Annotated in this window: 40 protein-coding genes; 9 read left to right on the forward strand and 31 right to left on the reverse strand. The window is 67.9% G+C overall.

Going from position 1 to position 51,168, the window contains the following annotated elements; translation table 11 throughout:
• Positions 1–406: 406 nt before the first annotated feature.
• The 12 genes from ppc to BST17_RS25120 all read right to left on the reverse strand — a co-directional run bounded on the left by ppc (position 407) and on the right by BST17_RS25120 (position 15,089).
• A complete protein-coding gene (gene ppc, locus BST17_RS25065; protein WP_083061619.1) occupies positions 407–3,202 on the reverse strand; it encodes a phosphoenolpyruvate carboxylase in 2,796 nt (931 codons plus the stop codon).
• 55 nt (positions 3,203–3,257) lie between these two features.
• Positions 3,258–3,494: a preprotein translocase subunit SecG gene (gene secG / locus BST17_RS25070; protein WP_083061620.1), complete on the reverse strand. Its 237-nt coding sequence runs from the start codon at positions 3,492–3,494 to the stop codon at positions 3,258–3,260.
• A gap of 81 nt (positions 3,495–3,575) precedes the next feature.
• A complete protein-coding gene (gene tpiA / locus BST17_RS29760) occupies positions 3,576–4,361 on the reverse strand; it encodes a triose-phosphate isomerase (RefSeq protein ID WP_083061621.1) in 786 nt (261 codons plus the stop codon).
• Between the two features lie 3 nt (positions 4,362–4,364).
• Entirely contained in the window at positions 4,365–5,591 is a 1,227-nt protein-coding gene (locus BST17_RS29765; protein ID WP_083061622.1) for a phosphoglycerate kinase, read from the reverse strand.
• Between the two features lie 2 nt (positions 5,592–5,593).
• Positions 5,594–6,616, reverse strand: coding sequence for a type I glyceraldehyde-3-phosphate dehydrogenase (gene gap / locus BST17_RS25085; protein WP_083061623.1), 1,023 nt, complete (start codon positions 6,614–6,616; stop codon positions 5,594–5,596).
• 83 nt (positions 6,617–6,699) lie between these two features.
• Positions 6,700–7,677, reverse strand: coding sequence for a DNA-binding protein WhiA (whiA, locus tag BST17_RS25090; protein WP_109750295.1), 978 nt, complete (start codon positions 7,675–7,677; stop codon positions 6,700–6,702).
• The gene (locus BST17_RS25095) at positions 7,674–8,741 is read right to left on the reverse strand and encodes a gluconeogenesis factor YvcK family protein (protein ID WP_083061625.1); all 1,068 of its coding nucleotides are present in this window, start codon (positions 8,739–8,741) and stop codon (positions 7,674–7,676) included. The genes whiA and BST17_RS25095 overlap by 4 nt, the downstream gene beginning before the upstream one ends.
• Before the next feature lie 73 nt (positions 8,742–8,814).
• Complete coding sequence (gene rapZ, locus BST17_RS25100; protein WP_083061626.1) at positions 8,815–9,693, reverse strand: RNase adapter RapZ; 879 nt, start codon at positions 9,691–9,693, stop codon at positions 8,815–8,817.
• An 11-nt stretch (positions 9,694–9,704) separates the two neighbouring features.
• On the reverse strand, positions 9,705–11,759 hold the full coding sequence (gene uvrC / locus BST17_RS25105) for an excinuclease ABC subunit UvrC (RefSeq protein WP_083061627.1): 2,055 nt from the start codon (positions 11,757–11,759) through the stop codon (positions 9,705–9,707).
• Between the two features lie 9 nt (positions 11,760–11,768).
• Positions 11,769–13,052: a Mur ligase family protein gene (locus tag BST17_RS25110; RefSeq protein WP_083061628.1), complete on the reverse strand. Its 1,284-nt coding sequence runs from the start codon at positions 13,050–13,052 to the stop codon at positions 11,769–11,771.
• Positions 13,045–14,358, reverse strand: coding sequence for a MurL-like N-terminal domain-containing (locus tag BST17_RS25115; protein ID WP_083061629.1), 1,314 nt, complete (start codon positions 14,356–14,358; stop codon positions 13,045–13,047). Before BST17_RS25115 ends, BST17_RS25110 begins: the two co-directional genes overlap by 8 nt.
• Positions 14,355–15,089, reverse strand: a complete 735-nt coding sequence (locus BST17_RS25120) for a hypothetical protein (RefSeq protein ID WP_083061630.1) — start codon at positions 15,087–15,089, stop codon at positions 14,355–14,357. Before BST17_RS25120 ends, BST17_RS25115 begins: the two co-directional genes overlap by 4 nt.
• A gap of 45 nt (positions 15,090–15,134) precedes the next feature.
• Here BST17_RS25120 and BST17_RS25125 point away from each other — a divergent pair, with 45 nt between their 5' ends.
• The gene (locus BST17_RS25125; protein ID WP_109750292.1) at positions 15,135–15,605 is read left to right on the forward strand and encodes a GNAT family N-acetyltransferase; all 471 of its coding nucleotides are present in this window, start codon (positions 15,135–15,137) and stop codon (positions 15,603–15,605) included.
• Here the strand turns inward: BST17_RS25125 and BST17_RS25130 are convergent.
• The 6 genes from BST17_RS25130 to BST17_RS25165 form a co-directional block, all read right to left on the reverse strand.
• Positions 15,580–16,062 (reverse strand): PH domain-containing protein, encoded by a 483-nt coding sequence (locus BST17_RS25130; protein ID WP_083061631.1) that lies wholly within the window; start codon positions 16,060–16,062, stop codon positions 15,580–15,582. The genes BST17_RS25125 and BST17_RS25130 overlap by 26 nt on opposite strands.
• Entirely contained in the window at positions 16,059–16,538 is a 480-nt protein-coding gene (gene ribH, locus BST17_RS25135; RefSeq protein WP_083061632.1) for a 6,7-dimethyl-8-ribityllumazine synthase, read from the reverse strand. The genes BST17_RS25130 and ribH overlap by 4 nt, the downstream gene beginning before the upstream one ends.
• Positions 16,535–17,797, reverse strand: a complete 1,263-nt coding sequence (locus BST17_RS25140) for a bifunctional 3,4-dihydroxy-2-butanone-4-phosphate synthase/GTP cyclohydrolase II (RefSeq protein ID WP_083061633.1) — start codon at positions 17,795–17,797, stop codon at positions 16,535–16,537. Before BST17_RS25140 ends, ribH begins: the two co-directional genes overlap by 4 nt.
• 180 nt (positions 17,798–17,977) lie before the next feature.
• Positions 17,978–19,669 (reverse strand): VCBS domain-containing protein, encoded by a 1,692-nt coding sequence (locus tag BST17_RS25145; RefSeq protein ID WP_083061634.1) that lies wholly within the window; start codon positions 19,667–19,669, stop codon positions 17,978–17,980.
• 41 nt (positions 19,670–19,710) lie between these two features.
• The gene (locus tag BST17_RS25150; RefSeq protein WP_133053593.1) at positions 19,711–24,738 is read right to left on the reverse strand and encodes a beta strand repeat-containing protein; all 5,028 of its coding nucleotides are present in this window, start codon (positions 24,736–24,738) and stop codon (positions 19,711–19,713) included.
• Positions 24,739–25,326: 588 nt separating this feature from the next.
• On the reverse strand, positions 25,327–25,926 hold the full coding sequence (locus BST17_RS25165; RefSeq protein ID WP_083061638.1) for a riboflavin synthase: 600 nt from the start codon (positions 25,924–25,926) through the stop codon (positions 25,327–25,329).
• 66 nt (positions 25,927–25,992) lie between these two features.
• Here BST17_RS25165 and BST17_RS25170 point away from each other — a divergent pair, with 66 nt between their 5' ends.
• The 7 genes from BST17_RS25170 (at position 25,993) to BST17_RS25200 (ending at position 33,256) form a co-directional block, all read left to right on the forward strand.
• Positions 25,993–26,700 carry an LppX_LprAFG lipoprotein gene (locus BST17_RS25170; RefSeq protein ID WP_083061639.1) on the forward strand — a complete coding sequence of 236 codons (708 nt, stop codon included), beginning with the start codon at positions 25,993–25,995 and terminating at the stop codon, positions 26,698–26,700.
• Positions 26,700–28,292, forward strand: coding sequence for an MFS transporter (locus BST17_RS25175; RefSeq protein ID WP_083061640.1), 1,593 nt, complete (start codon positions 26,700–26,702; stop codon positions 28,290–28,292). The genes BST17_RS25170 and BST17_RS25175 overlap by 1 nt, the downstream gene beginning before the upstream one ends.
• Positions 28,293–28,385: 93 nt before the next feature.
• Positions 28,386–29,636 carry a hypothetical protein gene (locus tag BST17_RS25180; RefSeq protein WP_083061641.1) on the forward strand — a complete coding sequence of 417 codons (1,251 nt, stop codon included), beginning with the start codon at positions 28,386–28,388 and terminating at the stop codon, positions 29,634–29,636.
• 101 nt (positions 29,637–29,737) lie between these two features.
• A complete protein-coding gene (locus BST17_RS25185; protein WP_083061656.1) occupies positions 29,738–30,661 on the forward strand; it encodes a glycosyltransferase family 2 protein in 924 nt (307 codons plus the stop codon).
• Positions 30,658–31,173, forward strand: a complete 516-nt coding sequence (locus tag BST17_RS25190; RefSeq protein WP_133053594.1) for a hypothetical protein — start codon at positions 30,658–30,660, stop codon at positions 31,171–31,173. Before BST17_RS25185 ends, BST17_RS25190 begins: the two co-directional genes overlap by 4 nt.
• Entirely contained in the window at positions 31,170–31,994 is an 825-nt protein-coding gene (locus BST17_RS25195; RefSeq protein ID WP_083061643.1) for a glycoside hydrolase family 16 protein, read from the forward strand. The genes BST17_RS25190 and BST17_RS25195 overlap by 4 nt, the downstream gene beginning before the upstream one ends.
• Positions 31,991–33,256, forward strand: a complete 1,266-nt coding sequence (locus BST17_RS25200; protein ID WP_234807817.1) for a glycosyltransferase family 2 protein — start codon at positions 31,991–31,993, stop codon at positions 33,254–33,256. The genes BST17_RS25195 and BST17_RS25200 overlap by 4 nt, the downstream gene beginning before the upstream one ends.
• An 11-nt stretch (positions 33,257–33,267) precedes the next feature.
• Here the strand turns inward: BST17_RS25200 and BST17_RS25205 are convergent, their stop codons facing one another.
• Together BST17_RS25205 and BST17_RS25210 are read right to left on the reverse strand one after the other, a co-directional pair.
• Positions 33,268–35,436, reverse strand: coding sequence for a hypothetical protein (locus BST17_RS25205; protein WP_234807818.1), 2,169 nt, complete (start codon positions 35,434–35,436; stop codon positions 33,268–33,270).
• Positions 35,437–35,455: 19 nt separating this feature from the next.
• Positions 35,456–36,106 carry a hypothetical protein gene (locus BST17_RS25210; RefSeq protein ID WP_234807819.1) on the reverse strand — a complete coding sequence of 217 codons (651 nt, stop codon included), beginning with the start codon at positions 36,104–36,106 and terminating at the stop codon, positions 35,456–35,458.
• Between the two features lie 212 nt (positions 36,107–36,318).
• Here BST17_RS25210 and BST17_RS25215 point away from each other — a divergent pair, with 212 nt between their 5' ends.
• Positions 36,319–40,242 (forward strand): alpha/beta fold hydrolase, encoded by a 3,924-nt coding sequence (locus tag BST17_RS25215; protein WP_234807820.1) that lies wholly within the window; start codon positions 36,319–36,321, stop codon positions 40,240–40,242.
• A 152-nt stretch (positions 40,243–40,394) separates the two neighbouring features.
• Here BST17_RS25215 and BST17_RS25220 read toward each other — a convergent pair whose 3' ends face one another.
• The 11 genes from BST17_RS25220 to BST17_RS25265 all read right to left on the reverse strand — a co-directional run bounded on the left by BST17_RS25220 (position 40,395) and on the right by BST17_RS25265 (position 51,146).
• Entirely contained in the window at positions 40,395–41,870 is a 1,476-nt protein-coding gene (locus tag BST17_RS25220; RefSeq protein ID WP_133053595.1) for a hypothetical protein, read from the reverse strand.
• 313 nt (positions 41,871–42,183) lie between these two features.
• Complete coding sequence (locus BST17_RS25225; protein ID WP_083061646.1) at positions 42,184–43,008, reverse strand: FkbM family methyltransferase; 825 nt, start codon at positions 43,006–43,008, stop codon at positions 42,184–42,186.
• On the reverse strand, positions 43,005–43,733 hold the full coding sequence (locus BST17_RS25230; protein WP_407937769.1) for a glycosyltransferase family 2 protein: 729 nt from the start codon (positions 43,731–43,733) through the stop codon (positions 43,005–43,007). The genes BST17_RS25225 and BST17_RS25230 overlap by 4 nt, the downstream gene beginning before the upstream one ends.
• Before the next feature lie 377 nt (positions 43,734–44,110).
• Positions 44,111–45,091 (reverse strand): endonuclease/exonuclease/phosphatase family protein, encoded by a 981-nt coding sequence (locus BST17_RS25235; protein WP_083061648.1) that lies wholly within the window; start codon positions 45,089–45,091, stop codon positions 44,111–44,113.
• Between the two features lie 24 nt (positions 45,092–45,115).
• Positions 45,116–45,979 carry a sugar phosphate isomerase/epimerase family protein gene (locus BST17_RS25240; RefSeq protein ID WP_234807821.1) on the reverse strand — a complete coding sequence of 288 codons (864 nt, stop codon included), beginning with the start codon at positions 45,977–45,979 and terminating at the stop codon, positions 45,116–45,118.
• A gap of 159 nt (positions 45,980–46,138) precedes the next feature.
• Positions 46,139–46,288 carry a hypothetical protein gene (locus BST17_RS29415; protein WP_165762347.1) on the reverse strand — a complete coding sequence of 50 codons (150 nt, stop codon included), beginning with the start codon at positions 46,286–46,288 and terminating at the stop codon, positions 46,139–46,141.
• Positions 46,289–46,468: 180 nt separating this feature from the next.
• Positions 46,469–47,470 carry a bifunctional diaminohydroxyphosphoribosylaminopyrimidine deaminase/5-amino-6-(5-phosphoribosylamino)uracil reductase RibD gene (gene ribD / locus BST17_RS25245; RefSeq protein WP_083061650.1) on the reverse strand — a complete coding sequence of 334 codons (1,002 nt, stop codon included), beginning with the start codon at positions 47,468–47,470 and terminating at the stop codon, positions 46,469–46,471.
• Complete coding sequence (gene rpe, locus BST17_RS25250; RefSeq protein ID WP_083061651.1) at positions 47,467–48,159, reverse strand: ribulose-phosphate 3-epimerase; 693 nt, start codon at positions 48,157–48,159, stop codon at positions 47,467–47,469. The genes ribD and rpe overlap by 4 nt, the downstream gene beginning before the upstream one ends.
• Before the next feature lie 75 nt (positions 48,160–48,234).
• Positions 48,235–49,671, reverse strand: coding sequence for an RsmB/NOP family class I SAM-dependent RNA methyltransferase (locus BST17_RS25255; protein ID WP_207573717.1), 1,437 nt, complete (start codon positions 49,669–49,671; stop codon positions 48,235–48,237).
• Positions 49,668–50,594: a methionyl-tRNA formyltransferase gene (gene fmt / locus BST17_RS25260; RefSeq protein ID WP_083061653.1), complete on the reverse strand. Its 927-nt coding sequence runs from the start codon at positions 50,592–50,594 to the stop codon at positions 49,668–49,670. Before fmt ends, BST17_RS25255 begins: the two co-directional genes overlap by 4 nt.
• 9 nt (positions 50,595–50,603) lie before the next feature.
• Entirely contained in the window at positions 50,604–51,146 is a 543-nt protein-coding gene (locus tag BST17_RS25265) for a LemA family protein (protein WP_083061654.1), read from the reverse strand.
• Positions 51,147–51,168 lie beyond the last annotated feature (22 nt).

Below are 51,168 nucleotides of genomic sequence, written 5' to 3' on the forward strand. Positions count from 1 at the left end.
ATCATCGATCAACGCATCAACAAAACAACTCACATCGGTGGCGTCCATAACGGGACCCAACCTTTCGGACAAGGCCAACACGCACTCGCCCCCACAGGGGCACCACGGCCCAACCGAACCCTCGTCAGGGTCGGTCGAACCTTCTCGACGGCGTGGTACCGCCGACACGGGCTCACCTGGAGAGTGGGAGCCGCTTCGCTTCGAACTTATGTTCGAATATACGCCGAATATTGGCCGCTCGCAAGAGAGCTCTTGAGAAGTATTCGGGCGACCTGGGTGAGGACCGTTGCGCCGGAACGCGGCGGCGACCCTCTTGCGATCATGCGCAACCGTCGGGTCTCACGGCCCAGCCATCCGACGATGCGTAACCGACGTCCGACTCAGCCGCCCAGACCAGCCCGACCCTTTACCCCGAGTTACGCAACGCGCTGGCCAGTCCGCTCATCGTCAGTAGGATCCCGCGCTGCACCAACTCATCCTCGTCCCCGGAGCGATAACGCCGCAGCAGTTCCACCTGCAGATGATTCAACGGCTCCAGGTACGGGAACCGGTTGAACACCGACCTGGCCAGCGCCGGGTTGTCGGCCAGCAGATCATCCTGCCCGGTGATCAATCCGTGCATCCGCACGGTGCGCTCGTGCTCGGCAACGATCTTGTCGAACACCCGAGCCCGCAGCTCCTCATCTTCGACGAGTTCCGAATACCGCGCCGCCAGGCCGAGATCCGACTTGGACAGCACCTGCGCCATATTCGACAGCACGGTGCGGAAGAACGGCCAGCGCTTGTAGAGGTCCTGCAGCACCTCCAGCCGACCTTCCCCGGCCGATACGAATTCCTCGAACGCGGAGCCGGTGCCATACCAGCCCGGCAGCATCACCCGGGATTGACTCCAGGCCAGCACCCACGGGATGGCGCGCAGATCCGAGATGGCGGTGGTCGGTTTGCGCGAGGTCGGCCGGCTGCCGATGTTGAGCGCGCCGATCTCACTCACCGGAGTCGACGCCTTGAAGTAGTCGACGAAACCCGGCGTCTCGTGCACAAGTTCGGCGTAGGCACGCTGGGCGCCGGCCGCTAGGTCGTCGAGCACCCGGTACGCGTCGTCGGCGCCCTCGCCGAGGCCCTCGACATCCAACAGTGTGGACTCCAACGTGGCCGCCAGCAGCGTCTCCAGATTGCGGTGTGCGATCCGCGGTTCGGCGTATTTGGCGGCGATCACCTCGCCCTGTTCGGTGATGCGCAGCGATCCCTTCACCGCGCCGGGCGGCTGGGCCAGGATGGCGTCATAGCTCGGCCCGCCGCCACGGCCGACGGTGCCGCCGCGACCGTGGAAGAGCCGCAACCTGATTCCCGTCTTCTGCGCCGTCTCGACCAGATCGAGCTCGGCGCGGTAGAGCGCCCAGTTCGCGGCCAGGTATCCGCCATCCTTGTTGGAGTCGGAATAACCCAGCATGACCTCCTGCTGCCCGGCGCGAGCGGTCACCAGCGCCCGGTAGACCGGCAGATCCAGCGCCGCCTCCAGGATGGCCGAGCCGCGTTGCAGGTCGTCGATGGTCTCGAAGAGCGGGACGATACCGACCGGTGCGTACACCGCGTCGTCGGTGGCAGCCAGCAGCCCCGCTTCCTTGAGCAGCACCGCGGCCTCCAGCATGTCCGAGACCGACTGGCACATCGAGATGATGTAGTTCGGAATGGCCTGCGGCCCGAACACTTTCACCGCCCGGGCAGCCGCCCGGACGATGCCGAGTTCCTTCGCGGCCAGCTCGGACAGCTCAGCGCCGGGCCCGATGAGCGGGCGGCGGGTGCCGATCTCGGCGGCCAGCAACTCGACCCTGGCCTCCTCCGGCAGGGCGGCGTAGTCCGGATGCACGCCGGCCCAGGCCAACAGCTCGGCGATCACCTCCTCGTGCACATCGGAGTTCTGCCGCATGTCCAGGCCCGAGAGGTGAAACCCGAACACCCGCACCGCTTCTCGCAGGCGACCCAACCGGTCGTCGGCCAGCACCGCGGACCCGTTGTCCCGCAGGGACGCGTCGACGGTGTCCAGATCGCCGAGCAGCTGCTCGGGGGTGTCATACGGTTCCAGGCCGAGATCCAGCTCGAGGGCCGGTTGGCGGTCCAGGATCTGCAGGGCGGTGGCGGTCAGCCGCGCGTGGATCACCCGCAACGCCCGCCGGTACGGCTCGTCGGCGCGGGCCGGTTCGGCGCAGGCGTCGGCCAGCTCGATCAGTCCCGGGCTGACGTGCACCAGCCGCGAGGACATCGACAACTCCTCCTCCAGCGCGGTGATTTCCGAGAAGTAGTGGTTGAACGCGGTGAACGCGGCCTGCCCGGTGGCCAGGCGCACCACGTCGGCCGTGACGTTCGGGTTGCCGTCGCGGTCGCCGCCGATCCACGACCCCGGCCGCAGGATCGGTTGCGCCAGAACCTCCGTGCCCGGCCAACGCTGCTGCAACGCGTCGCGTACCTCCGCGTTCACCCGCGGGATGACGTCGAGGAAGGCCGCCGGGTAGTAGCGCAACCCGGTTTCGATCTCGTCGGAGATCTTCAGCCGCGACAACCGCACCAGGGCCGTCTGCCACAGTGTGAGAATGTGTCTGCGCAGCTCGGTTTCGATGTCCCGGCCGTTGTCGGTGCGGGTATGCCCGTGCAGGCGCAGCCGCATCAGCTCGGTGATGTGATGCTGGGTGTCGAAGACCGTCCGGCGCCTGGTCTCGGTGGGGTGGGCGGTGATGACGGGCGCCACCAGCGCACCGGTCAGTGCCTCGGCGACCGCATCCGCGTCGAGTCGGGCACCGTCGAGTTTGCGATAGGTGGCGGCCAGGCTGCTGTCCTGCGGCGGCTCACCGGCGGCCTCGTGCACGGCCCGTCGCCGCTCGCGATGGATGTCCTCGGCGACATTGGCCAACAGGGCGAAGTGGGTGAATGCGCGGATGACCGGGATGGCCTGGTGAACGTCGATATCGCGGAACAGATCGGCCAGTTCCGCGCGGTCGATCTCGGAACGCCGCACCCGGAAGGACTCGACGCGGGCCTTCTCCACGAGGTCGAAGGTATTGTCGCCGTTCTGTTCCCGGACGGTATCGCCGAGAATGGCGCCGAGCAGCCGGATGTCCTCCCGCATCGGCTCGGTGGCTTCGCGTCCGATGGAGGTGCGCTGTACCGAGCCGATGGGTGCCAGTGTGCTGTCGGGGCTGTCTGCCATCCCTCAATTATCGGTGCGCGGCACCGATATCGCAGAGCCGGGGGTCAGGCCGGGATCAGGCGTTGTACTTGATGCGCAGCGCCATGCCGACGATCGACACCAGCCAGATGCCGATGACGAACATCGTCAGCCGGTCGAGGTTCTTCTCGACGACCGTCGAGCCGGACAGGCTGGACTGCACGCCACCGCCGAACAGGGTCGACAGGCCGCCACCCTTGGCGCGGTGCAGCAGTACCAGCAGCACCGTCAACAGACTGGTGATGACAAGCACGATCTGCAGGGCGAGTTCCATGCCGGTCAGCCTACACGGAGGTGATTTGCGCACGAAAACCGGCGTTGACCGCCGGTAACCGCGCGCAAACCACCGTCGCGATCAGGGCAGCGGGCCACCGGCGGCGATCGCCGACAGGGTGGCGAACTGCTCACCGTCCAGCGAGGCACCGCCGACCAGCGCGCCGTCGACATCGGTCTGCCCGACGATCTCGCCGACGTTCTTGGCGTTCACCGAGCCGCCGTAGAGCACCCGCACGGTGGCGGCGATCTCCGGCGAGGACAGCTCACCCAGCTCCTTGCGGATGGCGCCGCAGACTTCCTGCGCGTCGGCCGCACTGGCCACCCGGCCGGTGCCGATGGCCCAGACGGGTTCGTAGGCGATGACCACCTGGGCGATCTGGTCGGCGGGCAGGCCGGCCAGCGAGCCGCGCAGCGACTCCACGTTGAATTGCACGTGGTTGCCCGCTTCGCGAACCTCCAGCGGCTCACCGATGCAGACGATCGGGGTCAGGCCGTGCTTGAGCGCGGCCGCCGCCTTGGCGGCCACGAGCTCGTCGGTCTCGCCGTGATAGGTCCGCCGCTCGGAGTGCCCGACGACGGCGAACGTGACACCCAGCTTGGCCAGGAACGCCCCGCTGATCTCGCCGGTGTAGGCACCCGAGTCGTGCTTGGACACGTCCTGCGCGCCATAGGTGAGCCGCAGCTTGTCGCCGTCGACCAGCGTCTGCACACTGCGCAGGTCGGTGAACGGCGGGATGACGGTCACGTCGACCTTGTCGAAGTACTTGTCCGGCAAGGCGAATGCGATCTTCTGCACCAGGGCGATGGCCTCGAAATGGTTGAGGTTCATCTTCCAGTTACCGGCGATCAGCGGCTTACGTGCCATGTCTCACGCCTCCAGAACGTCGATACCAGGGAGGGTCTTGCCCTCCAGATACTCCAGCGACGCGCCGCCGCCGGTCGAGATGTGCGAGAAACCGTCCTCGGGCAGGCCCAGCAGCCGGACCGCGGCCGCGGAGTCGCCACCACCCACAACGCTGAACGCGCCCTTGCCGGTGGCCCCGATGATCGCCTCGGCCACGCCCTTGGTGCCCGCCGAGAAGGCCTCGAATTCGAACACACCCATCGGGCCGTTCCAGAACACGGTCTTGGCGTTGGACAACAGCGCGGTGAACCGCTTGACCGACTCGGGCCCGATGTCCAGGCCCATCTTGTCGGCCGGGATCTGATCGGCCGGGACCGTCTCGGCTGCGGCGTCGGCGGCGAACTTGTCGGCAGCCACGATGTCCACCGGCAGGTGGATCACGTCGCCGTAGGTCTCGAGCAGCTTCTTGCAGGTGTCGATCATCTCCTCCTGCAGCAGTGAGGAACCGACCGAAACACCCTGTGCGGCAAGGAAGGTGAAGCACATTCCGCCGCCGATGACGATGCTGTCGGCCTTGGTGGCAAGGTTTTCGATGACCGCCAGCTTGTCGGACACCTTGGACCCGCCGAGGACCACCGCGTACGGCCGCTCGGTCGAGCTGGTCAGCTGCTCGAGCACCTTGACCTCGGTGGCAACGAGCGTGCCCGCGTAGTGCGGCAGCAACGTGGCGACGTCGTACACCGAGGCTTGCTTGCGGTGCACCACGCCGAACCCGTCGGACACGAAGGCGCCCGGGGTCCCGTCGGCGGCCTCGACCAGACCGGCCAGCGCCTTGGCCAACGCCAGTCGTTCGGCGTCGTCCTTGCTGGTCTCGCGCGGGTCGAAGCGGATGTTCTCCAGCAGCAGCACGTCACCGTCGGTGAGGCCCTCGGCGCGGGCCAGCGAGTCGGTGCCGACCACATCGCCGGCCAGTTGCACGTGGCGACCCAGCTGCTCCCCCAGCGCTGCCGCGACGGGCGCGAGGGAGAACTTGGGATCCGGCTCGCCCTTCGGGCGGCCCAGGTGCGCGGTCACCACGACCTTCGCGCCGGCCTCGGCCAGCGCCTTCAAGGTCGGGACCGAGGCAATGATGCGCCCCGGGTCGGTGATCGCGCCGTTGTCGTCGAGGGGGACGTTCAGGTCGGAGCGCACAAGTACGCCCCGACCTTCGACACCCTCTGCCAACAGGTCTTCGAGTGTCTTGACGGCCACGGTTACAGCGACTTACCGACCAGCGCAACCAGATCGGCGAGGCGGTTGGAGTAGCCCCACTCGTTGTCGTACCAGGACACAACCTTGGCCTGATTGTCGATCACCTTGGTCAGGCCGGCATCGAACAGCGAGCTGTGCGGGTCGGTGACGATGTCGCTGGAGACGATCGGCGCGTCGTAGTACTTCAGGATGCCCTTGAGCTTGCCGTCGGCGGCGGCCTTCATGGCGGCGTTGATCTCGTCGGCGGTGGCCGACTTCTTCAGCTCGGCGGTCAGGTCGGTGACCGAACCGGTGGGGATCGGCACCCGCAGGGCGTAGCCGTCCAGCTTGCCCTTCAGCTCGGGCAGCACCAGGCCGATGGCCTTGGCGGCACCGGTCGAGGTCGGCACGATGTTGATGGCGGCGGCGCGGGCACGGCGCAGATCGCTGTGCGGGCCGTCCTGCAGGTTCTGGTCCTGGGTGTAGGCGTGGATGGTGGTCATCAGGCCCTTGACGATGCCGAACTCGTCGTTGAGGACCTTGGCCAGCGGGCCGAGGCAGTTCGTGGTGCACGAGGCGTTCGAGATGATGTTCTGGCTGCCGTCGTACTTGTCCTCGTTCACGCCGAGCACGATGGTGATGTCCTCGTCGCTGGCGGGCGCGGAGATGATGACCTTCTTGGCGCCGGCGTCGAGGTGTCCCTGTGCCTTGTCCCGCTTGGTGAAGATGCCGGTCGACTCGACGACGACGTCGACGCCCAGGTCACCCCACGGCAGGGCGGCGGGGCCCTCCTTGACCGACAGCGCCTTGAGCTTGTGGTCGCCGACGACGATGGTGTCCTCGCCCTCCAGGCTGACGTCGTAGGGCAGCCGGCCCAGGATGGAGTCGAACTTCAGCAGGTGCGCCAGCGTCGCGTTGGAGGTCAGGTCGTTGACAGCGACGATCTCGATGTCGGTGTTCTTGCCCGCCGCCTTCTGCGCGTCGAGTGCGCGGAAGAAGTTACGTCCGATTCGACCGAAGCCGTTAACGCCTACCCGGATGGTCACGTGTCTCTCCTAGTTGTGGGGAAATCGCGGTGAACTGCTCGCACGTCAGCCTAGTAGTGCCGGTTTCGGCAGGTGCAGGCTGGTCAGGCGTCCTCAAGCAGATCCGGGGTGACCGCGGACTCGGTGTCGGGGATACCGTCCTGCTTGGCCTTGCGATCAGCCATCGAGAGCAGTCGCCGGATCCGCCCGGCCACTGCGTCTTTGGTCATCGGCGGTTCTGCGAGCCGGCCCAGTTCCTCCAGTGAGGCCTGCCGGTGCTCGACCCGCAGCCGGCCGGCCTGGGCGAGGTGATCCGGCACGGTGTCGCCCAGGATGTGCAGCGCGCGTTCCACCCGGGCGGCGGCGGCCACCGCGGCGCGGGCCGAGCGGCGCAGGTTGGCGTCGTCGAAGTTGGCCAGCCGATTGGCGGTCGCCCGGACCTCGCGCCGCATCCGGCGCTCCTCCCACGTCAGCCGGGTGTCCTGGGCTCCCATCCGGGTGAGCAGCGCGCCGATCGCCTCACCGTCGCGGACCACCACGCGGTCGCTGCCGCGCACCTCGCGGGCCTTGGCGCTGATGCCGAGCCGACGGGCCGCACCGACCAGCGCGAGCGCCGCCTCGGGCCCCGGGCAGCTGACCTCCAGCGCCGACGACCGGCCCGGCTCGGTCAGCGAACCGTGTGCCAAAAAGGCTCCACGCCAAGCCGCTTCGGCATCGGTGACGCTGCCACCGACGACCTGCGCGGGTAGCCCGCGCACCGGCCGGCCGCGCAGGTCGAGCAGACCGGTCTGGCGCGCCAGCGCCTCACCGTCCTTGGCGACCCGGACCACGTAACGGGTGCTCTTGCGGATACCGCTGGCCGACAGCACATGCACCACGGCGTTGTAGCCGTACAGGTCGTAGATGTCCTTGCGCAGCCGCCGGGCGATGATGCCGAGGTCGACCTCGGCCTCCACGACCACCCGGCCGGCGACGATGTGCAGACCGCCCGCGAACCGCAGCAGCGCCGACACCTCGGCGCGCCGCGCGCTGACCGAGTTCACACTCAGGCGGCTCAGCTCGTCCTTGACCTCGGCCGTCATCGCCACGAGTCGTCCCCCCTTGGTCCGTTCATTGATCGCTGCTCGTGCTCTCCGTGATGCAAATCGCCCGGCCGCGCCGGTGAGGGGGCCGTCGGTTGGTCACCGGCGCCGCCGTGCACCGGGCCGCGCACCCGCACACCCTCCAGCGCGGCGGCCAACATCGACGGGTCATGTAACTGTGTACCAGGTCTGGAAACGTCGGCAAACTCGACTTGAGCACCCAAAAGGGTCGCGGTGCGGGCGAGTTGTTCGCGCTCACGATCGCTGGGCACCCGGGCCGCGTCGATGATGATCTCGTCGACCCGGAAACCGGGTGCGTGCTGGGCCAGGACGTGGATGTGCCGCTCGGCGGAGAACCCGGCGGTCTCCCCCGGCTCGGCGGCCAGATTGAGCACCAGTGCCCGGCGGGCCGTCGTCGCGTTCAGTGCGGTGGCCAGTCCCGGCACCAGGACGTGCGGGATGACGCTGGTGAACCAGGAGCCCGGGCCCAACACCACCAGATCGGCGGACATGATGGCGTCGACGGCCTGGCGGGTGGCCGGTGGATCACCGGGCAACAACCGCACCCGGCGCACCTGCCCGACGGTGGTGGCCACCGCAACCTGACCGCGGATGACCCGGAACATGCGCGGGTCGGATTCCAGTCCGGCGACGTCGGCCTCGATCTGCAGCGCGAGCGGGCACATCGGCAGCACCCGGCCCTTGAGGTCCAGGATCCGGCCCAGCTCGTCGAGGGCGGCGACCGGATCGGCCAGCACCTCCTGCAGCCCGGCCAGTATCAGGTTGCCGATCGGGTGGCCGGCCAGCGCGCCGCTGCCGCCGAACCGGTGCTGGATGATGGTCGCCCACAGCCGGCCGTGCGGGCTGTCGGAAGCCAGCGCCGCCAACGCCATTCGCAGATCACCGGGCGGGATGACGTCCAGTTCGCTGCGCAACCGGCCCGAGGAACCGCCGTCGTCGGCGACGGTCACGACGGCCGTCACGTGCGGGCTGAGCCGGCGGGCCGCCGACAGGGTGGCGTAGAGGCCGTGGCCGCCGCCGAGGGCAACGATGCGCGAGCTCATGACTTGACTCCCGCTCGCTCCGGTCCTCGCTCGTACCTCGCTGCGATCCTCACTCGCGCTCGTCTGCGTGACCTCACTCGCGGCCCAGATCCCGGTGCAGTGCACGCACCGTCAGGTTGTCGTCGCCCTGCTCGAGCAGGCCGGCCAGCGCCTCGGCGATCGCCACGCTGCGGTGCTTGCCGCCGGTGCAGCCGATCGCCACCGTCATGTAGCGCTTCCCCTCCCGGCGGTAGCCGTCGATCACCACCTCCAGCAGCCGATGATAGGTATCCAGGAACTCCGCGGCGCCGTCCTGACCGAGCACGAAATCCCGGACCGCCGGATGCTGGCCGGTGTGCGGGCGCAGTTCGTCCACCCAGTGTGGGTTGGGCAGGAAGCGGACGTCCATGACGGTGTCGGCATCCATCGGCAGGCCGTATTTGTAGCCGAACGACTCGACGGTGACGTTCGTCTCGGCGATGGCCTCGCCGCCGAAGGCCCGCTCGATGCTCTCCCGCAGCGCGGGCACCGCCAGCTTGGAGGTGTCGATCACCAGGTCTGCCGTGGCACGCACCGGCGCCAGCATGGACCGCTCCGCGGCGATGCCCTCGGCCAGAGTCTGGTTGCCCTGCAACGGATGACTGCGACGGTTCTGCTCGTAGCGTCGGACCAGGATGTCGTCGGCGGCCTCCATGAACAACACCCGTGGGGTGATTCCGCGGGTGGCCAGCTCATTGCGCACCGAATCGAGGTCACCGGTGAACCCGCGCGAGCGCACGTCCATCACCAGCGCCAACTGGGTGATCCGCGATCCGGCCGCCAGTCCCAGATCCACCATCCTCGCGATCAGTTCCGGCGGCAGGTTGTCGGCCACATACCAGCCCAGATCCTCGAGCACCTTGGCGGCGGTGCCCCGGCCGGCACCGGACAATCCGGTGACCAGGACGACGTCGATACCTGATTCCTCGCTCATGCCCTGGACTGTCACCCCGTCGTTGTCTCGGTCTGTGCGGACGGTTCGTCCTGCGTGTGCTCACGATCATTGTTCACAAATGGCTCCGGCGTGTCGGAAACGACCGCGGCATCGGCCGGCGCATCGGTGGGCGCCCCGAGTGCGGCCAACACCGCCTGGGCTGTCGCGACGCCGATTCCGGGCACCGCGGTGATCTCCTCGACGCTGGCGGCCCGCAGCCGGGCCACCGAACCGAAGTGTGTCACCAGCGCCTTCCGGCGGTGCTCGCCCAGCCCGCGCACCGAATCCAGCGCCGAGGCCGTCATCCGTTTGGAGCGCTTGCTGCGATGGAAGGTGATGGCGAAGCGGTGCGCCTCATCGCGGATGCGCTGCAGCAGATACAGCCCCTCGCTGGTGCGCGGCATGATCACCGGGTCGCTCTCGTTCGGAACCCACACCTCCTCGAGGCGCTTCGCCAGGCCGATCACCGCGACATCGGTGATGCCGAGATCGTCGAGGGCGGCCTGGGCGGCATTGACCTGCGGCGCGCCTCCGTCGACGACGAAGAGGTTCGGCGGATAGGCGAACCGGCGCGATTTGCCCTCGGCCACCATCGGTTGTTCGACATCGGCGATGTGCCGGGCGAAGCGGCGGCGGGTGACCTCGGCAATGGAGGCCACGTCGTCGGATCGGCCATCGCCGGCGGCCTCGCGGATCGCGTAGTGCCGGTAGTCGGACTTGCGCGGCAGCCCGTCCTCGAACACCACCAGCGAGGCGACCACATCGGTGCCCTGGACATGGCTGATGTCGACGCATTCGATCCGCAACGGCGCATCCGCGAGATCCAGGAACTCCTGAATGCTCTGCAGCGCAGCCGATCTGGCGTTGAAGTCCCCGGCGCGCTTGAGTTTGTGCTGGGCAAGGGCCTCTTTGGCGTTGCGGTGCACGGTCTCGGCGAGTGCCTTCTTGTCGCCGCGCACCGGGACGCGCAACCGGACCCGGGAGCCGCGCAGTTCACTCAGCCAGGTGGCCAGTTCGTCGGCGTTGTCGGGCAGCACCGGCACCAACACCTCACGGGGCACCGGTGTGGTCGCCTCGTCCGCGCCGGACACGGTGCCGGTACCGCCGCCGTCCAATTCGGCCTGGTCGCCGTAGAACTGGGTGAGGAATTGCTCGACCAGATACTCCTGGCCGTCGGCTCCGGGCTCGTTCGACTTCTCGACCACCCACCCGCGCTGGCCGCGCACCCGGCCGCCGCGCACATGGAACACCTGTACGGCAGCCTCCAGCTCGTCGTCGGCGAAGGCCACCACATCGGCGTCGGTACCGTCACCGAACACCACGGTCTGTTTCTCCAGCGCGCGACGCAGCGCCCCGATGTCGTCACGCAACCGCGCCGCGCGTTCGAAGTCCAGTTCCTCCGCCGCGGCGTTCATCTGCTTCTCGAGGTCGCGCACCAACCGGTCGGTCTTGCCGGCCAGGAAGTCGCAGAAATCCTCGACGATCCTGCGGTGCGTCGCGGCGTCGACCTTGCCGACGCAGGGTGCGGAGCACTTGTCGATGTAGCCGAGCAGGCAGGGCCGGTCAATCTGGCTGTGCCGCTTGAACACGCCGCCGGAACAGGTGCGGGCGGGAAATACCCGGGTCAGCAGGTCCAGCGTCTCGCGGATGGCCCAGGCATGCGAATAGGGGCCGAAGTAGCGAACCCCCTTGCGGCGCGGTCCCCGGTAGACGAACAGTCGCGGGTACTCCTCGTTGAGGGTGACCGCGAGCACCGGGTAGGACTTGTCATCCCGATAGCGGATGTTGAACCGTGGATCGAATTCCTTGATCCAGAGGTATTCGAGCTGCAGTGCCTCGACCTCGGTGGTCACCACGGTCCACTCGACGCTGCCGGCGGTGGTCACCATCTGGCGCGTTCGCGGCGCCAGCGCCGACAGATCGGCGAAGTAGGAGATCAGCCGGCTGCGCAGGCTCTTGGCCTTGCCGACGTAGATGACCCGTCCGTGCGGATCGCGGAACCGATAGACGCCGGGTTCGACGGGAATCGAACCAGGTGCCGGGCGGTAGGTCGCGGGATCGGGCACGGGTCCAGGTTAGAGCGTGTCGATGACAGCGCAGAAAGCTGCGCCTTTGGCTTCGTAATTGCGGTACAGGTCATAGCTGGCCGCTCCAGGTGAGAGCAGGACCACCTCGACGCCCGGAAGGCCCGCGGCCACCCGGACGGCCTCGTCCAGATCGCGCACCCGACGGGTGCGGTCGGGGTGTGTGCGGGCGAACTCGGCGCCGATCGACGCACCGTTGGTGGGGCCCTGGATCAGGGTGACCCGGCGGGTGCCCGCGCACAGGAACTCGTCGACCTGACGGTAGTCCAGCGACCGGTCCATCCCGCCGACGATCAGGGCGATCTCCTCATCGGCAGACATCGACGACAACGCGGCGACCACGCTCTCCCCGGTGGTGGCCAGCGTGTCGTCGATCCATCGGATGCCGGCGGTCCGCCGCACGGTCTGCAGGCGGTGCGGAAGCCCGGTGAATGTTGCTGCCGCGGAGTCGATCTCGGTATCGGCCACCGCCCTGCCGAGCACCTCGGCGGCAGCCAGTGCGGCGAGCGCGGCGTTGACGGCGTTGTGCGGATAGCTCAGGACCGAATCCCCGGCGGGCCGGTGTATCGCAGCGGGCGGCAGTTCGCGCACCGCCGGGAAGCTGTCGATACCGATCCCGCGCAGCGCGGCCGTGACGCCGGCGGTGGTGACCAGCACCCGGGCGCCGTGCGTGAAGACGGTCGCCTTGGCGGCGTAGTAGGACGCGACATCGCCATGCCAGTCGAGGTGATCCTGGTAGAGGTTGGTGATCACGGCCACCGCCGGCGATGTGCGCAGCAGCGCGCACTGCTGGCTGGAGAGTTCGGCCACCACCCACTGTCCCGCCGCCGGGGTCAGGTCTGACAGCGGGGTGCCGATGTTGCCGGCCGCGACGGCCGGCACACCGAGGCTCGCCAGCAGGTGGGCCAGAAACGATGCCGTGGTGCTCTTGCCCTTGGTGCCGGTGACGCCGATCGTCTGAGCACCGTGGCGCGCCATGAACCAGTCCGCGGCGCTGGACACCTGCGGACCGTTGCGCCGCATGTCGTCGAAGACCGGGTGTTGCCAGGGCACCCCGGGGCTGACGAACACGATATCGGTGTCGCGCAACAGGTTCGGCGCCTCGGGACCGTAATGGACAGTCAGTCGGTCGATGTCCGGCGCGGTACCGTCGATCGCGCGGTCGTCCACCGCGACGATGCGCTCGGCACCATGGGCGGCCGCGGTCCGGGCCATCGACAGCCCCTCCTTGCCCAGGCCCCAGATGCCGACGGTGCGGCCCGCCAGCTCAGTCATCGAGCAGCTTCGCGTACCGGTCGGGCACATGGTGGTGCGCGGGCCCGGTGTCGTGGTCCACCGCGACGGCGGCCAGTGCGGCGCGCCGGCGGGCGAATTCGTCGACCAGCGGTAGGCCCCGCCACTGCGGGTCGTCGATCACCGCCAGCATCGCCTCGGCCGCCTCGTAGTACTCCCCCACACATTCGAACGGCTTGTGCACCCCGATGCCGAGGATGTCGGCGAAACCGTCACGGTTGCCGGTGTCATCGAACAGATTGCGCCCGAAGATCTCCTCCAGCGTGGCCCGGCCCAGGCGTGGGGCCAGCAGGACGAAGACGAACTGGCATTTCGGGCAGATGCCACACCATGAGGTGGCCCGCTTGGCCGGATCCAACGCGAACAGCCGGTTACAGCTGGTGAACACCCCGAAGTAGTCGGTGCACGTCGCGAACCGGTCGGCGATCTGGGATTCGGACAGTCCGCGCAGCAGCGAGAAATAGCGATCCTGATCAAAGCCGTACTGCGTCAGGGTATCTCGCAGCAACGTCTCATAGGCCAGGCTCTTGGACCATTGATGGTTGACATCGCGGCCCAGCCACTCGATGTTGCCGATGTTGGAGGATCGCTCATTGGACAGCACGACGGGCCCGAAATCGTTGGCCTGGGCGACGATGAGCCCGATCACGCTGTTGATCGCGGTGACCGGGATGTGGCCGTTGTGGGCGCCGGCGGCATTGGCCTCGATGAGGGCGCGGTCGATACTGCGCCGGACATGCACGCTGTCGCACCCGCTGACCTCGATGCACCGGTCGATGGGGTCATAGCGGTTGACGCTGAACAGCATCGGGGTGATGCCGTGGGTACGCAGTGCCTCGATGCTGACCACCGAATCCTTGCCGCCGCCCACCGGCACCAGCGGGGTGGCGCCCGCATCGAAGTCGTCGCGCACCGGGTTGTCGCCGGCCTCGGGGCCGCTGACGACGGGGGTCAACGCGTCGGGAAGATCATTGCGGTAGGCGAATTCGCCGAGGCCACCCTCGATCAGGGTGCGCAGATAGTGCTTCTCGAATTCGTGCGTGCCGAAGGCGATCTCGATGTGTGGTGGCGCGGCGGCCTTGTAATAGCTCAGGGAACAGGTGAGTGCGAGCAGCCGGGCCAGCAGTGGATGCGGCTGTGCCGCGCCGAGGATGTCGCCGAAGTCGATCACCTCGGTGAACGTGATCGACTCGGGTCCACGCAGGGTGTAGCGCAGGGAGAGTCGGCCCTCGGCGAAGTCGTGGCCGTCGAGCACCAGGGCGTCGAAGGACTCCGGTCGGAACGTCACGGTGTCACCTCGAATCGGCGGGCACCGACGGCCGACACCGGGCGGATCTCGAACCGGGGTGAGACATACCAGGCGGTTGTCACACCGGCGACGTCGACGGTGTCGTCGGTGCGGGTCAACTCTTCGGCGAGGCCGGCGGCGATCAGCAGGTCCAGCACCGACGTGCCGGTGCCGATGCGCGCCCCGTCGCTGCCGAAGATGAGTGCACCGCGGGCCGGACGTCCGATGCGGTCGCCGTCCACATCGACCACGTCGGCGTACCCGGCGGCGGCGAGTTCGCGGTCAGCCAGGTCAGCGGCGGCCCGACTGGTGGTGTCTTCCGCCAGCCGGCGCCACTGCGGCACCGGCTGGAACGGTTGCACGGCCAGCGCGACGGGTTCGTTGCGGTGCGGGGCGATCGCGGCACCCGAGACCAGGAACTGGGTCCGGCCGTGGATCGGCACGACGAGGACGTCGGCAGCCAGGGTGGCGCCGGGGCCGGCCCGATCGAGGAAGGCGGTGAGGGCCGTGCCCAGCGCGTCGGCGTCGGGGATATCGGTGCCGTAGAAGTCGGCCACCGCGGCCAGCCGCTGCCAGATCAGGGCCGTCGCCGGCGGTCGGCCGTGCACGAGCGGCACCGTGACGGCGGGATGACTGCCCAGCCCGGACATCAGGGTGGGTGCTGTGACGAGTGGCACGCCGGCTCCGGCGATACCGTCAGCCGAGGCTGATACGAAATCCAAGGTACTCATCGACTTGTCGATCCTACCGGAGCACTCAGCGGTGATACTGGAGCCATGGGCATGACGCAGGCGCGCGTGGCCCGGCTCACCGAGACCGACTGGCGCGCGTTCGCCGGTGTGCGGTTGCGGGCGCTCACCGACTCGTTGGGTGAGCAGAATCCGCACTACCGGCAGGAGAGCACGTTCACCGCGGCGCAGTGGCGTCGCAGGCTGCGCGCGCACGCCCAGTTCGCGCTCGTGATGGACAACCGACCGGTCGGCCTCATCGCGGCGCAGCGGCAGGGCCAGGAGGCGGTGTACCTGTACTCGCTGTGGCTGGATCCGGTGGCCCGCGGGCACGGCCTGGGGCGCACCCTGGTCGCCGAGGCGGTGGACTGGGCCCGCGGTCAACGCGTGCAGCGGGTGACGTTGCGGGTCAACCGGGACAACGCCCGCGCGCTGGCCGTCTACGGCAGCCTGGGGTTCGTCGTCGCCGGCGACGATGCCGCGGCGCCCGAGGTCACGATGACGCTGACGGTGAATTGAGATCGTTCTTGTAGCGCTGCATCAACGTACGGACCTGATCCATCGCGGCCACCGCACGTTCCTTGTCAACGGCCTGGATCGCCATGGCCGCCGTGTATTCGTCATCGGCCAGGTCGATACGCGCCCACCGGGCGCCCGGCGGGAACGACACGTCGACCACATCCGACCAGGCAATGAGCTTGTAGCCCAGTGCGTTTCGCACCGAGATGCCAGAAGGGCCGACCCGTAGCCGGGGTCGGGCCAACAGCAGCACGCACGATGCGATGACGATCCCGACCAGGGCGATACCCACCTGGTCGGCCGTGCGGAACACCACACCGCTGGAGCCGACCTTGAGCAGGAAACCGACGCCGATGTGGGCGGCGGCGATCAGGAAGGCCGCGCCGTAGACGAAAAACGGCGTCAGGTGCGGTCGGACCTCGAGGTCCCAGGTCTGCGTGTCGGCAGACCCGGTCATGATGCGAGGTCGCGCAGCACCAGCGCGGTCGACAGCGCCGCCGCGGCGGCCTGGGCACCCTTGTCCTCACTGGACTGGGGCAGCCCGGCGCGGGCCAGGGCCTGCTGCTCGGTGTTGGTGGTCAGCACGCCATTGGCGACCGGGGTGGACAGGTCCAGCGACACCCGGGTCAGACCCTGCGTCACCGCATCGCAGACATAGTCGAAATGCGGTGTCTCGCCGCGAATCACCACGCCGAGCGCGACCACCGCGTCGTACTTGCCGGCCAGTGCCTGTGCGACCACCGGGATCTCGATGGCACCGTGCACCCGGACCACCGCTGGAGCGGTGACGCCGAGCTGCTTGGCCGCGCGCAACGCGCCGTCCAGCAGGGCGTCACAGATCTTGGCGTGCCAGGTGCTCACCACGATGCCCAATGTCACCGAGGACGCGTCGACATCGGGCAGGTCGGGGATGGCGCCGGCGTGTCCGCTCACAGCGCGCCGCCCGGATGCGCCTCGTCGTAATCCTCCAGGCCGACCAGATCGTGTCCCATCCGGTCGCGCTTGGTCATCAGGTACCGGATGTTCTCGGCGTTGGCGCGCACCGGCAGCGGGACCCGCTCGGTGATGTGCAGGCCGTAGCCGTCCAGACCGACGCGCTTGGCCGGGTTGTTGGTCAGCAGCCGCATGGACCGGACCCCCAGGTCGACCAGGATCTGCGCGCCGATGCCGTAGTCACGGGAGTCCGCGGGCAGGCCCAGCTCAAGGTTGGCGTCCACGGTGTCGGCACCGGCGTCCTGGAGCTGGTAGGCCTGCAGCTTGTGCAGCAGGCCGATCCCGCGGCCCTCGTGGCCGCGCATGTAGAGGACGATGCCGCGGCCTTCACTGGCCACCATCGCCATCGCGGCGTCCAGCTGGGGGCCGCAGTCGCAGCGACGCGAGCCGAAGACGTCACCGGTCAGGCATTCGGAGTGCACCCGGACCAGGACGTCGTGGCCGTCGAACTCCGGCCCGGAGATGTCACCGCGGACCAGGGCAACATGCTCGACATCCTCGTAGATCGAGGTGTATCCGACGGCGCGGAACTCGCCGTGCCGGGTCGGGATGCGGGCCTCGGCCACGCGCTCGATGTGCTTCTCGTGCTTGCGGCGCCATTCGATCAGGTCGGCGATGGAGATGAGGGCCAGATCGTGATCGTCGGCGAAGACGCGCAGTTCCTCGGTCTGGGCCATCGAGCCCTCGTCCTTCTGGCTGACGATCTCGCAGATGGCACCGGCGGGCTGCAGTCCGGCGAGGCGGGCCAGGTCGACCGCGGCCTCGGTGTGGCCCGGGCGGCGCAGCACGCCGCCGTCCTTGGCGCGCAGCGGCACCACGTGGCCGGGTTTGGTGAAATCGTCGGCGACCGCATCCGGGTCGGCCAGCGCACGCATGGTGGTGGCGCGGTCGGAGGCCGAGATGCCGGTGCCGACGTCCTTCTTGGCGTCGACGGTGACGGTGTAGGCGGTGCCGTGCTTGTCCTGGTTGACCGCGTACATCGGCAGCAGGCCCAGCCGGTCGCAGACGGCGCCGTCGAGCGGTACACAGAGGTAGCCGGAGGTGTAGCGCACCATGAAGGCGACCAGCTCGGGGGTGGCCTTCTCGGCCGCGAAGATCAGATCGCCTTCGTTCTCGCGATCCTCGTCGTCGATGACCACGACGGCCTTACCCGCCGCGATGTCGGCGACCGCCCGCTCGACGGAATCCAGCCTCGTCATCGCCGCCTCGTCATCTCGGGCCTAGACATCCCTGTGCCACCTTCATCAGTTCGAATGCGTCCCGGCCCACGCAGAACGGCGGGCCGAGCGGTTACACCAGTATGAACCACGACGCGTCAACAGTTATTGCCCGCCGGTCCCCTGCGGGATCGACGGGCAACAACGTGTGAGTGTCGGTGATCAGAACGTGTACGTCGCGCTGACGTAGGCGGGTGTTCCGTCGGATTTCAGGTGGCCGTCGTAGAAGCGCACCGAGAACGTCTCACCAGGGTGATAGCGGCCGATCCGGGCCGATGTCGACGTGTAGTGGATCAGGAACGCCCCCCGGCGGTCGCGGTGCACCGACACCGTGCCGCGCGGTGTGTTCTGCACCACGGCGCAGGTGATGTCGTCAGCGTCGACATCGACCACGGTGGTGGTCCAGGCGGCCGTCGCGCGCAGGGCGAGTCGGCCGCTGCCGCCGACCGTGGCCTGGGTGGGGGTGTTGTTGTGCGGCAGCAGGTGCACCGGCACCACCACCCGGGTGCCGTCCTCGGCGGTGACGGTGAAGTGGTCGACCTTGTCGGCCGCCAGCGCGGTGACCGCGGCGGCGGCATGCCCTACGCGGGTGTTCAGCGCACTGGAGTAGGTAAACGTGCCGTCCTCGTTGAGGGTCACCGTGCTGCCCTTGGCCGAGATCACGGTGTTGCCGGGTAGGCCCCCACCGTCGAAGCTCAGCGGGCGGCCGGTGGGCCCGAACGCCGAGATCCGGCCGCGGGTGGTCTGCACACCGGCGCCGTTGACCGAGGATTCGGTGATGTGGGCGGTGCCGGTCACCGGTGGGGTGTCGGCCAATGGAGGGCACACCTGCACGGTGGCCACGGTGATGGAGCGCCCGTAGTCGTCGGTGCCGATGATGGTGAAGGAGTCGTCGGCGGTGATGCCGTGGCCCAGGCCGGGGGTGCGGGTGTAGACGTAGGTGCCGTGGGCGCTCACCTGTGCGGTGCCCTTGTTAGGGCACCGGCCGACGCTGAACTGCAGGGGCCCGCTGCCGTCGGTGGCGATGGACAGTCTGCCGCTCTGAACATCCGGTGCGAGGCTGGTGGTCTCGGTGTCGACTCGCAGGTGGGCCAGTGGCCGCACGACGATGTCGACGCTGCCACCTTGCGCGTCGAGGGCGGTGACGACGAAGCGGTCGGTCGCCAAGCCCGGGATCGCTGCTGTCGAGATCCTCGGCACGAACACAAATCTGCCCGTCTCGGGGTCGAGTTGGACCAGTCCGCCCTCCGCCGAGTATGCCGACTCGTCAGTCGAGTCGGTTGGATTCGACGAGTTGACCAACGTGTAGGTGAGCCGGCGACCGTCCCATGCCGCCCCTTCGATCTGGCCGCGCACCACGCCGTTGAAGTCGGGGAGCCGGACCCTGGCGGCACCTGTCGGCGGCACGTTGGACGCCAGAATGCTCACGGTGACTTCGACATCGACGCTGCGGCCGTAGAGGTCAGCGACCGTGACCGTGAAAGCGTCGACCTTGTGCGCCGGATCGTCGCTGGTTCTGGCGAATTGCCGCGCCTGCACCGACGGGGTGTAGGTGAAGTGGCCCGAAGAAGCTCCGACCGACACCAACCCGCCCTTGGCGGTGGTGAACAATGTCGGCCCGTAGGTTGTTGCGCCACTCCCCTGATCCACGACCGTGACAGACCCGAAAACCGCTCCGGTCACTGGATGTGGATTCCCGACTTCCACCGTGGCCGTCGGAGCCTCGTTGGCTCGGACGACAAGCGGAGTCGCCGGCGAGCGAGTATCCGCACCGAGTCCGGGAACGGTTGTGATGTCGATACCGCTCGCCGGGCCGAAGTGCATACCCCTGGCCGCGTCGTAGGAGAGCGGCATGTTGTCGATCGTGATGGTGGACCTCCTGTTCGCCGACTCGATCAGTAGTTCAGGGTCAAGTTGCTGGAGTAGAAGCCGAATGAATCAACGGCTCGCACAACAACGTTGCCGGCACTCCCCTTGACGAAGAAACTGCCGTTGTTGGAGTTGTAGGTGACACTCCACAGCCCGAGGGTCGGTCCGCTGATAGTGGCGTTTCCGTTCAGCTGGGAGACCTTCTGCAAGGTGACATCGTCACCATCCGGATCGGACAAAGTGATGCCATTCCACTGCACCTCGTCGGCACCGTTGATCGTGTTGATCTTCGTCATGACCGAGGTGCTGATTGTCGGCGGACGCAGATTCACGGTCTGGATGACGAACGACTGCCCGCCGACCGTCGCGACGATGTCGAAGCTCACCGCCTGGTTCAGAGCCCCCGTATAGGTGAACACGCCACTGGACGAGACCGTCACGGCAGCGACGTTTCCGGTGCCGCCGGAACCCTTGCTGAAGGTGAACAGGCTCATGTTGTCGCTCGGAATGCCGTTGATACGGCCCTGACCCGCGGTACCGGTTGACACGTAGTCGATCCCGTGGAGCTGGGCGGTGGTGATGTTGACGTCGTGCGTCGTGACCCCACCACGGGCATCGGTGACGTAGATGGTGATGGTGTCGTTGATCAGTACGCCGCTGTTGGGCTTCGGTACATAGGCCCAGTTGCCGTTTGCATCGACCGTGACGATTGCTCCGTTGTTGCGCACCTGGGTACTGGCACCTCCGGAGCTGACGCTGTAGGTCAGTGCGTCACCGTCGGCATCGCTTGCGCCGACATTGCCTTTCGCGATCCCGATCCCGTTGCCCAGCGCGATGCCTGAGCCGTTGGTCGTCGGCAGGTTGTTCGGCTTCGGAACGAACGACACGGTGGCGACGGTGATCGACACACCACCGACCGATCCCACGATCGTGAACGAGTCCGACTCGTTCCAACCGGCACTGCTTGCGGTGTAGGTGTAGGTACCGTTCGGGTTCAACGTGACCGTGCCCTTGGTCGGGCCGTTACCGACGGTGTAGGTCAGCACACCCTGTTCGCTCGAGGTCAGCTGAATACCACCGGTCACCGTGCCGTTGTTGACATTCTTGGTGACCGTCAGGTCCAGGTCGTGGGTGGTGACCGTCACCAGAGTGGTTGTCTGGCCGCCCTTTCCGTCGGTCACATACACCGTGAAGGTGGAGCCGACGATGGCACCCAGCACACCGCTGTTCTGGCCGGGCACATAGGACCACTTGCCGTTGGCGTCCACCGTGACGATCGATCCGTTGCCCAGCACCTTGCTGGACCCACCGCCGTATCCGATGACGCTGTAGTGCAGGGTGTCGTTGTCGTCGTCATCGGCGTCGACGTTGCCGGTCGCGATGCCGGAGCCGCCGACGATCACCGCACCGTCGATACCCTTCGACGTCGGGGTGCTGTTCACCTTCGGCACCAGCGAGACATTGGCCACGGTGATGGTCTGCCCGCCGATGGTTCCCACGATGGTGAAGGTGTCGGACTCATTCCAGCCCGCCGTCGTCGCGGTGTAGGTGTAGGTGCCATCCGGGTTCACCGTGACGGTGCCCTTGCCGGGTCCGGTGCCCAGGCTGTAGGTCATCAGACCCTGCTCCGCCGCGGTCAGCGTCAGGCCACCCGTGACGGTGCCGTTGCTGCCGACCTTGGTCACCGGGATGCTCAGATCATGGGTCGTGACCACGACCGGCGTGCTGACCTGTCCGCCCTTGCCGTCACTGACGTACACGGTGAACGTGGATCCGATGATCGCCCCCAGCACACCGCTGTTCAGGCCCGGGATGTAGGACCACTTGCCGTTGGCGTCGACGCTGACGATGGCACCGTTGGACAGCACCTTGGTCGAGGCGCCGCCGTAACCGGTGACGCTGTAGTGCAGGGTGTCGCCGTTGGCATCATTGGCACCGACGTTGCCGGTGGCGATGCCGGAGCCACCGATGACGGTGACCAGATCCAGCGGGTCGACGGTCGGGGCGGCGTTGGACTTCGGCACCACCGACACCTCGGCGACCGCGATCGTCTGTCCACCAACGGTTCCCATGATGGTGAAGGTGTCGGACTCGTTCCACCCCGCCGTCGTCGCGGTGTAGGTGTAGGTGCCGTCCGGGTTGACGGTGACGGTGCCCTTGCCGGGACCGGTGCCCAGGCTGTAGGTCATCAGACCCTGCTCGCCGGCGGTCAGGCCGAGACCGCCAGTCACGGTGCCGTTGCTGCCGACCTTGGTCACCGGGATGGCCAGATCATGGGTGCTGACGGTGACCAGCGTGCTGGCCTGCCCACCCTTGCCATCGGAGATGTACACGGTGAACGACGAGGCGAGGATGACGCCGAGTGTCCCGCTGTTCAGGCCGGGGATGTAGTGCCACTTGCCGTTCTGGTCCACCGTCACGATGGCACCGTTGGCCAGCACCTTGGTCGACGCGCCGCCGTAACCGTCGACGCTGTAGTGCAGAGTGTCGCCGTTCGCGTCCGATGCGCCGATGTTGCCCGAGGCGATACCCGAGCCGCCGACCACGACCGCACCGTCGAGCGCGGGCGCGGTGGGCGCCACGTTGGGTTTGGGCACGACGGTGACCGTGGCGATGGTGATCGACTTGCCGTCGACGGTGCCCACGATGGTGAAGGTGTCGGACTCGTTCCACCCCGCGGTGGTCGCGGTGTAGGTGTAGGTGCCGTCCGGGTTGACGGTGACGGTGCCCTTGGTCGGACCGTTGCCGACGCCGTAGGTCAGCAGACCGGTGTTGTCGTCGTCGTCGATGTCGAGTCCGCCCTTGATCACACCGTCGACGTTGGAGGTCACCACCGGGTCGACCTTCAGATTGGCGAACAGGGTGACGGTGGTGGTGGCGGTGCCGCCGCGGCCGTCGGAGATGTTGACCTCGAACGAGTCCAGCGTCAGATCGCCCAGCAGACCACCCGGCTTGGGAATGAAGGTGAAGGTGCCGTTGGAGTTCAGCAGCACGATGCCGCCGCTGGAGCTGTATCCCGAGGACGCACCGCCGGCCAGGGTGAAGGTGAGGTCGTCGCCGTCGAAGTCGGTGGCGGCCACGGTACCGCGCACCACGCCGTCGGCATCCCTTGTGCCGGTGGTGATCCCGCCGATCGGGTTGGTGTTGATCCGGTTGATGGTGACGGTCACCGCGACCTCGACGACACCGCCGTGCGCGTCGTTGAGTGTGACGGTGAACGTGTCGGTGCCGCCCTGGGACCGGGCCAGCAGCGTCGGGGTGTACGCGTAACCCAGCGGGGTCACCACGACGATGCCGCCACGTGAGGTGATCACGTCGCCGGTCACGATGACCAGATCGCCGTCGTCATCCTTGACGTCGAACGAACCGGTGATGATGCCGGTGATGGGTTCGGTGTTGGCGGTCCCGACGGTGATGGTCGGCGGCGTGTTGGCGCTGATGATGTCGACGCTGACCATCGTCGGCAGCAGCGTGATGCCGCCGCGGCCGTCGTTGGCCCAGATGGTGACCAGGTCGGTCTTGGCGCCCAGTAGTGATGCCGCGGCATGCCGGGCGAAGTCGGTGGGCGTGTAGGTGAAGGTGCCGTCCTCGTTGCGAACGATGTTGCCCCACAACGAGGTCGCGGTGTAGGACAGCGGGTCCCCGTCGGCATCGGTGGCCTGCGCGATGATGGTGACCTTGCCCGTCACCGGGTCGTAGCCGGAGACCTGGGCCTGTCCGCTCGGGTTGAACACCGGCAGGTTGTTGATGCCGAGTCCCGGATACCGGAAGGTCACCGTGTAGAACGCGTCGTTGCCGTCCGGGGTGAGCGGGTGCTCCAGGAAGCCGAGGCTGTCGTTGACGCGGACGGTGAACGTGACATCGGTGCCGTTGTTGAGATCGTCCAGCGAGTCGGGCACGAAGCTGAACGTGCCGTCCGGGCTCATGGTGATCAGGCCGTTGCTCGGCTGGCCGTTCAGGTCGACCGAGTAGATCAGCGGATCCCCGTCTGGGTCCACGCTCTTGAGTTTCCACGTCAGCGGCAGCGGACCCGCCGATACGGTGGGCGCACCGGGCAGCTGATTGGTGGCCAGCCGCTCATAGCGCTGGTAAGCCGCGGTCACCAGAACCAGCGCGCCGAAGGTGAAGGGTGTCGGCTGGCCGTTCCAGTAGGTGCCCTGCAATCCGGCGAAGAGCGTCATCACCCAACCGGCGGCGACCTGCGTCGGGTTGAGGATGGGGTCGGCCTGGTACGGCGGGAAGATCTGGTCGACCCAGTTGGCCAGGGCGTTGATGACTCCCATGAACGGTGCGAACGCCGGGATGGTCGGCGGCTCGGGGACGATGTCGATGTCGATCAGCGCCGAGGCCAGCGCCGGCGGCGTCGGGGTCGGGGTCGGATCGGAGCCGGACAGCGTCGTGAACTGTGCGGAATGCGCGATCTCGGGCACCACCACCGGAGCGACGATCGGGGCGTTGTCGGTTTCGGTGCCCGGGGGCGGGGTCTCCGGTTGGACCACCTCGGGCTCGACCACCGGCGGGTCGACGATTTCGGGCTCGGGCTCGACGACCTCGGTTCCGATGCCGCCGGTGTCACCCGTGCCGGCGCTGCCGTCGCCGCCGGACGTCCTCGCGTCATCGCCGCCCGCGCCATCACCACCTACGTCGCCCTCGCCGGCATCGTCATCTGCGTCGTCGACGATCTCGTCATCGCCGGAGTCCGCACCGCTGATGCCACCGTCGCCCTCTGCGTCGTCGGCACCCGTCTCGTCGGCGTCGTCCGTGTCGTCGGCGTCATCGGATTCGTTGTCACTGCCGGACGCGTTCGAGCCGGTGCCACTCGATGGGGCACCGGGGCCGGACGAGGTGCTGCCGTCAGCACCCTTGGAATCGGCGCCCTTGGAATCGGCGCCCTTGGAATCGTTGTCCGACGACGGTCCCGTCGACGGCCCATCGGTGGTATCGGCGGCGGCCACGGCCGGCGCGGCGGTGACCGCGAGGCCGAGGAAGGCTGCGACGGCGAGCTCGCCGGCGCGCATCCGCTTCTTCGACGAATTCTTCCGATGGGATGCCATGGCTCTCCTCGACATTCGAACCGCTTCGTGGTGGATCGGCCGTCCGAGAGAACATGCCGAAGGGTATTGACTGCGGCGTAAGTTAACACGGCCGTCAATAACTGGAAAGCACATTCTGTGGAAGTTCTGAACGGAATTTCGTCCCGTGTCGACCATTCAACGGACACCACCTTTGGACCCCGGCGGCAAAATTCCCGTTCGGAATTGCTGCGGCGAACCCACCAGCAACCGAGGCCGAACCGCTACCCGACCGATGGCCTGGAAACACCGCGTACCACGTTCACCGTGGCCGGATGGACGATGAGCCTGCGCCGGTTTCCACTCATAGTCGCTGAACTGGACCGTTGACAGCGCCTGGCCGGCTGTCCAGCGGAGACGGAGTTCACGAGAAGGGCTGACGACCGGACACATCCGCATTCACTTCCGGGCTGTCCGCAATCAGCTGTCAGACACCGGCAGATTGCGGTCCGTCCGGTCCCGTCGAGAGCTGAGAAATTTTCGATTTCGGGCCGCACCGCGGACCGCTCACCCGGTGTTGCCGAGTCAGTCTCGACGTGTTGCTGTCAGGCAGATGAGCAAAGAAATGGGTCAGCGATCGCGCTCGCCGAGCAGACGCTCGACATACTTCGCGATCACATCCACCTCAAGATTCACTGGCGTACCGACGGGCGCGGACCCGAGCGTGGTCAATCCCAGCGTGGTCGGTATCAAGGACACCTCGAACCAGTCCGACCCGAGACCGGACACCGTCAATGAGATGCCGTCGACCGTGATGGACCCCTTCTCGACGACGTACCGGGACAGCGTGTCCGGTAGCGAGACGCGGACGACCTCCCAGTTCTCCGAGGGCGAGCGCGCGATCACCGCGCCGGTCCCATCCACGTGGCCCTGCACGATATGACCACCCAGCCTGCTGTTCACCGCGGCGGCGCGCTCCAGATTCACCCGGCCGCCGACCTCGACCGCGGCCAGGCTCGAGCGGTTCAGCGTCTCGGCCATCACATCGGCGGAGAACGCACCGTCGGGCAGTACCTCGACGACCGTCAGACACACCCCGTTCACGGCGATGGAGTCCCCGTGGCCGGCATCGGAGGTCACCACCGGCCCACGGATCACGAAACGCGCGGCGTCGGGCAGTTCGTCCTTGCCGACCACCTCGCCGAGTTCTTCCACGATTCCGGTGAACATGCACACCAGGCTAGTGCGGCGCATGTAGCGCGGGCCCACCCAGGGCGCTCCACTACGATGCAGAACATGCAGACGCGCCCCCGTGCAGTCCGAGTCCTTCTTCCCGTTCTCGCCGCGATCATGGCCCTCGCGTTCGTCGGTTGCTCGTCGAAGGCCGACGACGCGCCGCTTCCCGACGCCGCCACCTTGCTGACCGAATCGGCAGCCACCACCCGCAGCCAGCAGAGCGTGCACCTCGAGCTCACCGTCGGCGGTGAGATCAAGGAGCTGCCGATCGCGTCGCTGAGCGGTGACCTGACCAACGCTCCCGCGGTCGCCGCCCAGGGCAGCGCGGACCTCATCTTCCTGGGCCAGAAGCTGACCGATGTCGGCTTCGTCGTCGTCGACGGTGACCTCTACGGCGCCATCACCAAGGGCGGCAACATGCAGAACTTCGGTCCGGCCGCCGACATCTACGACATCTCGGCGATCCTCAATCCCGACAACGGGCTGGCCAATGTGCTCTCCAGCATCACCGATCCCAAGGCCGAGGGCCGCGAGGCCATCGGTGGCTCGGACGCGGTCAAGATCACCGGCACCGTCAGCGCGGAGGCCATCAACAAGATCGCGCCGCAGCTGAATGCGACCGCCCCCGCCCCGGCCACCGCGTGGATCCGCGAGGACGGTGACCACCAGCTGGCCCAGGTGATGATCGAGCCGTCCGCGGGCAACACCATCACGATGACCCTGTCGGACTGGGGTAAGGAAGTCACCGTCACGAAGCCCGCCACCTGATGTCGGCGGCCACCAGCCACCGGGCAGGCAGCTCGGCGGGCAGCAACCGCCGCCTGGCCATCAGCGCGAGTGGCCTGGCCGTCACCCTGGGTGCACTCGACACCTATGTGGTGATCACGATCATCACCGACATCATGCGCGACGTCGGTATCCCGATAAATCAGATCCAGCAGGTCACCCCGATCGTGACGAGTTACCTGCTGGGCTATATCGCCGCCATGCCGTTGTTGGGCAAGGCATCCGACCGGTTCGGCCGCAAGTTCATCCTGCAGGCGGGCCTGCTCGGTTTCATGATCGGATCGGTGGTCACCGCGCTGGCCGGCGACCTGACCACCATGGTCATCGGCCGCACCATCCTGGGCGTGGCCAGCGGTGCGCTGTTGCCCGTCACCCTGGCACTGGCAGCCGACCTGTGGTCCGAGCGCGGCCGCGCCACCGTGCTCGGCGGTATCGGGGCGGCACAGGAGCTCGGCAGTGTGCTGGGTCCGCTGTACGGCATCGCCGTCATCTGGGCACTGAACACCTGGCGCGACATCTTCTGGATCAACATCCCGCTGGCCGCGGCCGCGATGGTCATGATCCATTTCAGCGTGGCGCCCCGTGACAAGAGCCAACCGCAGCAGAAGGTGGATGTCGTCGGCGGTCTGCTGCTGGCCATCGCGCTCGGTGCCGCCGTGGTCGGCCTGTACAACCCGTCGCCGGACGGACAGAACCTGCTGCCCAGCTACGGCATCCCACTGCTGATCGTCGCAGTGGTGACAATCATCGGTTTCTTCGTCTGGGAGAAACGGGCCACCACCCGACTGCTGGAACCGGCCGGCGTGCGATTCCGCCCCTTCCTGGCCGCCCTGGCTGCATCATTGTGCGCCGGAGCGGCGCTCATGGTGACGTTGGTGAACATCGAGCTGTTCGGGCAGGGCGTGCTCGGCATGGACAAGAACGAGGCCGTCGTCCTGCTGCTGCGCTTCCTGATCGCGCTGCCGATCGGCGCACTGCTCGGCGGCTTCCTGGCCACCCGGCTGGGTGACCGGCCGATCGCCGTCGTCGGCCTGCTGATTGCCGCCTCCGGCTACTGGCTGATCTCACACTGGGGCGTCGACGTGCTGTCGGCCCGGCACGACTTCGGGTTGTTCACCCTGCCGACCTTCGACACCGATCTGGCACTGGCCGGCTTCGGCCTGGGACTGGTCATCGGCCCCCTGACGTCGGCGGCCCTGCGGGTGGTCCCGTCTGCCGAACACGGAATCGCTTCGGCGGCAGTGGTCGTCGCCCGGATGATCGGCATGCTGATCGGCATGGCCGCGCTGTCGGCCTGGGGGCTGTACCGCTTCAACCAGATTCTCGCGACACTGCCGGTCGTCAACACCACCAACATGATGGAAGCGGCCAATCAGCTGTTGGAGAACACCCGGACCGCGTACACCATGCAGTACGGGGAGATCTTCGCCATCACGGCCGTCGTCTGTGTCGTCGGCGCCTTGGCGGCGTTGTTCATCAGCAGCCGCGGCGGTCACCACGAGATCGATGACGCGCCGGCCGACACCGCGAAAACCGGTGACAACGCGGCCTTCCCGGCGCCGCCGCAATCCTGATCGCAACGCACGCCACCGCCCGGGGATCCCGGTTCCGGGGCCGCAAAAGGTAGCCCCGTTATCTGCGATCGACATTGCTAGAGTCGCATCGTCATGTCATTTCTGGTCGCGGACGAATGCGCGGTTCACCCGCCGCGCGTCCCGGTGGCGACCCTGGATGCCGCGCACAGCCGACGCCGTTCCGCCGTGGTGGTCGGACCGCTGAGGCTGCCCGAACCGGATGTGCTCGCCGCCCGCCTCGACGCGATGACCGCCGCCGGCCCGGTGGCCCGCCTCTGCCTGGACCCGTCGTCGGAGCGCACCGACTGGGCCCGCACCGGTCCGGCCGGTGCACCGCAACTACATTCGATAGCGGCGCCTTCCGCCCCGGCCGAGTTGCTGCGGACCGTCCGCGCCCTGGATGACCGGGCCGTCACGGTGGCCGCCGCAGGGCCGTGGCTCGCCATCGACTTCAGCCACGGACTGGGCGAGATCCCGCTCATCCACACCCTGCTCGATGTGCTGTTCGGGCTCACCGATCCGCGGGATCCGGTGTCCTGGCAGCGCTATCGACGCACGCCGTGCCCGCTACGCAGTGCAGCGCTCAAGACCTTCGGCGTGCATCCGGTGCGGGTCGCCAAACTGCTCGCGGCACAGCGACTTCGGCCATCATCGCCGCCGGCGGTCGAAACCGGACCGGCCATCGAGTTCGTCGCCTCCCCCACGACGCGGGTGCTGGGGCTGAACGCCGGGCAGTTGGGCGAGATGCGCGCGCGCCGAGACGCCGCGCTACCGGGAGTCAGCATGGTGGCCCTGTTCACCTGCGCGCTGCACCTGGCGTTGGATCGGGTCGGGATCACGGTGTCGGACACGGTGAAGATTCCGTTCGATGTGCGCCGCTACCTGCCCAGGGGCCACGACACACTCGGATCATTCTCCGCGGGACTGGATTTCACGCTCGACCGGACCGGCGGCCCGGCCGCGCTGCAACGTGCGATGACGCGGGCGACCAGGACGGGCCGCCCGGTGGCAAACCTGTTGGTGGGCACTGCGAAAGCACGGCGCTGTCCGGACGGGCCCGCCACCGACACCGTCGCCTCATCCCCTCCACTACAGCTGTTGCACTCCAATCTCGGGTGGGCGCAATGGAACGGGCCGTGGCCGTTCACCGACCGGCGCAGTGCCGCCATGTTGGTCGCCAGCGATCCGGCCACCCCTGTCGGGCTGACCGTCACCTCGGTGGGTATCACCGAAAACCTGTGGTTCACCGCGGAATTCCACCGTTCGGTGCACGATCCCGATGCGGTGGATGCGGCGCTGGAGCTGCTGCCGCGGACGGTAGCCGACCTGACACGCCTCGACTGATATAGGCTAGCCTAGCCTTACTTTCATCCGTGATCCGCGTGCGGACGCGTACTTCTGGAGTCGATGCCGTGCCGCCCGTCTCAGCGCACGACAGTCCCGCCATGACCGCGGTACGACTGTCGATCGTGGTCTGCTGTTACACCGTCGCCCGGCGGGCACAGGTCCACCGCGTGGTGTATTCGGCACGCGATCAGATTCGCCGGTATGACGAGATCATCGTCGTGGTCGATCACAACGACCCTCTACTGACCGATCTGCAGAGCACGTTGGGTCCGCAGATCACAGTGGTGGCCAATAGCTTCGAGCGCGGGCTGTCCGGCGCCCGCAACACCGGCCTGGGCCGGTCCCGCAACGACATCGTGGTCTTCATCGATGACGACGCGATGCTGACAGCCGGTGCACTCGACGGCGCACGCGCTGCGTTCGAGGATCCGACGATCATCGCGATCGGCGGTGCGGTGCGGCCCGACTGGGCCGACGGGATGGCGCCCACCTGGTTCCCCGCGGAGTTCGGGTGGGTGGTCGGCTGCGACTACCGCGGTCTCCCGGCGAGCGGAGAACAGATCCGTAATCCGATCGGCGCGGCCATGGCGGCCCGTCGCCCGGCGCTCGAGCAGATCGGCGGCTTCTGCGCCGATCTCGGCCGCGTCGGCGATCTGCCTGCCGGCTGCGAAGAAACCCTGATGGGCGTGCAATTACGGGCCGAGTTTCCCGGGCAGCGCATCATCCGCCACACCACCTTCCGGGTGGACCACCACGTCCCAGCCGAGCGCGCCACCCTGCGGTACTTCACCCGACGGTGCTATCAGGAGGGACGGTCCAAAGCCGTGCTGAGCCGGATTACGGGCCGCCACGCCGCCCTGTCGAATGAGCGCACGTACACCACCCACACGCTGCCCACCGGGGCCTGGCAGGCGCGTGGCAACCCGCGCCGCGTCCTCGCGCTGGCTATCGGATTCAGCTGCACCGCCGCGGGGTTCGCCGTCGGACTGATTCTGCGCGGCCGGTCGGAGCGGCACCGGTGACCCCGCTGCCCGGTCGAGTCCCGATGCTCGCCGTCGTCACCATGGGCGCGGCGAGCTACCCGGCCGCCGAGTTGTTGTTTGCCCCGGCTCTGCCCGTCGCGGCGGCGATCAGTGGTATCGCGATCATCCTGAGCGCCCTGGCAGCAAGCCGCCGACGGATCGCCACCGTGCCGGCCGCGCTGCTGGTGGCGGCGGGCCTGGCGTTGGCGGCCTCCGCATTCGCCGATCGCCAGCTGTCCGACGCCACCCTCGTCATGGCCACCACCCTCGGCGCAAGCGCGGTCGTCGTGATCGGCACCGGCACCACAATGCCTGCGCCGGCGCGGATCCTGCTCGTCACCGCCGGTGTGGCCGCACTGCTCGGATACTTCGCTGCAGTCAGCGGTCATGGCGTGGACGGCCGCTATGCGCTCTACCCGGTGCTGGTCTCGAGCATCGTGCTGGCATGGGTCCGGCCGGCGCCTGTGGTTCCGACACCGCTGCCGGCACGGCCGGGCGAGGTGGCGGTATGAGGTCGCCGCGCGTGTCGGTGCTCGCCAAGAGCGGTGCACTTCTGATCGTCGGGACGGTTGTCGGGGCCTGCGCGCTGATCGGTGGCGCCGATACCGCCGCCGGTGCACCACGCATCCTGCTCGACTCCGAATTCGACGGGCCCGCAGGCAGTCCACCGGACGGCATCTGGCGGATCGCCACCGGGGGCGGCGGATGGGGGAACAACGAATCGCAGGTCTACACCGACCATCCCGACAACGTCGGTCTGGACGGGAACGGTCATCTGGCGCTGACGGCTCGTCGGAGCACCGACGGGCAGATCACCTCGGCGCGTATCGATACCAACGGCAGCATCGCGTTCACCTTCGGTCGAGCCGAGGCCCGTATCGCGTTGCCCGCCGGGGCGGGCCTGCACCCGGCCTTCTGGCTGCTCGGGGCGAACCTCGATCAGGTGGGCTGGCCGGCGGCAGGCGAGATCGACGTGATCGAAACGCTCAATCAGGTCACCGAATGGCACTCCACTGTGCACGCTCCCCAGACGGGGACCGAACGCGGACAACAGATGTCGGCCACCGGCCCGGTCCCGTTCCCGCTGGCCGGCGTGTTCCGCACCTACTGGGTCGAACGCACACCGGGCCGCATCGTCACCGGTGTCGACGATACGACCCTGCTGACCGTCACGCCGCTGAACCTCGAAGAGGGTGCTGCGTGGGTCTTCGATGCACCATTCCACCTGCTGCTGAACCTGGCGGTCGGCGGTGACTGGCCCGGCCCCGCCGACGAGTCGACGCCGTTCCCCGCCACCATGCTGATCGACTGGGTAAGGGTCACCGAATCATGAGTTCCGCTGTGACGATCGCGCCGGTGATGACGCCCGGCGGTGTCCCCGAGGGTGCGCACGCCCGCTGGATCGGCTGCCTGGACATCGACCGCGTCGGGGAACACGACGGCCGGGTCACCGTCACCATCGCGCAGCCGGAAGGTTACCGGCGCGCCCGGATCCTGCTGCGCGACGGGTCGCAACCCGTCGACTTCGTCGAAGCCGATATCGTCGGTGACGCCGTCACCCTCGACCTGCCCCGGCCGACTCGGGACCCGGATGTGTCGACGGCCGCTGTACTGCCACCGATCTCGGTGGTGCTGTGCACCCGGGAGCGCCCCGAGGATCTGGCCGGCGCACTGGCCTCGCTGAGCACCCTCGACTATCCCGACTTCGAGATCATCGTGGTCGACAACGCCCCGGTGACCGACGCGACGGCGCGGGTCGTTGCAGGCGCCGCAGACGCACGGATACGGCGCGTCCTCGAACCCGTTGCGGGACTGTCGAATGCCCGCAATGCCGGATTACGGGCCGCCCGCCACGACATCGTCGCGTTCACCGATGACGATGTGGTGGTCGATCCGTACTGGCTGCGTGGACTGGCCGGCGGGTTCGAGCGGTCCGAGGAGGTGGCCTGTGTCTGCGGGATGGTGCCCAGCGGGGAGCTTCGCACGGCCGCGCAGGCATATTTCGACCAGCGTGTCTCCTGGGCGGCGACACTGATTCCGCGCTCCTATTCGTTGGCCGAGCCGCCGCCGGACCTCCCGCTGTTTCCGTTCCAGGTAGGGATGTACGGCACCGGAGCCAATTTCGCGATCAGCCGCAGTGCGGCCGCCGAGCTGGGTGGCTTCGACGAGGCGCTGGGCGCCGGCACCTCGACCAAGGGCGGCGAGGATATCGACATGTTCTTCCGGCTCGTCGCCGCCGGGCACACCCTGGTCAACGAGCCCGCTGCGATCGTCTGGCACCGGCACCGCAGCGATGGCGCGGCCCTGCTGGTTCAGGCGCGCGGATACGGCCTCGGCCTCGGCGCCTGGTTGACCAAGGTATTCCTCGACCGGGTGCACCGCCGGCTGGCATTCACGGTTGCGCGCAGACAATTTCGGTCCTCGGTGCGCGCCGGCGCCGACTACGGCGCAATCATGGTCGCCCCGGACGATCTCGGCGACAGCATCCCCAGCTCGGTCGGCCGGACCGAAGTCCTCTCGGTGCTCGGTGGCCCGTGGGCGCTGTGGCGGGGACGCCGCCAGGGGCGCCGGCCCGCGCCCATGCGGGCCGGCTGAGCGTAGCCGCCCTACCCGGAAGCCTTGTCGTGGTTGATGCTGCGGAACACCAGCGTGGCGCCGTCCTCGTAGAACACCGTCCAGTTCGGCGACGCGCGCAGCGCGTCCTGCAACAGCTCGATGGCCTCCGGTCGGTAATCGCCGTAGTAGCGCACCGCCTTGTTGGACTGCTCGCTGAACATCAGGTAGGCCATGTAGGCCTCGCGCGTCGCATTGTCGTCCAGCGTCGCGATGTCGTCGTCAGCCGGGAAGTTCGCCTTCAGTTCCGGTAACCGCGGGTCGCGGCCGTCCCACAGGTCGTAGGCGATGGACTCGTCGAAATACGGGTTGAACAAGGTCAACTCGGCGTAGTCGGCATTGACCCGGGTGGGCATCCCGCTCGGCCGGATCATCACCAACCGGGTACGCGGATCCGCCCCCTCGGTGATCGCATTCATCAGATCGATCTGCGCCCGGGTCTCCACCACCATCGGCCACAGCGCCACATAACCGTGCAGGCCTGCCAGCGAGAGCGAGCTCGCTCCGAGCACGGCGACCAGCCGGGTGGCGGCCGCCCGCGGACCCACCCGGCGGCGATCCACCGCGGCGACCACCGCTGGTGCGATGAGGATGGCGCAGCCGAGCACGGCGTACAGGTAGACCCGGAAGATCGCCTCGCCACCGTAGTTCTGCCCGAGCAGCAGACCGAATGAGGAGAACGCCACAATGCCCAGGGCCGCCACCGGTTTCCGGCTTTTCCACAGCCACAGCGCGCAGCCGAACGCGCTGCCCACGACCGCCAGCGACAACGAACGCACGATCAGCGAGGTGAAATCCTTGGCGGGCATTCCCGAACTGACGACGTTGCTGGTGGCGTTGCTCACCGGGCTGCTGCCGGAGAACACACCGTAGGGCAGCACCGCCTCCAGGTTGAGCAGCAGGTAGCTGCCCACGATCGCCACCATCACCACCGCTATCCACCACGGCCGGGCACGTCGCACCACACACAACAGGCAGGCCACCGCCACCGCCCAGAACGGGGTCAGCTGGTGGGTGGGCACGGTCGCGGCGAAGACGATGATGGCCAGGATGCCGGCGGCCCGACTACGCGGTGAGGCCAGCAGCAGCACGATCATCCCGAAGGCCAACGCCAGCGACCACGCCTGGGGCGAGAAGTAGTCTTGGCCAACCCAATTGACCACCTCGGCCAGGAACGTCGCGGCCACTGCGGTGCGTCGGGGCCGGCCGAGAACCCGCGCCGCACAGTACACGGCGAGTGCGATCAGGACGTGGATGATCGGCGCGAACGCATGGGCGATCACGATCGGCGGCACACCGGTGACATCGCTGAACCAGGCGAACATCACGAAGAATGCCGACCACTGGGCATAGATGTCGGTGCCGTCGGGTGCGATGCGCCCGTGCACCAGGATGTAGTCGACGACCGCCAGATGCTTGTAGGTCCAGTCGTAGAGCGGCACCTCGGTCGCCACGAATGTGGTCACCCGGGAGACGATGATCGCCGCACCGACCGCGGCCGCCGCCGGAAGCAATCGACGATCGCGGATCGCGACCAGCAGCGCCCACGCGCACAGCACGATGCACAGGGCCAGCAGTGGACCGGTACCGGAGAACAGCAGACCGTAATAGCTTGCCTCGACGCCCGGCAGGCCGGGCACCGCGGCCGCCCAGATGACCACCGCGGCGGCGCTGAGCAGCAGCGAAAGATGCCGGCGCACAACCGACCGGCCGACGACGGTGGTGTCGGGGACCCGGCGCCACCGTACGCCGGAACCGGCGCAACCGCGGTGGCGGTGATACCACCAGCCGCTGCTCGCGCAGACGGCGATGACCTGCACCCACAGAATCTCGGGCGGGTTCCAGCGATACGACCACATCGCCGCCATGGCCACCAGCGTGGTGATCGCGGCTCCGAGAACCGGGACCGTCGACAGCATGGCGCGCCGCGGGATCGGCACCCAGCTCAGTACGGCGGCGCCGGGTCCGATCGCGATGAAAGCGAGCAATGCCATGGCGCGCGGCCCGTCGGGCAGGCCCGTCAGCGCCAGCGCACCGGCGATCGCCCCGGCGACCGCGAGATCGGCCATCCGCACCCGTAGCAGCGGGATGCGGTGGCCCGGCACGACCGCGAGCTCATCGGAGCCCGACGTGCCCACGTCGGCCGCCAAGGTCGCCGTCATCGGTGAACTACACAGTCGGTCATCGTTTTTCCTCGATACGCTCGGCGGCGCCGTCGGCCGGCGGCCCGCTCAGCCCGAGCGTGCCGACGGCAATCACGGTGACCAGCACGCCGTACACACACAATCGCTGCGCCCCGCCGGGCCCGAAGATGTCGAGGCCGCCGACATAGGCGAAGAGACCGAGGAGGCTGCAAAGTGCCGCCGACACGGCGACCAGGCGGCGCTCCCCCGTCATCGGGGTTGCCGAATCGGTGGCGGTCAACAGCGCGCCCACCGAGCCGAGGGTCATGAACACCATGGTGGCGGTGAGATTCGCGGTGTAGCTGATGTTCTGGGTGATCGCGCCACTGACAGCCAGACCGACACCCGATGCCGACAGCAACAACAGCGCACCGGCCCGGTCGGTCGACCGCCGCGCGAACAACCCCGCCGCAACGAACACGATGGCCAGGCCGCTCGCCACCAGGGCCACATTCATCACCCGGTACAGCTCACTGCACGGCCAATTGCCCACCGGACCACAGAATGCGGTACCGAGTGGTCCCAGCAGATTGTCGCGGTATCCGTAGAACCCTCGCCACGAGGCGGCGACCACCCATTCCGCGGCGAAATAGCACACCGGTACCAATGACACCCACCCCGTCAGCCGGGCCAACATGTTCGGACGCACGTACCTCACCACCCTCCGCCGCGGAGGCATCGATTTCATCCCGAGAAGCGTCGCCAATGGCGAAACCAGCGTCAGGGCAACAGAGTTCGACTCAACTGCGCCGAGACTAGCAACCGCACGTCACGATGGGGCGGCTACCTCCACCAGTATGATGCGCATCACTACTATGGGTAGGCTAACCAAATTCCCGCGAAGTCAGTATTGTCCTTGCGGTGGCGTCGCCGCCGCATTCGATCTCCCGCGAGGACTTCCGCCACATGCCCACGATCGGCCGACCCGACACCCTGGGACCACAACAAACCTCCGTTCCGGCGGTTGATCTGGGCGCACCCGCCCCGGCGCCGGTCCTCCCCGTCTCGCATGCCCGGCGCGGCGGACTCGGCATCGACATCGCCGCGGTCATGACCTCCAGTGCCGCCACCGGCATCCTCGGTTTCGTGTTCTGGACCGTCGCCGCACGCGGCTATGACACCGCAGAGGTCGGCCGGGCATCCGCCATCATCACCTCGGCGACCCTGATCGCCATCCTGGCCAACTTCAGCCTGGGCAGCCTCTATGAGCGCTTCCTGCCGCTGGCCGGCAACCGGACCAAACCCATCGTGCGCCAGGGCATGCTCTTCGTCGCCGGGACGGCATTGGTGTTCGGAGCCGTCTTCACCGCCATCGGACCGCGGGCCCAATTGTTCCCGAATCCGGTTGAGATGCTGTTCTTCCCAGTGTTCGTGTCGATCCTCGCGATCTACGCACTGCAGGATCAGATCCTGATCGGGCTGGGCCGCGCCCGCGCCATCGCCACCAAGAACATCAGCCAGTCCACGGCGAAGCTCATCATCGTCGCTGCCATGATCCCGCTGGCAACCGGCGCGGCCATCGTCTGGTCCTGGGTGCTTCCGGCGGCAGCGATCACGGCGATCATCGCGGTGTTCATCATCCGCCGTGAGACGGGTGCCCGCGCAGGCAACCCGGACCTGCCCGACCGCCGGGAGCTGTTCACCTTCTTCGCCAGCTCCTACGCCATCAACGCCATCAACGTCATCGTGCCGCTACTGGTCCCGTTGATCGTGGTCGCCCAGCTCGGCACCGAGATGAACGCGTATTTCTCGATGTGCTGGCTGGTGGTCAACACGCTGGGCGCGCTGATCGTGGCCACCGCCGCGCCCTTCATCGCGACGGCGTCCACCCCGGGCGCCGACGTCTGGGCATGCACCAAGCGATTCGTGCTGCTGTGTGGTGGATCCGCGGTGGCCGGGTCACTGGTGCTGATGGCGACCGCCCCGTTCATCCTCGGCATCCTGGGCCCGCATTACGCCGCCAACGGCACCACCCTGATCCGGACGATGGCCCTGGTGTTGCCCGCGGTGGCGTTGACGACCATCTACACCGCGCTGGCCCGGTTGCAACGTAAGCTCCGGCTGGCCGTCGTCTCCCAGGTGCTGCTCGGCGTCATGGTGGTCGCCGGCGTCATCCTGACCACACCCCGATGGGGCATCGATGCCGTCGGCTACACCTACGTCGCCGGCGAACTGCTCATCACGCTCGTCGTGTTGGGCCCCACCGCCGCGCTGATGCGACGGGTGGCCGCCACCCCGAGCGGACAGTCGCTGGACGCACCAGCGCGGCCCGCGCCGGTGCGGCCGGACCTGAGCCACGTCGCGCCGATCGAATACGACTCGGTGAGCGAACGGTTCGAGGAGATCGCGGTGCGCAAGCACGCCGAGGTGGCGCTGCGCACCACCGATGCCGCGATCACATACGGCCAGTTGCGGATCGACGCCGCCGCCTGGACGCAGGTGCTGCGTGGCCGGCCGGATCCGGAGGCACCGGTGGCCATGGTGGGCGATCTCAGCCCGGCCATCACGGCGGTGGTTCTCGGCAGTTTCGCCGCCGGCGCACCGCTGGTGCCGTTGGATCCCGGACTGCCACCGGACCGGATGTCGCATATCTTCGCAGCCCTGCGAGATCAGGGCCGCCACCTCGATACCGTCGTGGTCGATGACTCATCCCGGCCGCGCACCCACGAGCCGGCCGAGGGGTACCGCGTCTGGCAGGCCGACGCCCCGCCCGAACGCACGTCCGCGCCGGGCACCGCCGCCGTGCTGGACCGGCAGAAAGTCACCAGTATCCAATTCACCTCGGGCTCCTCCGGTGAGCCCAAGGCCGTCCTGCACGTCCACGGAACGTGGTTGAGCGATTGGATTCTGCATCGCGACCGCTTCGGCATCGTCGAGAACAGCCGGGTCGCGCTGTGCATGCCCGTGAGTTTCGCAGCCGGGCTGAACGTCCTCATCGGAGCGCTGCTGTCGGGCGCCGAGGTCATCGCCATCGACCCCCGAAACTGCACCCCGGAAGCGGCGATCGACCGGCTCGCGGGCGCGGACATCGTGATGTGCACGCCTTCGTTCCTGCAATCGCTGACCGAAGCGGCCTGCGGTCGCACATTGCCCGGCGTCCAGCGCATCGTGACCACCGGTGAACCGGTCTACAGCAACGTGATCCGGCGGGCCCGCGAGCTGACACCACATGCCGTGCTGACCAACTGGGCCGGTTCCTCGGAGACGCTGGGCATCGCGCATCACGACATCTGGCCCGACGACGAGATTCCCCCCGGGGTCATCCCCGCCGGAGTTGCCGTACCGCACAAGACGCTCGATATCGACGAGCAGGGCCGGCTGACGGTCACCTCCGCCTACCTGGCCGCCGGATACCTCGCGCCGGACAGCGCCTCGACGACCTTCACCGCCAACCCCAATGGCAGCCGGACCTTCGTCACCAACGACCGCGCGCGGTTCACCGAGGACGGCACGCTCGTCGTGCTCGGCCGGATGGATGCCGCCGTCAAGATCCGCGGATATCTGGTGGAACCCGCCGAGGTGGAGGCGGCTTTGCTCGACTGCCCCGGGGTGCGGGAAGCCCTCGTCGTCGCCGATCAGTCGGCCGGAACACCGCTGCTGATCGCCTACGTCGCACCCGATCCCGAGGTCCGCAGCCCGGCGGTGGCCGACATCCGCGCCCAGGTGCACACCCGGCTGCCGGCCTGGATGGTGCCCACCCACGTCGTGATGTTGGCGGCGTTGCCCCGCAACGAACGCGGCAAGGTCGACCGGCGGGCGCTGCCGGCACCCACCCGGGGGCCGATCATCCCGGCCGCGCCGGGGCTGGAATCCGCCATCGCGACCGCCTGGGCCGGGGTGCTCCGGCTCGGACAGGTCGGTCGGGACGAGAATTTCTATGCGCTCGGCGGCGACTCGCTCAACGTGCAGCAGATGATCGGCCTGGTGGGCGCACAGCACGAGGTACGGCTCACCGCCTCGGATCTGGCCACCGCACCCACCGTCGCGCAGTTCGCCGAGATCGTGCGGACCCGGCGGACCGGCGACACGGTATGGCGGGACACGGGCATCCGGGCGACGACGGTGATCCTGCGCGCCCCGGGAGAGCAGACCCGATCCACCCTGTTCTGCTTCGCCGGGGCCGGTGCCTCGGCGTTGTCCTTCGTCCCGCTGGCCGATCGGCTCGGAGCCGATACCGCCGTGATCGCGTTCCAGGCACACGGTTTGGAGAACCGCGCCGTGCCCGACTGGACGATCGGGCGGGCCGCGCGCCGGCACCTGCGTGATCTGCTGACGCTGCAGCCGCACGGCCCCTATCGGCTGGCCGGCCACTCCCTCGGTGCGTTCATCGCCATCGATGTCGCCAACCGGCTCACCGAATTTGGCCACCAGGTGGAGCTGGTGACCCTGCTCGACCCGTTCCTGCCGCCGCGGACGGTGCGCGCCGCCCGGCGGGACCTGCCCGATGTGGGTTCGACACTGCTGGAACAGGATCCCGCGGCACCGCACGAACTCTGGCGGCAACGGGCGCTGTTGCCACTGGCCGGAATCCTCGACGGCACCCCGGACGAGAAGGTGGCCGCGCTGCGCGATGTGGGCGTCCGAGTCGGTCGGCTGCACCGGCCCCGTCCCTACCCGGGACGAACCCTGTTGATCCTGAGCAGCTTCAACCGTGACGATGAACGGGTCTGGCCGCGACTGCTCACCGGCGAACTCTCGGTCCAGCGGGTCAACTGCGACCACGACTCGGTGGTCCGGGAGCCACACGTCGGACGGGTCGCGGAGATGGTCATCGCGCACGGCTGATGGTTTGCGTGAGAGTGACGTATCTGTGCTCTCGCGGGCTCGGAGACCGCGGAAACGTCACTCTCGCGAGCTCGGGCCCACTGCACGCATGAAGAAACGGCCCCCTCCTGCGAGGGGGCCGTTCTTCTTCGCTGTCGGGTAGCCGTTGGCGGCTAGTCGCTGCTGGAGCTCCCCGAGCCGCTCGACGAACCGCTGGACGCCTTGCTGTCGGACTTGTCGGACTTCGCATCCGCCTTGTCCGCCTTCGCGTCAGCCTTGTCGGCCTTCTCCGCCTTGGCGTCAGCCTTGTCGGCCTTGGCGTCCGCCTTGTCGGCCTTCTCCGCCTTGACGTCGGCCTTGTCAGCCTTGTCGGCCTTCTCCGCCGTGTCGGTCTTGTCGGCCTTCTCAGCCTTCTCCGCCTGGTCGGACTCGACACCGGACTCACTGCCGGCCTCGGCGCTGTCACCGCCCCCCTCGCCGGTGACCGGAGCGGTCCCTTCGGCGACGGTTCCGGAGTCCTCGGTCTCCGCCACCGGAGCCTGCTCGGCCGCGACGTCCTCGTCGACATCGGCCTCGTCGGCGGGCACCGTGGCGCCCGGCTCGGTCTGCTCGCCGGTGACCGACTCCTCGCTGCTCGACTCCTCGCTGCCCGCGGACACCGATTCGACCGGAGTTGCACCCGAGCCTGTCTCGACGCTCAACGTCACCGTGTCGTCCTCGGCCGCCAGCGCGGTCGACGACACCTTGCTGAGCGCCTCCTCACCGGTCTTGGCGGCCGTCTGCCCGGTCAGGGCGTTCAGCGCCTTGGCGATCAGCGACGGGTACTGCACCAGGAACGAGTCGATGGGGCCACCCGGGGTCAACAGACCCGGGAAGACATTCCAGTCCTCGGCGATGCTCGGGCTGTACCCGTTGAGGAACGCACCCAGCACCTTGGCAGGCAGGTTGACGGTATGGCTGATCGCGGTCACCACATCGCCGGCCTGAGCCGCGATGCGGATCTCGTCGAGGCTGTCGGTGAATCGGAAGATCGCGCTCACGAACGGCACCAGGATGGCGTGCGGATAGCCGGCCAGAGTCGTATCGCCCACCAGCAGTGCATCCAGGATGGCGCCGATGGCCGGTCCACCGACGTCGCGGGCCACCTGACCCGGAACGGCGAAACTCGGGTACAGCGGCCAGCCCGCCGCACCCAGACCGAAGATGAACCAGTCGTTCACGTGCGCGAAGGCCTCGGTGAAATTACCCGCTGCCAGTTCGGCGTTGGCCCGCTGCAGGACACCCGGCAACAGTTCGTTGTGGGCCGCCCAGCCCGCCTGGGACTGCTCCCACCCGGTGCGCAGGGTCTCCTGGTGCTCGGCAAGCCGGTCCTGCAACTGTTGCGCCACGGTCTCCGGGCGGAACAGGATCACCGAGAGTTCGCGCTGGAGTTCCTGGTTTCCCAGAATCGCCGTCAGGTTCGGATGCAGGGTGGCCGAGATGTCGGTGCCCCGATTGTTGAGATTCTCGAAGGCTTTCGAGAACGTGGCACCCAGTACGGCGAACGGGTTCTCGAACGCGACGAGTTCGACTGCACGCTGCTGAGCGATCTCCAGCGCCGGCAGGTTCTGCGCGACGGGCGTCACGGCGATGACCGACGCGCCTGTCATCGCGACGGAGGCGATGAGCAACCTCTTCTTCAGAGGCGTGGATGGCGATTGCGCAGACCAGAAGTCGCGCCCCGAATCCACGGGAACAGCGAGAGACACGGTTCTCCTAAGATTGATGCGAATGGTGTTCAGCCAGAACTGGCTGAGGCGAATGTTATTGCAGCCCAACACTACTTACAAGAGCTACGAATGCCGACCGCACCGTTCGCTGATAGCTCTATCAGGAACCAACGGTTGCAGCGACACGTGCACAAACACCACTGAGCGCAAGCCTGACCAAGGGCAGGACATTGCGCTACAGCAAATGACAGCGTCAGCGTGCGGAGGCTGCGGTTGGAGCCAGGTCCTCCGTCATCGCGCAATCGAACAACATCAACGTCTCGTCGCGGATCAGGGTGTCCATCTTCTTGCCGGCCACCGCGTCGTAGAGCGGTGCCAGACCGCCGGAGCCCGGCAGCATCCAGTCGTGGGGTTCGATCATGATGCACGCAAACGAGGCGACGGCGTCCGAAGAAGATTGGCATACTTGGGATTCGGCGCCCTCGATGTCCAGCTTCAGAACGAACGGCACCGCATCGGGGATCTGGCGGAGCAGTGCCTCCAGGGTTACCGACGGGGTGTCGCCGGCATCGGTGACCCGGTTCGCCCACGACCCTTCACCATCGACCTGAAGATTCACCCCGTTCCCGTGACTCCACAGCGCGGCGTGGACCGGTGTGATGCGCGGGTTCGCTTCACAGTTCCGTTCGATCATGGCCACGCAGGCCGCATCGGGTTCCACGGCCAGAATTCGTGCGTCCGGAAAGCGGTCGGCCAGATACAGCGCGGAGTAGCCGACATTGGCGCCGGCATCGATGATCACCGGCACACCGCCGGCCGCCACCACCCGCGCCGCCAGTGCGTTCAACCGGTCCGACCAGAACGGGTGGGCGTCGTATTCCTGCTCGGTGAAGATCTGCGCCAGGACGAACGGATCACTGTCGGCGGGTCGCACCGTCAGACGGTGCGGACCACACCGAACGGTGACCGGCCGCGAGATGCCCAGCGCTCGCCGGCCCACCAGGTTCAGCGCGGCGGACAGGCCGATGCTCTGCGCCAGCGCCAGTGTGTGGCCCAGCTTTTCGCGGATCCTGGTCATCGCGAGGTCGCCGACGCGCGCGCCGCGACGGTCATCGCACGATGCAGCCGTCGCTCACGGCCGATCGTCCGCAGCACCCGCAGTCCGTCGGTGACGGCGTTGAGATTACTGCGTCCGTAGATGCGCTTGCCTTCGAAGCTGCTGACCTCTTCGATCGTGAGCCCGTTGCGCGCAACCCGGACGTTGATGACGGTCTCGATCTCGAAACCATCGCCCCACTGCGCCTCGGGCACATCGGTGCGCGGCAGGTCGAGCACCGCGAGGTGGTTGCGCCAGAACGCGTTGTATCCGTAACACAGGTCGGTGAACTGGGTGCCGAACAGCCTATTCACCAGCCAGTTCAGGCCCTTGTTCCCGATCCTGCGCAGTTTGGTGATGTCGTCGCTACCGCCGGCGCTGGTGAAACGACTGCCCTTGGCGAAGTCGGCTCCGGCGACCAGCGCGGCGACGAAGTCCGGGATCTCTGCCGGATCGGTCGACCCGTCCGCATCGATCATCACCACGATATCGCCGGTGCTCACCTCGAATCCACAGGCCAGCGCATTACCCTTGCCACCACGAGTCTGGTTGACGATCAACGCCTCCGGCCAGAGCATGCGGGCCACGTCGACCGTGTCGTCCACCGAGTTGCCGTCGACCACCACGATCTGATCCACGGCAGGCATCCGCTTTGCGACGTAGGGGAGGTTGCGCGCCTCGTTACGGGTCGGGATCACCACCGTCACAGTGGGCTCACCTGCGCCGTCACCGGAACCGCCGGTGGCGTCCTGATGCTCTGATCCGTTGTTCTCGCGACCGCCATGATGTTTGCTGATGGGCAGATCATGATCAAGGCTCAGCGATTTCGCCAAGTGCTCGACACCCGTGCCCTCCACCGTATCTGTCAAGGGAGTCATCACCTTTCAAAAATGGAAGACGCAGGCAAGCGCCTGCAGACGGTCGCTCAGCGCGGCCCGCCGCTGGAGAAGTTTGATTGCGAGACCGACACTAGCGAGCATTCACATGAAATTGTCAGCTACGTCTTATTCTATGACGCAGCCCACACCGGTCGCCGATTCGCGAAAAGCGCTGCGCAGCAATGCAACAGATGAATTCAACTTCCTCAGTTTGAATTCATCTGCGGCAACCCGAGATTGCCGACCACACCCAGATGATCTGAGCCCGGCACGTCGAATCGCTCAAAGGACAGGGGTTCGAATCCGCGTGCCAGAATACGGTCGATGGCAAGCACCGGCGGAATCAGGCGGTCCGCCGGAAAGGTGGGAACCACACCGGCCCCCACGTATTCGGCCGCATCGTGCAGCGGCGGAGCCCCGGCGCGTTGTGCGTTGGCAAGTAATTCACGGTACTGCTTGTGGTCATAGGTGGAGTTGAAGTCCGCACCGACCAGCATCGGGTTCGCTTCGGCCTGCAATATCGGACGCAGCCGTTTCAGCTCGTGAACCCACTTCCAGGCCGGCTCCGGATAGGGCGGCAACGGGTGCAGGGCATATACCGCAGTCGGTCCTACCCCGGGGACGTCGGCGAGCGCGCGCACATTGTTGAGCACGAAACCGTCCAGTCGGCCACAGTCACGCAGCGGATATCGGGAGTAGATTCCCGCCCCGCCGCCACCGGCGCGCGGCCGTTCGCAGGAGAATGGCAGCAGCCGGTCCAGGCCCGCGCCGGACAGCTCGGTCACCGCATGCTCGGTCAGTTCGATCACCGTGAGCAGGTCGACATCGCGACCGTCGACCGAATGGACCAGGGCAACCGGATCAGCTCCACCCAGTCGGATGTTCGCCTGCATCAGGCGTACCGACTCCGCCGGCACGCGTTCGCCGGCGGTGCCGTGGTACAGCGGCACCTGGGTGGCCAAGCCGACGATGAGGACGGCGGCAGCCGCCACGGCTGTCCGGCGCCGCCTGCCGATCAGCAGGAGCAGCAGCGCCGGTACCGCGAGGAGCACGGCGATCGGGGTGAAGGAGGCGATCCAGGCAACCGCGGTGCTCGTCACACCGACGAAGTGTGCACCGATGCCGGTGGCGGCGATCAGCAACAGCAGCCCGCCCAGGACGGCGGCCAGGAGGCGAAATCGGCGCACCGTGACGAACGTACCGGGAATTCGTCAGGCAGTGCGGATCAGCGGCGTCCAGCCACTGTCGTCGACCGATGCGAGCACCTCGCGCGAAGCCCGTGCCGCTGCCGCAGCGCGTACCGCGGCCGGAGCGTCGCCCAGCAGGGGTGCCTCCACGCTGATCGGCAATCCGGTCGGCAGCGCGCGAAGCATCGACACCAGATCGATCCCGCCCTCGCCCGGCAACAACCGCGCCGACCGGCCCTGGTACATCAGTTCGGCCACACTTGTCGGCCGTTCCGTCGGCGCGTCACAGATCTGGGCGTACCGGATCCAATCGCGCGGCAACGCCCGCAGTTCGGCGGGCGTGCTGCCGGCCCGGTCATAGTGGATCGCGTCGATCAGCAGGCCGACGGTGACCGGGCACTGCGCCACCAGCGCAGCACCCTCGTGCAGATTCCGCACCTCGGTCCAGGGCATCGGCTCGAGGTTGATCGTCAGCCCGAATTCTGCTGCCAGCAGGGACAACTGGGCGAGATTGTCCGCGGTGCGGACGTGGTCGGGATCGTAACCGGTGACCAGCACCTCGGCCGCACCCAGGTAGGCGCCGGTCTCCAGGAATCCTTCGAAATCGGGCCGCACGTCGGTGTCCGGGACCAGTCTGACGACCTCGATGTCCAACAGCTGCAGACCCGAATCATCAAGACGCCGTTTGGTTTCCCTGATCAGCGGCGTCAGCCCGATCGTCGGCCGAACGGGCTCCTGCCCGGTGGCCCTGATGAGCCGCAGCCCGACGGCGTCAAAACCGGTGGCCGCTGCGCAGCTGACCAGTTCGGCCGGGTCCAGTTCCAGCGCAGTGAGCGGTGCCAGCGAAAGAAGGCGTCCTCCGTCATGACCCTGAGGCTGCGCCTGCATGCCCATCACCCTCTCCTGTCCGAACCAGCGGGAAACTGCGGGAATACCGCTACGCCGGCCATCATCGCGGATCGGAGATCGGAATGGGGGGCTACCTTTTACGCACGGGACATATCCGGCGCGCTCGATGTGCTCACCCGGGTCGGGTGATTCAGCAAATCAGCAGCGTTCCAGGCCGGGCTGCATGATGATGGGGGTACGCCGGTGGATCTCCGCCGGGGTTCCCATGCGCAGCAGGTCCAGGATCAACGTTCGAACGGTCTGGGGGTTCATCGGGCCGGTATTGAGCCAGTCCTGCAGAGCAGTCATGCTCACGTCCTTTGCTAGTGCTCATCACGCGCTACTCGTCGGTGAAGGGCGCTCGCTCGAATTCTACCGGCGCCCGTTGGGCACGGTCGGCCGCAACACCCGGGACCGACGCTGCGACCAGCAGGTTCGGCACAACTCACACCCGATGGCCGAGTGTGCGTGCGCTCACATGCGCGTCGGTCAGTGCGGCACCAGACTGAGCCGGACATCGGGTCCGATGGGTTCGATCGCATCGAAGCGCCAACGCTGCGCTCCGGCCATGCTCAGCACGCCGACGTCGTCGACGGCGGTGATCGGACCACCGAGCAGGATGGGTGCCACATAGGCCAGGATCCGGTCGATCACGCCGGCCCGTAGGAATGCGCCGGCCAGTGTGGGACCACCCTCGAGCAGGACCGCGGTGCGGTCGGACAGCGCCTTGACCACCTCGTGCGGATCGCGGGTCCGGATCACCATCGTACGGGTGTCGTCGTTGAGAACGTTTGCCTCCGAGGAGATCTCGCGCTCCCCCACCACAACTCGCAAGGGTTGCCGCTCGGCCAGGCTGCCGTCTGGCAGCCGGGCCGTCAGGGTCGGGTCGTCGAAGAACACCGTGCCGGTGCCCACCACGATGGCTTCCACCACCGCGCGGTGGCGATGCACATCCGCGCGGGCGGCGTCGCTGGTGATCCATTGACTGCTGCCGTCCGCGGCGGCGCTGCGGCCGTCGACGCTGGTGGCGAACTTCCAGGTGATGTGCGGCAGGCCGGTGCGCTGTTTGTGCAGCCATTCCCGCAGCGGGCCGCCGGCGACCTCGGCGCTCAACACGCCGGACCGGACGTCCACACCGGCGTCGCGTAACCGGGCCGAACCACCCGCAGCGACCGGATTCGGGTCCTCGACCGCGTAGACCACGCGCGCAACACCGGCGGCGAGCAGGCCGTCAACACAGGGCGGGGTGCGCCCATGGTGGTTGCACGGCTCCATTGTCACCACCGCGGTACCGCCACGGGCCAAGTCCCCGGCCCGGCGCATGGCCACCACCTCGGCATGTGCGCCTCCGGTCGGCTGCGTCGCGCCGACACCGACCACCTCGCCGGCGGCATCGAGGATCACCGCACCGACCGGCGGATTCGGATACGTCGCACCCTTGACCCGCTCGGACTGTTCGATGGCCAGCCGCATCGCGGCGTCGGGGGTCATAAGGTCAGGTGAGGCGAGGCCGCGGCGGCCTGCCGGCGCAGCCGCGCCACCGCATCGGCGGGATCGTCGGCGCTGTAGACGGCGGATCCGGCCACGAAACAGTCCACCCCGGCCTCGGCCGCCTCTTCGATGGTGTCGGCGTTGATACCGCCGTCGATCTCCACCACGATGGTCAGCTCACCCGCATCCACCAGTCGGCGCGCGGTTGCGACCTTGACCAGCACCTCGGGGATGAACTTCTGTCCGCCGAAACCCGGCTCGACCGACATCACCAGCAGGGTGTCGAATTCACGGAGGATCTCCAGGTAGGGCTCCAGCGGGGTACCGGGCTTCACCGAGAGTCCGGCCTTGGCCCCAGCGGCGCGGATGTCGCGAGCCACCGCGATCGGGTTGTCGGTCGCCTCGGCGTGGAAGGTGACGTTGTAGGCGCCGGCCTCGGCATACGGCGGGGCCCACCGTTCGGGCTGCTCGATCATCAGATGGCAGTCCATCGGGATGTCGGTCGCCTTGAGCAGGCTCTCCACCACCGGCAGTCCGAGCGTCAGGTTCGGCACGAAGTGGTTGTCCATCACGTCCACGTGCAACCAGTCGGCACCGGACACCGCGGCCACCTCATCGGAGAGCCGAGCGAAATCCGCGGACAGGATGGACGGGGCGATCAGCGGGGCGCCGGAAGATTGACCTGCCATGGCGGTCAGCCTACTTTTTCCGGATCCCGTCGCTGCGCTCGCCCTCAGTCATTTCCCGTCGCTGCGCTCGCCCCGTCAATCAACCCCAGGGCCGACGCGCAGCGCCGCGGCGAACATCGCGTCGGTGCCGTGCCGATGCGGCCACAACTGCACATACGGCCCGTCCCCCAGCCGGTCGACCCCGGGGAAGAACTCCCGGGTGTCCAGCGCCGTCACCGGATGCCGGCGCAGCGCATCGGCGACCACGCCGACGGTCTCCGCCAGGTGCGGCGAGCACGTCGCGTACAGCACCACCCCGCCCGGCCGGGTGAGCCCGATCGCCGAGCCCAGCAGTTCACGCTGTAACCGCCCCAGGGCAGGCACGTCACCGGGTTGTCGCCGCCAGCGCGCCTCGGGCCGCCGCCGCAGCGCGCCCAGCCCGGTGCACGGCGCGTCCACCAGCACCCGATCGAAACTGCCTGGCGGCAAACCGGTCTCGCGTCCGTCCACCCGCAGCACGTCGACCGGCAGACCCGCGGTGTTCTGCACCACGAAGTCGGCACGATGTTCGGCCGGCTCCACCGCGGTGACCCGGGCCGCGCCTGGGGCCAACGCACCGATCAGCGCGGTCTTCCCACCCGGGCCGGAGCACAGGTCCAGCCACCGGCCGCCGTCCTCGCCGTCGACGGTGGCCAGTGTCAACGCCCGCGCCACCAACTGAGAGCCCTCGTCCTGCACCAGTGCCGTGCCCGCGCGCACCGCGGCGACCTCGCCCGGATCGCCGCCGGGCAGATACACCGCATGAGGCGAGTACCGGCCGACGGTGCCGCCGGTCTGCTCGGCCAGCTCGGCCGCGGTCAACACGCCCGGCCGGGCCACCAGATGCACCACCGGGCGCTCGTCGTCGCTGGCCAGCAACGCACCGAGTTCACCGGCCTGGGTCCCCAAGGCGTCGACGAAGGCCTGCGCCACCCAGCGCGGATGAGCGTGCACGAACGCCGCGTTGCCCACCGGATCGGTACCCGCCGGCGGTGCCAGCTCGGCCACCCAGGCCGCCTCGTCCTGTCCCGCGATCTTGCGCAGAACCCCGTTGACGAAACCCGCCCGCACCGCATCGAATTCGATACCCGCCTGATCGACGGTGGTATCCACCGCGGCGTGCGCATCCACCCGGGTGCGCAGCAACTGGTAGGCGCCCAGGCGCAACAGGTCCAGCAGCACCGGGTCGATCCGGTCGGTCGGCCGCCCGGCGGCCGCGCTGATGACGGCGTCCAGCAACCCGCGCACCCGGCAGGTTCCATAGGCCAACTCGGTGGCGAAAGCGGCATCGCGACCGGTGATTCCGCGTTCCCGCAGCAGCACCGGCAGCGTCAGGTTGGCGTAGGCGTCCCGCTCGGTGACCGCGCGCAGGGTGTCGAAGGCGGCGCGGCGCGCGGGATCCAACGGGGTGCGCTGGGGCCCCTTGCGCTGCGGACCCCGCTGGCCCTGGCGTTGCGGCGGACGCGCTCCGCGGCCCTGACCCGGGCGGCTCACAGCGCACGCACCGATGCATCCGGCCGCGCCCCGCGCGCCCAGTCCGCGGCGTTCATCGGCTTCTTACCGGGTGGCTGAATCCAGCTGAGCGACACGGCATTCGAACCGGTACCGATCCACACCTCACGTTTGCCCACCTCGATCTCCCCGACGGCGAGCACCTTGCCCTCGTCGGGGCGCACCGGACCGACCTTGACCCGCGCCTCCCCGATCATCGTCCAGGCACCGGGATTCGGGGTCACCGCGCGGATGCGGCGGTCCACCACGTGGGCGGGCAGGTCCCAGCGCACCCGCGCCTCCTCCACGGTGATCTTCGGAGCCACTGTGACGCCCTCGGCGGGCTGCCGTACCGGCGTCAGCGAACCGTCGGCGATGCCGTCCATGGTCGCCTCCAACAGTCCGGCGCCCGAAACAGAAAGCCGCTCAAGCAGATCCCCGGCGGTGTCGGTCGGCTGCACGGTCTCGGTGACGACCCCGAAGATGGGTCCGGAATCCAGGTCGCGTTCGATGCGGAAGGTGGTCGCACCGGTGACGGTGTCGCCGGCGGCGATCGCGGCCTGCACCGGTGCGGCGCCACGCCAGGCCGGCAGCAACGAGAAGTGCAGGTTCACCCAGCCGTGGGCGGGGACCGCCAGCAGCTCGTCCCGCAACAACGCGCCGTAGGCCACCACGGCGCACGCATCGGGTGCCAGTTCGGCGAGTTCGGCCACGAACTCCGCGCTGTTGGGTCGCTCGGGCTTGAGCACCGCGATGCCATGCTCGGCGGCGAACTGCGCGACCGGGGACGGTGCCGGCGTGCCGCGGCGCCCGGCCGCCGCGTCCGGACGGGTCAGCACCGCGATGACGTCATGGTTCGCGGAGTCGACCAGTCGGCGCAGCGCGGGCAGCGCGGGGTCCGGGGTGCCGGCAAAAAGGAGACGCACCGCGCCAGTCTAGGTAAGCCGCGGTGTCTGGTAGAACTCGCGCTCGCTCACCCCGGCGATGGGAGCGACGAACATCCACGGCATCGTGGTGATCAGCCGGTTCACCGCGGCCACGGCGTCGTTGTAGTACTGGCGTGCGAAAGCCAGTTTGTTCTCGGTGTCGGTCAGGGTCTGCTGCAGGTTCAGGAAGTTGTTCGACGAGCTGAGCTGCGGGTAGCCCTGCCCGAGCGCGAGCACGCGGCCGACCGCGCTGTCGAGGTGTCCCTCGGCCGCACTGCGCTGGGCCACCGACGCACCGCCGGTGGCGGCATCGAGCTCGGCGCCGGCCCGGGCCACGCGGTTGAGCACGGCCTGTTCGTGGGCGGCGACGGTGCCGACGGTGTGCACCAGGCTGGGGATCAACGAGGCGCGGCGGGTCAGTTCGACGTCGATACCGGACAACGCCTCGGACACCCGGATGTCGGCGGACCTGAGTTTGTTGTAGCCGACCACGATGACGATCAGCACCGCCAGCGCGATCAGCAGCACCAGAACGAGCACGGCCCTCACCATGAGCCACCACCTCCCCCTCCGC

The sequence above is a fragment of the Mycolicibacterium bacteremicum genome (assembly GCF_002086115.1).
Taxonomy (GTDB): Bacteria; Actinomycetota; Actinomycetes; order Mycobacteriales; family Mycobacteriaceae; genus Mycobacterium; species Mycobacterium bacteremicum.

What these genes read in the sequence shown, in the direction of transcription:
- BST17_RS25175 (WP_083061640.1), top strand. Translation starts at nt 26,700, where the DNA reads ATGTCGGCGGCCACCAGCCACCGGGCAGGCAGCTCGGCGGGCAGCAAC.
- whiA (WP_109750295.1), bottom strand. Translation starts at nt 7,677, where the DNA reads ATGACGGCCGAGGTCAAGGACGAGCTGAGCCGCCTGAGTGTGAACTCG.
- BST17_RS25185 (WP_083061656.1), top strand. Translation starts at nt 29,738, where the DNA reads ATGACCGCGGTACGACTGTCGATCGTGGTCTGCTGTTACACCGTCGCC.
- rapZ (WP_083061626.1), bottom strand. Translation starts at nt 9,693, where the DNA reads ATGAGCGAGGAATCAGGTATCGACGTCGTCCTGGTCACCGGATTGTCC.
- BST17_RS25240 (WP_234807821.1), bottom strand. Translation starts at nt 45,979, where the DNA reads ATGCAGGCGCAGCCTCAGGGTCATGACGGAGGACGCCTTCTTTCGCTG.
- secG (WP_083061620.1), bottom strand. Translation starts at nt 3,494, where the DNA reads ATGGAACTCGCCCTGCAGATCGTGCTTGTCATCACCAGTCTGTTGACG.
- BST17_RS25195 (WP_083061643.1), top strand. Translation starts at nt 31,170, where the DNA reads ATGAGGTCGCCGCGCGTGTCGGTGCTCGCCAAGAGCGGTGCACTTCTG.
- BST17_RS25120 (WP_083061630.1), bottom strand. Translation starts at nt 15,089, where the DNA reads ATGAGTACCTTGGATTTCGTATCAGCCTCGGCTGACGGTATCGCCGGA.
- tpiA (WP_083061621.1), bottom strand. Translation starts at nt 4,361, where the DNA reads ATGGCACGTAAGCCGCTGATCGCCGGTAACTGGAAGATGAACCTCAAC.
- BST17_RS25140 (WP_083061633.1), bottom strand. Translation starts at nt 17,797, where the DNA reads ATGACGAGGCTGGATTCCGTCGAGCGGGCGGTCGCCGACATCGCGGCG.
- BST17_RS25205 (WP_234807818.1), bottom strand. Translation starts at nt 35,436, where the DNA reads ATGACGGCGACCTTGGCGGCCGACGTGGGCACGTCGGGCTCCGATGAG.
- ribD (WP_083061650.1), bottom strand. Translation starts at nt 47,470, where the DNA reads ATGACCCCCGACGCCGCGATGCGGCTGGCCATCGAACAGTCCGAGCGG.
- BST17_RS25110 (WP_083061628.1), bottom strand. Translation starts at nt 13,052, where the DNA reads ATGACTGAGCTGGCGGGCCGCACCGTCGGCATCTGGGGCCTGGGCAAG.
- BST17_RS25200 (WP_234807817.1), top strand. Translation starts at nt 31,991, where the DNA reads ATGAGTTCCGCTGTGACGATCGCGCCGGTGATGACGCCCGGCGGTGTC.
- ppc (WP_083061619.1), bottom strand. Translation starts at nt 3,202, where the DNA reads ATGGCAGACAGCCCCGACAGCACACTGGCACCCATCGGCTCGGTACAG.
- rpe (WP_083061651.1), bottom strand. Translation starts at nt 48,159, where the DNA reads ATGGCAGGTCAATCTTCCGGCGCCCCGCTGATCGCCCCGTCCATCCTG.
- BST17_RS25225 (WP_083061646.1), bottom strand. Translation starts at nt 43,008, where the DNA reads ATGACCAGGATCCGCGAAAAGCTGGGCCACACACTGGCGCTGGCGCAG.
- BST17_RS25125 (WP_109750292.1), top strand. Translation starts at nt 15,135, where the DNA reads ATGGGCATGACGCAGGCGCGCGTGGCCCGGCTCACCGAGACCGACTGG.
- BST17_RS29415 (WP_165762347.1), bottom strand. Translation starts at nt 46,288, where the DNA reads ATGACTGCTCTGCAGGACTGGCTCAATACCGGCCCGATGAACCCCCAG.
- BST17_RS25170 (WP_083061639.1), top strand. Translation starts at nt 25,993, where the DNA reads ATGCAGACGCGCCCCCGTGCAGTCCGAGTCCTTCTTCCCGTTCTCGCC.
- BST17_RS25265 (WP_083061654.1), bottom strand. Translation starts at nt 51,146, where the DNA reads ATGGTGAGGGCCGTGCTCGTTCTGGTGCTGCTGATCGCGCTGGCGGTG.
- BST17_RS25145 (WP_083061634.1), bottom strand. Translation starts at nt 19,669, where the DNA reads ATGCCGCTCTCCTACGACGCGGCCAGGGGTATGCACTTCGGCCCGGCG.
- BST17_RS25130 (WP_083061631.1), bottom strand. Translation starts at nt 16,062, where the DNA reads ATGACCGGGTCTGCCGACACGCAGACCTGGGACCTCGAGGTCCGACCG.
- BST17_RS25220 (WP_133053595.1), bottom strand. Translation starts at nt 41,870, where the DNA reads ATGACAGGCGCGTCGGTCATCGCCGTGACGCCCGTCGCGCAGAACCTG.
- BST17_RS25150 (WP_133053593.1), bottom strand. Translation starts at nt 24,738, where the DNA reads ATGGCATCCCATCGGAAGAATTCGTCGAAGAAGCGGATGCGCGCCGGC.
- BST17_RS25165 (WP_083061638.1), bottom strand. Translation starts at nt 25,926, where the DNA reads ATGTTCACCGGAATCGTGGAAGAACTCGGCGAGGTGGTCGGCAAGGAC.
- BST17_RS25180 (WP_083061641.1), top strand. Translation starts at nt 28,386, where the DNA reads ATGTCATTTCTGGTCGCGGACGAATGCGCGGTTCACCCGCCGCGCGTC.
- BST17_RS25095 (WP_083061625.1), bottom strand. Translation starts at nt 8,741, where the DNA reads ATGAGCTCGCGCATCGTTGCCCTCGGCGGCGGCCACGGCCTCTACGCC.